At 66.1% G+C, this 40,602-nt stretch carries 33 protein-coding genes and 1 tRNA gene (1 of these 34 cut by a window edge); 15 read left to right on the top strand and 19 right to left on the bottom strand.

All coding sequences use genetic code 11. The features are described 5' to 3' along the window. Window positions 1-367: 367 nt before the first annotated feature. The 4 genes from VH567_RS15415 to VH567_RS15400 all read right to left on the bottom strand — a co-directional run bounded on the left by VH567_RS15415 (window position 368) and on the right by VH567_RS15400 (window position 5,251). The gene (locus VH567_RS15415; RefSeq protein WP_423327127.1) at window positions 368-757 is read right to left on the bottom strand and encodes a reverse transcriptase-like protein; all 390 of its coding nucleotides are present in this window, start codon (window positions 755-757) and stop codon (window positions 368-370) included. After that, a complete protein-coding gene (locus VH567_RS15410; RefSeq protein ID WP_423327126.1) occupies window positions 757-1,992 on the bottom strand; it encodes a YihY/virulence factor BrkB family protein in 1,236 nt (411 codons plus the stop codon). Before VH567_RS15410 ends, VH567_RS15415 begins: the two co-directional genes overlap by 1 nt. Before the next feature lie 65 nt (window positions 1,993-2,057). After that, entirely contained in the window at window positions 2,058-4,556 is a 2,499-nt protein-coding gene (locus VH567_RS15405; protein WP_423327125.1) for an ABC transporter permease, read from the bottom strand. Next, the gene (locus VH567_RS15400) at window positions 4,553-5,251 is read right to left on the bottom strand and encodes an ABC transporter ATP-binding protein (protein ID WP_423327124.1); all 699 of its coding nucleotides are present in this window, start codon (window positions 5,249-5,251) and stop codon (window positions 4,553-4,555) included. The genes VH567_RS15405 and VH567_RS15400 overlap by 4 nt, the downstream gene beginning before the upstream one ends. Between VH567_RS15400 and VH567_RS15395 the strand changes: the two genes are divergently transcribed. Both VH567_RS15395 and VH567_RS15390 read left to right on the top strand, forming a co-directional pair. Next, complete coding sequence (locus tag VH567_RS15395; protein WP_423327123.1) at window positions 5,250-6,020, top strand: arylesterase; 771 nt, start codon at window positions 5,250-5,252, stop codon at window positions 6,018-6,020. The two genes, VH567_RS15400 and VH567_RS15395, sit on opposite strands and share 2 nt — an antisense overlap. A gap of 200 nt (window positions 6,021-6,220) precedes the next feature. After that, window positions 6,221-6,949: a Crp/Fnr family transcriptional regulator gene (locus VH567_RS15390; RefSeq protein ID WP_423327122.1), complete on the top strand. Its 729-nt coding sequence runs from the start codon at window positions 6,221-6,223 to the stop codon at window positions 6,947-6,949. A 47-nt stretch (window positions 6,950-6,996) separates the two neighbouring features. Here VH567_RS15390 and VH567_RS15385 read toward each other — a convergent pair whose 3' ends face one another. The 3 genes from VH567_RS15385 to VH567_RS15375 all read right to left on the bottom strand — a co-directional run bounded on the left by VH567_RS15385 (window position 6,997) and on the right by VH567_RS15375 (window position 9,167). Then, the gene (locus VH567_RS15385; protein ID WP_423327130.1) at window positions 6,997-7,341 is read right to left on the bottom strand and encodes a hypothetical protein; all 345 of its coding nucleotides are present in this window, start codon (window positions 7,339-7,341) and stop codon (window positions 6,997-6,999) included. A gap of 87 nt (window positions 7,342-7,428) precedes the next feature. Next, window positions 7,429-8,244, bottom strand: a complete 816-nt coding sequence (locus tag VH567_RS15380) for a transglutaminase-like domain-containing protein (RefSeq protein WP_423327121.1) — start codon at window positions 8,242-8,244, stop codon at window positions 7,429-7,431. A gap of 14 nt (window positions 8,245-8,258) precedes the next feature. Beyond that, window positions 8,259-9,167 (bottom strand): transglutaminase family protein, encoded by a 909-nt coding sequence (locus VH567_RS15375; protein WP_423327120.1) that lies wholly within the window; start codon window positions 9,165-9,167, stop codon window positions 8,259-8,261. A 16-nt stretch (window positions 9,168-9,183) separates the two neighbouring features. Here VH567_RS15375 and VH567_RS15370 point away from each other — a divergent pair, with 16 nt between their 5' ends. The 8 genes from VH567_RS15370 to VH567_RS15335 all read left to right on the top strand — a co-directional run bounded on the left by VH567_RS15370 (window position 9,184) and on the right by VH567_RS15335 (window position 21,230). Next, complete coding sequence (locus tag VH567_RS15370) at window positions 9,184-9,972, top strand: N-formylglutamate amidohydrolase (protein WP_423327119.1); 789 nt, start codon at window positions 9,184-9,186, stop codon at window positions 9,970-9,972. A gap of 223 nt (window positions 9,973-10,195) precedes the next feature. After that, entirely contained in the window at window positions 10,196-13,123 is a 2,928-nt protein-coding gene (locus tag VH567_RS15365; RefSeq protein ID WP_423327118.1) for a PAS domain-containing protein, read from the top strand. Window positions 13,124-13,357: 234 nt separating this feature from the next. Then, a complete protein-coding gene (locus tag VH567_RS15360) occupies window positions 13,358-15,529 on the top strand; it encodes a TonB-dependent receptor (RefSeq protein ID WP_423327117.1) in 2,172 nt (723 codons plus the stop codon). A 167-nt stretch (window positions 15,530-15,696) separates the two neighbouring features. After that, entirely contained in the window at window positions 15,697-16,665 is a 969-nt protein-coding gene (locus VH567_RS15355) for a cytochrome c oxidase subunit II (protein ID WP_423327129.1), read from the top strand. Further along, the gene (gene ctaD, locus VH567_RS15350; protein WP_423327116.1) at window positions 16,662-19,208 is read left to right on the top strand and encodes a cytochrome c oxidase subunit I; all 2,547 of its coding nucleotides are present in this window, start codon (window positions 16,662-16,664) and stop codon (window positions 19,206-19,208) included. Before VH567_RS15355 ends, ctaD begins: the two co-directional genes overlap by 4 nt. After that, the gene (locus tag VH567_RS15345; RefSeq protein ID WP_423327115.1) at window positions 19,205-19,588 is read left to right on the top strand and encodes a hypothetical protein; all 384 of its coding nucleotides are present in this window, start codon (window positions 19,205-19,207) and stop codon (window positions 19,586-19,588) included. The genes ctaD and VH567_RS15345 overlap by 4 nt, the downstream gene beginning before the upstream one ends. Continuing rightward, a complete protein-coding gene (locus tag VH567_RS15340; RefSeq protein ID WP_423327114.1) occupies window positions 19,585-20,205 on the top strand; it encodes a cytochrome c oxidase assembly protein in 621 nt (206 codons plus the stop codon). The genes VH567_RS15345 and VH567_RS15340 overlap by 4 nt, the downstream gene beginning before the upstream one ends. Further along, window positions 20,202-21,230 carry a c-type cytochrome gene (locus VH567_RS15335; protein WP_423327113.1) on the top strand — a complete coding sequence of 343 codons (1,029 nt, stop codon included), beginning with the start codon at window positions 20,202-20,204 and terminating at the stop codon, window positions 21,228-21,230. Before VH567_RS15340 ends, VH567_RS15335 begins: the two co-directional genes overlap by 4 nt. Window positions 21,231-21,234: 4 nt before the next feature. Here VH567_RS15335 and treY read toward each other — a convergent pair whose 3' ends face one another. From treY to glgX, 4 genes are read right to left on the bottom strand one after another with little or no spacing between them, the layout of a single operon-like run. Further along, window positions 21,235-23,661, bottom strand: a complete 2,427-nt coding sequence (gene treY / locus VH567_RS15330) for a malto-oligosyltrehalose synthase (RefSeq protein WP_423327112.1) — start codon at window positions 23,659-23,661, stop codon at window positions 21,235-21,237. Next, window positions 23,658-25,631, bottom strand: a complete 1,974-nt coding sequence (gene malQ, locus VH567_RS15325) for a 4-alpha-glucanotransferase (protein ID WP_423327111.1) — start codon at window positions 25,629-25,631, stop codon at window positions 23,658-23,660. Before malQ ends, treY begins: the two co-directional genes overlap by 4 nt. After that, window positions 25,628-27,331, bottom strand: a complete 1,704-nt coding sequence (treZ, locus tag VH567_RS15320; protein ID WP_423327110.1) for a malto-oligosyltrehalose trehalohydrolase — start codon at window positions 27,329-27,331, stop codon at window positions 25,628-25,630. Before treZ ends, malQ begins: the two co-directional genes overlap by 4 nt. Next, window positions 27,328-29,430 (bottom strand): glycogen debranching protein GlgX, encoded by a 2,103-nt coding sequence (gene glgX, locus VH567_RS15315; RefSeq protein ID WP_423327109.1) that lies wholly within the window; start codon window positions 29,428-29,430, stop codon window positions 27,328-27,330. Before glgX ends, treZ begins: the two co-directional genes overlap by 4 nt. Before the next feature lie 188 nt (window positions 29,431-29,618). Between glgX and VH567_RS15310 the strand changes: the two genes are divergently transcribed. Further along, entirely contained in the window at window positions 29,619-30,722 is a 1,104-nt protein-coding gene (locus tag VH567_RS15310) for an NADH:flavin oxidoreductase/NADH oxidase (protein ID WP_423327108.1), read from the top strand. Window positions 30,723-30,900: 178 nt separating this feature from the next. On the opposite strand, the gene VH567_RS15305 is transcribed toward VH567_RS15310, so the two are convergent. Genes VH567_RS15305 through VH567_RS15295 form a run of 3 tightly spaced genes read right to left on the bottom strand, consistent with a single transcriptional unit; the run spans window position 30,901 to window position 34,349 of the window. Continuing rightward, entirely contained in the window at window positions 30,901-31,704 is an 804-nt protein-coding gene (locus VH567_RS15305; RefSeq protein WP_423327107.1) for an SDR family NAD(P)-dependent oxidoreductase, read from the bottom strand. A gap of 25 nt (window positions 31,705-31,729) precedes the next feature. After that, window positions 31,730-33,565, bottom strand: a complete 1,836-nt coding sequence (locus VH567_RS15300) for a glycoside hydrolase family 15 protein (RefSeq protein WP_423327106.1) — start codon at window positions 33,563-33,565, stop codon at window positions 31,730-31,732. Continuing rightward, entirely contained in the window at window positions 33,558-34,349 is a 792-nt protein-coding gene (locus tag VH567_RS15295) for a glucose 1-dehydrogenase (RefSeq protein WP_423327105.1), read from the bottom strand. Before VH567_RS15295 ends, VH567_RS15300 begins: the two co-directional genes overlap by 8 nt. 170 nt (window positions 34,350-34,519) lie before the next feature. Between VH567_RS15295 and VH567_RS15290 the strand changes: the two genes are divergently transcribed. Both VH567_RS15290 and VH567_RS15285 read left to right on the top strand, forming a co-directional pair. Then, window positions 34,520-36,667, top strand: a complete 2,148-nt coding sequence (locus VH567_RS15290; protein WP_423327104.1) for a catalase — start codon at window positions 34,520-34,522, stop codon at window positions 36,665-36,667. Window positions 36,668-36,877: 210 nt separating this feature from the next. Next, window positions 36,878-37,033 carry a hypothetical protein gene (locus VH567_RS15285; protein WP_423327103.1) on the top strand — a complete coding sequence of 52 codons (156 nt, stop codon included), beginning with the start codon at window positions 36,878-36,880 and terminating at the stop codon, window positions 37,031-37,033. 7 nt (window positions 37,034-37,040) lie between these two features. On the opposite strand, the gene VH567_RS15280 is transcribed toward VH567_RS15285, so the two are convergent. Continuing rightward, entirely contained in the window at window positions 37,041-37,454 is a 414-nt protein-coding gene (locus tag VH567_RS15280) for a hypothetical protein (protein WP_423327102.1), read from the bottom strand. 12 nt (window positions 37,455-37,466) lie between these two features. On the opposite strand from VH567_RS15280, the gene VH567_RS15275 reads away from it, so the two are divergent. Next, a tRNA-Ser gene (locus VH567_RS15275) sits at window positions 37,467-37,556 on the top strand. Window positions 37,557-37,580: 24 nt separating this feature from the next. On the opposite strand, the gene VH567_RS15270 is transcribed toward VH567_RS15275, so the two are convergent. Genes VH567_RS15270 through VH567_RS15255 form a run of 4 tightly spaced genes read right to left on the bottom strand, consistent with a single transcriptional unit; the run spans window position 37,581 to window position 39,867 of the window. Next, a complete protein-coding gene (locus VH567_RS15270; protein ID WP_423327101.1) occupies window positions 37,581-38,012 on the bottom strand; it encodes a DUF1178 family protein in 432 nt (143 codons plus the stop codon). Continuing rightward, a complete protein-coding gene (locus VH567_RS15265) occupies window positions 38,009-38,836 on the bottom strand; it encodes a carbon-nitrogen hydrolase family protein (RefSeq protein WP_423327100.1) in 828 nt (275 codons plus the stop codon). Before VH567_RS15265 ends, VH567_RS15270 begins: the two co-directional genes overlap by 4 nt. Continuing rightward, entirely contained in the window at window positions 38,836-39,090 is a 255-nt protein-coding gene (gene grxC / locus VH567_RS15260) for a glutaredoxin 3 (RefSeq protein ID WP_423327099.1), read from the bottom strand. Before grxC ends, VH567_RS15265 begins: the two co-directional genes overlap by 1 nt. A gap of 60 nt (window positions 39,091-39,150) precedes the next feature. Further along, entirely contained in the window at window positions 39,151-39,867 is a 717-nt protein-coding gene (locus VH567_RS15255) for a ComF family protein (RefSeq protein WP_423327098.1), read from the bottom strand. Between the two features lie 99 nt (window positions 39,868-39,966). Between VH567_RS15255 and VH567_RS15250 the strand changes: the two genes are divergently transcribed. Further along, window positions 39,967-40,602 carry the 5' portion of a class I SAM-dependent methyltransferase gene (locus VH567_RS15250; protein WP_423327097.1) on the top strand. 201 nt of this gene lie beyond the right edge of the window, so 636 of the gene's 837 nt are visible here — the first part of the coding sequence; the start codon lies at window positions 39,967-39,969; its stop codon lies off the right edge, out of view.

Raw genomic sequence — 40,602 nt, 5'->3', positions numbered from 1 at the left:
GTTTATGTCACCAGCCAATCGCAGTGGAATTCCACGATCAACCAGCTCATCTCAAGGAGCCGCTCTGCACAATATCATTCAGACGATCGCCACAGTCCGAAAACCGTAACAACCGTCGATTACATATGGAATATGTGAAGGACATATGAGAACGACCGACACTCGCATAACCTCCCTTTCGAGAAGCTTGGAGCATCTGGTTTTTTGCGACCGCACCAACCAGACCGTTTGGCCGTTCGCTGCGGTGACACCCCTCTAGCCCCCCCCCACCCACACCGTCAAACACTATTTTACAGTTTCGGGTCACTTTTTCGATTTTGGAGGCTTAGCCCCCGTATGCGCCCTGTGTGGCACTCAAGCGGGCGGCTCAGCGAGGGTGCAGTCGAGCCAGCGCGATGCCGGCGAGGTTCTGTGCCCTGCCGATATGACGGATTCGAACCGTGTCGAGGTTGCCGGCCAAGCTCTCGAACTGGACGCGGTGCGCTTCCAGTTCCGGGGTACGACACCGGGCCGTGCCGTTCGCCTGGGTGACGACAAGCGTCGAATCTCCGAGCAGGACGACATCGCGTTCGCCGTTCCGGATAGCGATCTCCAGGGCATGGATCGCCGCAAGCCATTCGGCTTCGCTGTTCGTGCCGTCCCCGAGGTCGTGCCGGTAATAGGTTACGCCCCTCAGTACCGCCGCGCACTCGATCGCACCGGGGTTGGGCCGGCACCCGCCATCGAAGAACAGCTTCGTCCTTTGGGTTCGGGGCATCAGGCGTCCACCGTTCCGTCACCGGACTTCGGCGCGTTCCGCCACGCCAGCGCCGCGCCGATGCCTAGCATGACGATACCGGCGGTCGATGCCCCCCGTCGCAACGACCGCAACCCGCCGAGCACGAGTAAAGAAGCAGGTAGACCGCCATGCAGGCCGGCCGCGTACACTACCGTCAGCGCCCCAAATGCGCGCGGCCTTGCCGGCAATGACGTTGACATCGGGGTCGGGATCGGCGTCGCTCGGTGCGATAGGGGCGAACCCACGGTGGCGACGGTGTCCGCAACGGTCGCACCCCGAGTTCCCATCGGCTGCTCGGCGCCGGTCGTCGTGTCACGCTCGGTCTGGTGTTCGAGTTCGGAATTGAGCTCGGCGCCAAGCAGGAAGACGTACGCCGAAAGCCACAGCCATGTCAGCAACACGATGACCGCGCTCAGCGAGCCATAGGTCGCGCCATAATTGCCAAAGCGCGAGACGTAGACGCCGAACCCGATCGTCGCGGCGAGCCAGACCAATGTCGCAGCGAGCGATCCCGGTGTCAGCCACGCCCACTTCGCCCGGTGCCGATTGGGGCCGAACCGATACAGGCAGGCAGCTGCGGTAACGCCCAGCGAGGCGAGCACGCCGTAACTGACGAGACGGATCGCCAGCAGCAGCACCTCTGGAGCACCGGGTATCAGGCTGTCGAGAAGCGCGAACGCCGCGGTCGAAAGGGCTGCGACCAATGCCAGCATCACCGCGCCAGCCGTGATGGCGAAGGCGAGGAGGTTCAACGTGATGATACCGCGCGTTTCCTTCTCTTCGTAGGCGATGTTCAACGCGGTGACGATCGAGGATGCCCCCTTCGTTCCGCCATACAGCGCGATCCCCAGTGCGATCGCGAGGCCGAAACCCTTCTTGCCCTCAGACGTGCCGACCACGGTCGTCAGCTGGTCGCCGATCACCCGCGCGGCATCATCGGGCAGCACATGGAAGAGCGCACGGATATTGGCGACGACGGTCGCCGTATCGGCGACCAGCCCGTAGATCAGCACCACCGAGGCGAGCAGGGGAACGATCGCGGCGAACCCGTAGAATGCGGTGCCGGCAGCGATCAGCCCGATATTGTCGTCGTTCGCCTCCGCCCAGGTCCGCTTCAGGACCTTCCACCATTCACGCTTCGACATCGACCAGGGGCTGGTGGCCGTATGGGCGACTTGCTGGGTATCGGGCAGCGTCTTGGTCCTTGATATCACGCGAGGATCGTTCCCCTCGGCCGCCTAACGCCGCGTGCGAGACAATGTGTCCGATCGCGCGTGGATCAAAGCTGCCGCAACGCCTGCGCGGGACGGGCGCTGAGGATCGGCCACGCGCCGATCAGCCCGATCGCCATCGTCAGCCCTGCCCCCCCGATCAACGTCGCAAAGACCGTCGCGTAATCGGGACGCCATTCGAAGCTGAAGACCTGCGTCACGACGTACCACGCGCCGCCAAGGCCGAGCAGCAACGCGAGCAACGACAGGACGATGCTCAGGAACGCGTATTCGAGCGCCTGGACCGCAAGCACCTGCCGCCGTGTCGCGCCCATGGTGCGCAGGATCACGCCGTCATACGTCCTTGCCTCGCGTGCTGCGGCGATCGCTCCGATCAGCACGGCTATGCCCGCCAGGATCGCAACTGAGGCCGCCGCGGTGATCGCGGTCGCCATCTGCGCGACGATATCGCGGACCTGGCCGAGCACGCCGCGGACCTCGATAACCGAAACCGAAGGGAAGCGGGGAAGCAGCGCGCGCATGACGAGGGCCTCCTGCCCCGGCGCAAGATCGATCGTCGCGGCGAGGTTGTGCGGCGCGTCCTCGATCGCGTTGGGCGAGAAGACCATCACGAAGTTGAACCCCAGCGTATCCCAGCTGATCCGCCGGAACGACGCAATCCGCGCAGTTCGCTCGACGCCGAGCAGGCTGTAGGTCAGCGGATCGCCGATCTTGAGATCGAGCACTTTCGCCAGCCGTTCGTCGAGCGACACGAGCGGTGGGCCCGCATACTCGCGCGGCCACCAGCGTCCGGCAGTGAGTTCGCTCCCCTCGGGCAAGGTCGCCGAATAGGTCAGCCCACGCTCGCCGCGCAACGCCCAGGCGCCTTCGGGCAACGTCTTCAGATCGGCCACCCGGGTCGTGCCATAGCCGGTGATCGTGCCGCGCATCGCCGGGACGGTACGGACGACGGGGTGGATCGCGACGCGCTCGATCGTCCGACGGAACTCGGCCTCGCGGTCGGGCGGTACGTCGAGTGCGAACAAAGCGGGCGCGCGCTTCGGCACGGTGAGCGCGATGTTGGCGTCGATGCTGGTGCGGATCCCCGCAAGCAGGACGAACAGCGTGAGACCCAGCCCGAGCGCGACGACCAGCGTACCGGTCCGGGCGCCGGGCCGGTGCAGGCCGGCGATCGCGAGCCTTAGCAATGGCTGGCGCGATCGTGGGAGTGACGCGGCGATGCGACGGACGGCCCAGCCGAACCCAGCCAGCACCAGCAGCACGCCTGCCACCGCGGCGAGGAAGCCTGCGCTGAGGCCGGGCTGGTCGGCGGTCGACAGGGCCAACGCGACGATCGCTGCGCCGGCACCGATCACCCACGGCAGCGTCCGGCGCAGTGGTATCGCGCGATTACCGAACGTACCGCGTAACAGGCCGGCTGCGGGGATGCTGCCCGCCTCGATCAGCGGCGGTGCGGTGAAGGCGAGCGCGATCAGCATGCCGTATGCGGCGGCCAGCACGAGCGGTGCGGGCTGGAGCGCGAACTGCGGCGCGACCGGCAGGACGTCGCCCGCGAGCCAGACGATCAGCGGCACCGTCAGGGCCCCCGCGACCAGCCCCGCGACGATGCCCATCGCCGCGACGACCGCGACTTCGAGAATATACACGCGTGCGATCAGGCCGGAGGTGGCGCCAAGCACTTTGAGCGCGGCGATGCTGCTGCGGCGCGCGGCGAGGTAGGACGAGACGCCGTTGCCGACGCCGATCCCTGCGATCACGAGCGCCGAGAGGCCGACGAGCAGGAGGAACTGGCCCATGCGCTCGACGAAGCGCTCGGCACCGGGCGCGGCACGATCGCGCGTCTTAGTTTCCCAACCGCCGGCGGGGAAGGCTGTCTTGAAGCGATCAACCGCAGTGGTCGGCGATGCGCTGGAGGGGAGGCGGACGCGGTATTTGCTTTCGTACAGGCTGCCCGGCTGGACGAGCCCGGTGCGTTCGATCCCGGCGAGCGAGACGATCGCGACCGGACCGAGCGTGAAGCCCTCGCCCAGGCGGTCGGGTTCGTTCGCGATCACGCCGGCGACGGTGAACTCGGCGATACCGAGCTTCAATGTCCCCCCTGCGCCGATGCCGAGCCGTTGCGCCAGCGCCGGGACGATCCAGATCTTGTCGGCTCCAGCCACCTTCGCCGCCGCGCCGCCCTTCAAGGCGAGCGTGCCGTACAAGGGATAGACCGCATCCACCCCTTTCAGCTCGATCGGTACGCTGTTGGTGCCGCGCACCGCCATCGCCTGCATGCGCACCGTTTCCGATACCGTGCCGAGGCGCGCCATCGCGGTGCGCTCGTCCGGCGTCGCGGATCGCTGCGAGGCGCCGAACTCGACGTCACCGCCGAGGATCGCACTCCCCCGTGAGGCGAGTTCGCCGTCGATCGACTGGGTCAGGCTGCCGATCGCGGCGAGCGCGCCGACGCCGAGGAACAGGCAGGCGAGCAACAGCCGCAGGCCGCGAAACCGCAGATCGAGTTCACGACGGGCGAGCCGCCACGCCAGACGCCATTCGCTCACCGCAAGCGGTCCGCGACGATCCGGCCGTCGCCCAGTTCGACGATCCGGTCACAGCGCGCCGCCAGCACCGGATCGTGCGTGATGATGATCAACGTCGCACCCGTGGCGGCGCGGCGATCGAACAGCAGGTCCATGATCGACGCGCCGGTGGCCGCATCGAGATTGCCGGTCGGTTCGTCGCCGAACACGAGATCGGGACGCGGCCCGAGCGCGCGAGCGATCGCGACGCGCTGCTGTTCGCCGCCCGAAAGCTGGGTCGGATAATGGCCGATGCGGTGCGAGAGGCCGACCGCCGCGAGTTCGGCCTCGGCGCGCTCGAACGCATCGGGCATGCCCGCCAGTTCCATCGGCACCGCGACGTTTTCCAGCGCGGTCATCGTCGGCAGCAGGTGGAAGGCCTGAAGGACGATGCCGATCCGTCCGCGGCGCGCGCGCGCCAGGGCGTCTTCATCCAATTTGCCGAAATCGAGCCCGGCAACCTGCACCTGACCGCCCGTCGCGCGTTCGAGGCCCGACAGCACCGCCATCAGCGACGACTTGCCCGAGCCCGACGGCCCGAGCAGCGCGACGCTGGTGCCGCGGAGGATATCGAGGTCGACGCCCTTGAGGATCGTCGTGGCGGCGGTGGACGCACCGAGCGTCAGCGTGACATCGCGCGCCGAGATCACCATATCGGCGGAAGCAGGTTCGGACATGGAGATCACTATTTTGGAGAAACAGACGGGTTTGGAGAAACAGACGCGGCGTTGGCCTCTTTATGGGGTCGGACTGGCTCTTCTCCAAGCGGCGGCTTTGGCGGGGTGCGATCGCGGCGCGGAGGCCCCTGCCCCGGCTCCTACTGCGAACGCGGTTGCGTCGGTCACGGAGTCGGTCGCAGAGGTCCCCGCGCCGAGCGGACCCGAGCGGCTGATCCTTGCATTCGGCGACAGTCTGTATGCGGGCTATGGCCTCGACCGTGGACAGAGCCTGCCCGACGCGGTGCAATCGCGGCTGCGGCGCGACGGGATCAACGCCAAGGTCGTGAACGCGGGCGTCTCGGGCGATACGAGCGCGGCGGGGCGGCAGCGGTTCGCATTCGCGCTCGACAACATGCCGCGCAAACCGGATCTCGTGCTGATCGGTCTGGGCGGCAACGACGTGCTGCGGCAGATTTCGCCCGCCGAGACTCGCGCGAACATGACCGCGATGCTCGACGAGGCCAAACGGCGCACTATCCCGGTGATGCTGACGGGAATGATGGCGCCGCCCAATCTGGGACCGGATTTCACGTCGCAGTTCAACGCGATATGGCCCGATCTTGCCAAGCGCTATGACGTCGCGCTGTATCCGTTCATCCTCGATAGCGTGATCGGCAACACGAAGTTGATGCAGGCGGACCACGTCCACCCCAACCGCACCGGCGTCGACAGGATCGCCGCTCGTGTCGCGCCAGTGGTCGAGACGGCGCTGGGCAAGGCGGACTGAACGACGGCGCGTTGTGTGATCAGATCGCTATCTGCGCACGACCGCGTCACACGGCATCGTATCGCCAACGACGATCGGCGTTGGATCGACCCGCTTGTCATAGGCGAAACTACCGGTGAAAAGGGGCTTCCCCCTTCCCGCACCGCGATCTTCGTGCGAACGCGGGATGGTCAAGGGGACAGGGACACAATACGATGCAATTGAGCGGTTTGATCGCCCGGCTTGGGCGGCATCTCGATCTCACCGAGGGCGAGCGCAACGCCATCACGCACGCCGAAAGGGGCGAGCGCCGGTTGAAGGCCGGCGACATCCTGATGGCGGAGGGCGGCGAGAGCAACGCGCTGTACGTGGTGCGCCAGGGTTGGCTGCATTCGTCGACCAAGCTCGTCACCGGCGGGCGGCAAATCCTACGCTTCCATTATGCCGGCGACCTGATCGGCACGTCGAGCATGGCATGGTCGCAGGCGGCGGCGACGCTGACCGCGATCTCGGATTGCTGGGTGATCGAATTGCCCAAGACCGAACTCGGGCTGCTGTTTCGTGCGCAACCGCGGATCGCCGGGCTGCTCTATGCGATCGCCGCCGCCGAGAACGTCGCGATGAGCGACCGGCTGACGACGATCGGGCGGATGGGCGCGAGCGAACGGCTGTCGACGCTGCTGCTCGATATCATGGCGCGGCTGCGGGTGACGGCAGGGGGGATCGTCGACTCGTTCGACCTGCCGCTGACGCAGACCGACATCGGCGATGCGCTGGGGCTGACCAAGGTGCACGTCAACCGGACGATCCGCGCGCTGGAAAAGTCGGGCGTGATCGAGCGCAACGGGCGGCGGGTACGGATCGTCGACGAAGCCGCGCTGGTCGCCGCGACCGGATTCACCGATCGATACGGCGAGATCGAGACGGCGTGGTTGCCGCCCGCCGCTTGAGGGACGATTTATGATCCTCCCCTTGGCGGGGGAGGATCACTGCGGATTCAGGTGCGGTCGACGACGAACAGCGTGACGCGGTCGTACTTGATATCGCCCGGGTTGAAGATCGCGTCGGGCACGAACGAGCGATCGGTGACCTCGATATCCTTCAGCCCGGCAAGCTTGAACGTGCCGAGCTTGATTTCCTTGGGCGGCTGGCCATCGCGTTCCAGCGTCACCGCGTCGACGAACACGTCGTCATGCTTGGTGTACAGGATATGCGGCGCCAGCGTGCAGACCATCCGGTTATAGGTGGCGGTGATGCATTTGCGCAGCGCGATCGCCTGCAGCAGGAGGGCGTTCGCGTTCGCCTGGGTTTCAGGGGCCGGGGCGTCTGGGGTCGAGGTCATATTGTGCATCGCAGCATAAGTTGGGGGGATCGGAGCCGTTAGGCCCAACGCGGCGGTCGCGACAAGGCCTAACTTGACGGTACGGGTTCAAGGCGTGGCGACGACCTCGTCGGTATGGACGTCGAATCCGACCAGCCGGGCGGGGCCGAACGTGGTGGTCAGCGCGGTATCGGTCGCGTCCCTGCCCCGTGCCATCAGGATCCGGCCGATCCGCGGACGGTTGTGGCGTGCGTCGAGCGTGTGCCACGTGCCGCCCAGATATACGTCGAACCACGCGGAGAAATCCATCGGTGCGTCGACCGGGGGGATGCCGATGTCGCCGAGATAGCCGGTGCAGTAGCGCGCGGGGATGTTCATGCAGCGACACAAGGTGACGGCAAGGTGCGCGAAATCGCGGCACACGCCCTGGCGTTCCTGATAGACGTCCCACGCGGTCTTGGTCGGGCGGGCGTGCTGATACCCGAATTCGACGTGCTTGTGGACGAAGTCGACGATCGCCTGGACGCGCTGCCAGCCGGCGGGGACATGGCCGAACAGCGACCACGCCGTCTCGGTCAACCGGTCGGTCTCGCAATAGCGGCTGCCGAGCAGGAAGATCAGGATATCGTCGGGCAGGTCCTCGACCGCATGCTGGACCGCGTCGGGGGTGACGGAATCGGGCAACCCGCTATCCTCGATCGTGAAGTCGCACGACAGCGTCAACCCGCCTTTCGGCACGGTGATCCGCGTGCAGACGTTCCCGAACGCATCGAGATAGTCGTAGCGCGGCACGTCCGGATCGTCGACGATCCGGTGCGGGGTGACCAGGTCCTTGTTGCGTGACGGATGGATGCTGAGCATCGTCAACATCGGGGTGGCGACGTCGGTCTCGAAACGAATATCATAGCCTGCGCGGATCAGCATGGAAGTACCCCTATTCAAGCCATTAGCGAGGTTTGTTGACTGGTGGCCGCATCATCGTCGACGCTGATGTCGACCGAAACGCTCATATCGAGGAAGCTGCCCGGGAAGCCGCTCCAGGTTCCCGACACCGGGACCGCCTGGTAGATGTCGCGCGCGACCGCGACGCGGATCAGGCCGCGATTGCCGACGATGCCGTTGGTCGGATCGAACTCGACCCAGCCCGAGCCGGGGATGTAGACGCGCACCCAGGCATGCGTGTTGCCGCCGCCGGTGCGCTGTTCGCGGCTGCTCGGGTTGTAGACATAGCCGGAGATGAAGCGCGCCGCGAACCCGAGCGCACGGACCGCCTCGATCATCAGCATCGCGTAATCGCGACACGTGCCCTTGCGGCGGGCGAGCGTCTCGATCGGCGACTGCGTGCCCTTTTCGGGGCGTGGGACATAGGTAAACTCGCGCTTGATCGCGGCGGTCATCTCCGACAGCATCGCCAGCGTATCGGTTGGGCCGTCGGTGCGGACGAAGCGCCGTGCCCAGGTGTCGATCTCGCGCAGCGGATCATGGTGCTGCCGCTCGATCGAGCGGAGCAGGTCGGGCATCTCTTCCGACGAATAGGTGAAGGGGTAGAGCCGCGCGTAGCGTTCGATGTCGACGCCCTGCAGCTCGGCCGGGCTGTGGTTCAGGCGGACGCGGCTGTCGACGACCAGTTCCTTCGCACGCTTGTCGAAGGTGGCGATCGCGACCGAATTGCCGAACACGTCCTGCAACCAGCGCACGTCCGACGGTTCCGGCGTGATCGTCAGCCTGGCGTCGATAAGGTGCTGGTCGTAGCTTTCGCGCGGGCGGACCATGATCCGATGCTCGCCAAACGCCACCGGCTGGCGGTAGGAGTATTTCGTGACGTGAGAGAGCGTTAGAGATGGCATCGAGGATCCGTGTCGCATGAAGACTAGTACCAGCCAATCGCTGCTTGGGACCGAAGATGCCGCACCGGTCACAGTGGTCAACCCCAAAGGCGCGTCATCGTTCCTGCTGATCGGCGATCATGCGGGGAAAGCGGTACCCGCGCGGCTCGGATCGCTGGGACTGAGCGAGGCAGACCTGTCGCGCCACATCGGCTGGGATATCGGCGTGGGCGAACTCGGCATGCTGCTGGCGGAGCGGCTGGATGCGGTGTTCGTGCGCCAGACCTATTCGCGGCTGGTGATCGACTGCAACCGAAGCGCCAGCCAGCCGGACGTGATCGCCGCGATCAGCGACGCCACGGTCGTGCCGGGTAACGCCGCGCTCTCCGAAACGGAGCGCGCGGCGCGGTTTGCGGAGATCCACGCGCCGTATCACGCGGCGATCGCGGCCGAACTCGCGCGACGCGATGCGGCGGGCATGACGACGGTGATGGTCGCGCTGCACAGCTTCACACCGGCGATGAAGGGCCCCCTCCGGGAGCAAGATCGCCCATGGCAGATCGGCATCCTCCACGACGGGGGGAATACGCGGTTCGCGCAGGCCATGCTGGACGTGCTGCGGACGGAGCCGGACCTGACGGTGGGGGATAACGAGCCATACCGGATGGACCTGATCGACTACACCATTCCGCATCACGCCTATCCCGCGCAGCGCCCTTATGCGGAGATCGAAATCCGCCAGGACCTGCTGGGGAACAGCGAAGGATGCGAGGCTTGGGCGGCCCGCCTGGCGCGTGTGCTGCCAGCGGCGTTGGCGCGGAACTAGCGCAGGCGGTTACCGGGTTCGATCGAGGCCAGGCTAGGTGGCGCGCGGGTCCGATCGCACGAGCGGGCTTTGCGTGATCGTCTAGGAGGACCTGCCCCTAGCGGACCCCCCTTTGCTTCCAGGCGAGGACATTGTCGTCCGGTTCACCGGGATCATCTTTCCGTTCCGTGCGTTTGCTCGCCGGCCAATATCGTACGTGGTCGCGCCCTCAGACGTTCGAGACATGATGCAGCGACCGACGCTCCCGCCGTCCATACCCGCAGACTCCGCGATTTCCACCGACGAGCGGTATCGGGCGCTGACCAACGCGATCGACGCCGGCTTCTGCATCGTCGAAGTGCTGTTCGATCACGGCGAAGCGGGCGATATCGGCCGCCCGGTCGATTATCGGTTCGTCGAGACCAACCCGCAGTTCGAGATACAGACCGGCCTGGTCGACGTGATCGGTCGCACCGCGCGCGATCTCGTTCCCGATCTCGAGCAATTCTGGTTCGAAACCTATGGGCGCGTCGCGTCGACCGGCGAGCCGGTTCGGTTCGAACATGCTTCGGACCCGATGGTGCGTTCTTTCGAAGTTCACGCGTTCCGGATCGGCGATGCCGCCGCGCGGACCGTCGCGATCCTGTTCACCGACATCACCGACCAGCGGCACATCGCGCGCGTCACCCAGGAAAGCGAAGAGCGACTGAGCCAGGCGCTCGCCGCCGGCAACGGTATCGGCACCTGGGACTGGGATATCCCCAACGACCGCATCAAGGCGGACGAGCGGTTCTCGCGCCTGTACGGCGTGCCTCCCGAGATCGGTCGCAAGGGGGCACCGCTCGAACGGTTCTTCGGCGCGATACATCCCGACGACTTGCCCGCGACGCGCGACGCGATCGCCGACGCCATGGAACGCGGCGGCGATTTCTCCGCGGAATACCGGCTTGTCCAGCCCGGCGGCGCGATCCGGTGGGTCGCGGCGCAAGGCCATTGCCGGCTTGCGGCCGATGGCACGCCGTTGCGCTTCCCCGGTGTCAGCTTCGACATCACCGAGCGCAAGCAGGCCGATCTGCGCCAGGCCGCACTGCTCGAACTCGGCGACACGATCCGCGACCTGACCGATCCGGACGAGATCGCCTATGCCGCCTCGCGGATTCTCGGCGCTACGTTGCAGGTCAGCCGGATCGGCTACGGCGTGATCGACAAGATGCGGGAGACGATCACGGTCGAACGCGACTGGAACGCGCCGGGCATCACGACGATCGCCGGCACGCTGCAGTTCCGCGAACACGGATCGTACATCGAGGACCTGAAGGCCGGCCGCACCGTCGCGATCGCCGATGTCGATCTAGACCCGCGCACGCGTGATACCGCCGATGTGCTCAAGGCGATCAGTGCGGCATCGTTCGTCAACATGCCGTTGGTCGAGAAGGACGATTTCGTCGCGCTCATCTATGCCAACCATGCCGCGCCGCGCGTCTGGAGCGACGACGACCTGCTCCTGATGCGCGAAGTCGCCGAGCGGGTCCGCGCCGCCACCGAACGACTGCATGCCGAGACCGCACGCCGTGCCAGTGAAGAACAGTTCCGGGTGTTCGCCGAAGCCGTGCCGAACCAGATCTGGGCGGCACGTCCCGACGGTTATCTCTACTGGTTCAACCAGCAGGTCTACGCGTATAACGGCCTGGCGCCGGGCGGCCTGGACGGAACCGAAACCTGGGGTCGCCTGCTCCATCCCGACGACGTGGCGATGGCGGCCGAACGCTGGAGCCATTCGCTGACGACCGGCGAGCCCTATTCCATCGAATTCCGGGTGCGCGATCGGCATGGCGACCATCGCTGGTTCCTGGTGCGTGCCGCGCCAGTGCGCGCTGACGATGGCACGATCCTGCGCTGGGTCGGCACCAACACCGATATCGACGAAAGCCGTCGCCAGACCGCGCAACTGGCCCAGTGGAACGAGACGCTGGAGGAACAGGTCGCCGAGCGCACGCGCGAACTGATGGCGACCGAGGAAGCTTTGCGCCAGAGCCAGAAGATGGAAGCGGTCGGCCAGCTCACCGGCGGGATCGCGCATGATTTCAACAATTTGCTGACCGGCATTACCGGCAGTTTGGAACTGCTCGGCATTCGTATCGCACAGGGGCGGTTGAACGACGTCGAGCGCTATTCGCTGGCCGCGCAAGGCGCCGCCAAGCGCGCGGCGGCGTTGACGCATCGGCTGCTCGCATTCTCGCGGCGGCAGACGCTCGATCCGAAACCGACCGACACCAATCGCCTCGTGTCGGGCATGGAAGATCTCGTGCGGCGTACGGTCGGCCCGGAAGTCGAGGTGGAGGTCGTCGAATCGGTCGGGCTGTGGGCGACTCTGGTCGACCCCAACCAGCTCGAGAACGCGTTGCTCAACCTGTGCATCAACGCGCGCGACGCGATGCCCGATGGCGGGCGGCTGACGATCGAGACCGCCAACCGCTGGATCGACACGCGCACCGCGCGCGACCGCGATCTCGAAGCCGGCCAATATGTCTCGCTGTGCGTGTCAGATACCGGCACGGGAATGACGCCCGAGGTGATCGCCAAGGCGTTCGACCCGTTCTTCACGACCAAGCCGCTCGGCCTTGGTACCGGGCTCGGCCTGTCGATGATCTACGGGTTCGCGCGGCAATCCGGCGGTCAGGTACGGATCTATTCCGAGGTCGGCGAAGGCACCAACGTCTGCGTGTACCTGCCGCGGCATTTCGGGCCGGCCGAGGAGGTGACGAGCGACGCGGAACTGACCGATGCGCCACGCGCGCAGGCCGGCGAGACCGTGCTGGTGGTCGACGACGAGCCGACCGTGCGCATGCTGGTGATGGAGGTGCTGGAGGAGCTCGGCTATGCCGCGGTCGAGGCCGCCGACGGGGCGTCGGGGCTGAAGCTGCTGCAATCGAACATGCGGATCGACCTGCTCGTCACCGATGTCGGCCTGCCCGGCGGGATGAACGGACGACAGATGGCGGACGCCGCGCGGATCGGACGCCCCGACCTGAAGATCCTGTTCATCACCGGCTATGCGGAAAATGCGGTGGTCGGCAACGGTCATCTCGATCCGGGCATGCATGTGATGACCAAGCCGTTCGCGATGGAGGCGCTCGCCGGGCGGATCAAGGATCTGATCGTGGCGGGGTGAGTCGGAGGCAAACGCCTTGCCCCACGCCGGCAACCCTTCCCCCCTTCATAATCCTCCCTCTGTCATCCCCGCGTCGTCAGTATGGCGGGCGGGTTTGGGTCTCGCGGATTACGTTCGTGTTGCCTTGCGGCAACAGCGTGCCACGCATCAGCAAACATGACGCCAACGTCACTTGATATGATGTAACATCAATTATACCCGCAACGTCGACAGGGACGACACAAGGGAAATTCGATGAAGACGATGTTGTTCGGCGCCAGCGCGCTGGCCGTGATCCTGGGCGCGCCCGCGTACGCGCAGACCGATCAAGATCCCGCTACGCCAGCCGCCGCCCCTGCCCCAGCCACCGCCCCAGCCACCACCGCACGCGCAGGCGACATCATCATCACCGCACCGATCCAGACCAGCGAGCGCGACGTGCTGCAGGGCACCACCGTGCTCACCGGCCAGGAACTCACGCGCCAGCTGCGTCCGTCGCTCGGCGAGACGCTCGCGCGCCAGCCCGGCGTGTCGGCCAGTTCGTTCGGGCCGAGCGCCTCGCGGCCGATCCTGCGCGGCTTCCAAGGTGACCGTATCCGCGTGCTGACCGACGGCATTGGCTCGATCGACGTCTCGAACACCTCGGTCGATCATGCCGTCATCATCGACCCGCTGCTCGCCGAGCGCATCGAGATCCTCCGCGGACCGAGCGCGCTGCTGTACGGCACGTCGGCAGTCGGGGGTGTCGTCAACGTCATCGATACGCGTATCCCGCGGTCGGTGCCCGAGAACGGCTACCGCGTGAACGGCATCGCCAATTACGGCTCGGCCGCCAACGAGCGGTCGGGCGGCATGGCTGGCGATGTCGCGGTCGGCCCGCATCTCGTGCTTCACGCCGATGGCTCGTACCTGAATTCGGGCGACCTGCGCACCGGCGGCTACATCCTGTCGCGCGAGCAACGCGCCAAGGCGCTCGCGACCGCGGCACTGCCGGTCGACCCCGCCGATACCGATCCGATCGACTATGCCGCCTCCGCCGCGCTCAAGGGCAAGCTGCCCAACACGCAGGCCGAAACCTGGACCGCGGGCGCGGGCGCATCGATCATCACCGACACCGGCAGCCTCGGTATATCGTACAGCCATTACGACAGCCTGTACGGCGTGCCGATCCGCTATGCGACCGAAGCCGGCCAGGAGCAGGAGGCGCCGCGGCTCGACATCGTCCAGAACCGCGTCGACCTCCGCGGGGAGATCGACACCGGCGGCGACGTCATCAGCAAGATCCGCGTTCGCGTCGGGCAGGCGAGCTATCGCCATTTCGAGCTGGAGCCGGACAATTCGGTCGGCACCGCCTTCTACAACAAGGGCCTCGAAGGGCGCCTCGAAGTCGTGCAGGCGAACCGTGGCGGCTGGCAGGGCGCGTCGGGCGTGCAGTTCTACAACCGGATCTTCAACGTGGTCGGCGACGAGGCTTTCCTGCCGAAGAACGAGACCAACCAGACCGGCCTCTTCACGCTCCAGCAGTATGAGTCCGGCAAGTTCCACGCCGAGGGCGGCGTGCGGTATGAGATCACCGATCTCGCCGCGCGGACTCCCGAGGACGATCTGCGCTTCTTCCGCGGCAGCCAGAGCTATCATTCGGTGTCGGGCTCGCTCGGTGCGTCCTACGCGCTGACAGACAGCGTCCGCGTCGGCCTGAACGGCTCGCGCACCGAGCGCGCGCCGTCGGCCGAGGAGCTATTCGCGAACGGCGCGCATGCCGGCACGCAGGCGTATGAACTGGGCAATCCGGACTTCAGACTCGAGAAGTCCTGGGGCCTCGAAGGCACGCTGCACGCGCATGGCGACGGCTTCAGCTTCGACGCGTCGGCCTATTACAACTGGTTCTCGAACTACATCTCGGAGAACCAGGTCGCGGCGTCGGTGTGCCAGGCGGCGGCCGATCCGTCTGGTCGCGTGGTCGACCTGCCTTGCTTCCAGTATCAGCAAGCAGACGCGCGCTATTACGGGTTCGAGGCCAACGCCTCGGTGCGGCTCGCACGGATCGGCGGCTATGTGATCAACGCCGATGCGCTGGGCGATTACGTCCATGCCAACATCGTCGACCAGGGTCCCGTCCCGCGTATTCCGCCGATGCGCGTGCTTGGGGGACTCGAGGCGCAGGGCGACCGGATCAACGGCCGCGTCGAGGTCGAGCACGTGTTCGACCAGAACCACATCGCCGCATTCGAGACGAAGACCAACGACTACACGATGGTCAACGCCTCGATCGGCCTCAGCCCGTTCGGCAAGGATTCGAAGACGACGCTGCTGCTGAGCGCGAACAACCTGTTCGACGTGAATGCCCGCCGCGCGACCAGCTTCCTGAAGGACTTCGCGCCCTTGGCTGGCCGCGACTTCCGCGCGACGCTACGCTTCGGGCTGTAAACCCCTCCGCTCCCACCAACCCGTCACCCCAGCAAAAGCTGGGGTGACGGGCGGGGTGAAGATGCGACAGCGCTCCATCCCCAACATGAAATAATTGTCATTTTTCGGTTTACGCCGCCCTGCCGCCGCCGCTAGGGGGACCCCTTCAAAAGGGTGGCAAGGTGATGATGCGGAAGGCTATTTTTCTTTCCGTGGGGGTGTGCCTGCCGCTGTTGACGGCGTGCAACCGGCACCAGTCGACGCTCGCGCCGTTCGGTGAGGAGGCGGACAAGGTCCTCTCGATCACCATCGTTCTGGTCATCGGTGCCGTCATTCTCGCTGGCGGCCTCGCGTTGTTGATGCGGCATGCGATGCGCGCACCCGAGGGTCGGCTGACGCACAAGGGCGGGATGAAGCTGGTGCTGTGGCTCGGCGGCATCGGGCCTTCGATCCTGCTCCTGGGCCTGCTGCTTTACGCCCTGCCCGCGATGCGCCCGCGCGAGGTTGCCAATGGCGATCTGCGGATCGGCGTCGAGGGCGAACAATTCTGGTGGCGCATCCGCTACGCCCCGCCGGGTGGTTCGGTGATCGAGACCGCCAACGAACTCCGCCTGCCGGTCGGCCGCACCGTAGAGCTGTCGCTCCGCAGCCCTGACGTCATCCACAGCTTCTGGGTGCCCGGGCTGGCCGGCAAGATGGACATGATCCCCGGCCGCACCAACCGACTCGTCGTTCGCGCAACCAAGGCAGGGACCTACCGCGGTGTGTGCGCAGAGTTCTGTGGGCTCGGCCATGCACTGATGGCGTTCGACGTGATCGCGATGGAGCCCGCAGCATTCGAACGCTGGCTCGCCGCGCAGGCCCGTCCCGCCACCGTCACAGCATCGCCCGGCGCGCGGCTGTTCGCGAGCTATGGGTGTAGCGGCTGTCACTCCGTGCGCGGCGTTGGCCCGGTCGCGAAGATCGGCCCCGACCTCACCCACTTCGGATCACGCCCGACGCTCGCCGCGGGCGTGTTGCCGATGACCCACGCCAACATCGCCGGTTTCGTGCGCGATCCGGGCAAGACCAAGCCCGGCGTGCGGATGCCCGCCTTCCCACAGATGTCGGCCGCCGAAGCCGACCAGATCGCCAGCTACCTTCAGGGGCTCAAATGACCACCGAGAGCACCCCCTATGTCGCGCCCGACCAGAACGATCCTGCGGTGCGGAAAGGCCAGGAGGATCGCCTGCGTGAAGTGTGGAAGCCGCCGTCGGGCTGGTTCTTCCGCTGGACCGACGTCAACAACAACCGGATCGGCGTGTGGTACACGCTGACCGCGTTCGGCTTCATGCTGTTCGCAGGCGTGCTCGCGCTGATCATGCGCACGCAGCTGGCAGTACCGAACAACGACCTCGTCACGGCGAACACCTTCAACCAGCTGTTCACGCTGCACGGCTCGATGATGATGTTCCTGTTCGCGGTGCCGATGTTCGAGGCGGTCTCGATCATCCTTCTGCCGCAGTTGCTCGGCGCGCGCGACCTGCCGTTCCCGCGGCTGTCGTCGTTCGGATACTGGAGCTTCCTCATCGGCGGCGTGTTCGTGTCGGGCTCGATCTTCTTCGACGCCGCGCCGGATGGCGGCTGGTTCATGTACCCGCCGCTGACGACGCGGACCGATCTGAGCGGACTCGGCGCGGACATCTGGATGCTGGGCTTGAGCTTCATCGAGGTGTCGTCGGTGGCAGCCGCAGTCGAGCTGATCGTCGGCGTGCTGAAGTGCCGCCCGCCCGGCATGCGGCTCAACCTGATGCCGCTCTACGCCTGGTACATCCTGGTCGTCGCGGTGATGATCCTGTTCGCGTTCCCGCCGCTGATCGCAGGCGACGTGCTGTTCGAGATGGAGCGGCTGCTGAACTGGCCGTTCTTCAACGCGGAGAAGGGCGGCGATCCGCTGCTGTGGCAGCATCTGTTCTGGATCTTCGGGCATCCGGAGGTCTACATCGTCTTCCTGCCGTCGATCGCGCTGTTCGCGATGCTGATCCCGACTTTTGCGCAAAGACATTTGCTCGGCTATCCGTGGATCGTGCTGGCCGCGGTCGGGACGGCGTTCCTGAGCTTCGGGCTGTGGGTCCACCACATGTTCACGACCGGGCTGCCGAAGATCAGCCTCGCCTTCTTCGCCGCGGCGTCGGAAGCGGTGGCGATCCCGACCGGCGTGCAGATCTTCGTGTTCATCGCGACGCTCTGGGCGGGCAACGTCAAGAAATCGACGCCATTGCTCTATGCGAGCGGCAGCCTGGCCGTGTTCGTGATCGGCGGGCTGACCGGCGTCATGGTCGCGGTCGCGCCGTTCGACTGGCAGGCGCACGACACGTATTTCATCGTCGCGCATCTGCATTACGTGCTGATCGGCGGCACGCTGCTGCCGCTGTTCGCCGGGCTATATTATTACTGGCCGCTGATCACCGGCAAGAAGCTCAGCGACAGGCTCGGGCGGATTGCGTTCTGGATCATGTTTGTGGGGATGAACGTGACCTTCTTCCCGATGCATCTGTCGGGGCTGCTCGGGATGCCGCGGCGGGTGTTCACCTATCCCGAGGAGCTCGGGATCGGCGGGCTCAACCTTGCCTCGACGATCGGGTCGTACATGTTCGCGACGGGCGTACTGATCGTCTGCATCGACCTCGCACTGTCGCCGCGTCGCCCGAAGGCGCCGCGTAATCCGTGGAATGCCGGCACGCTCGAGTGGCTCGCGCTGCCCGACGACGAGGATTGGGGCGTTCGCTCGGTGCCGCTGATCGAGAGCCGCTATCCGATCTGGGATCAGAAGAACTTCGTCCAGAAGGTCGACGAGGGCCGGTTCTTCCTGCCCGATGCGGAAGAGATGCGGCGCGAGTCGATCGTTACCTCGGTGCTCGACGCGCGCCCGGTACAGGTGATCCGCCTCGGCACGCCGAGCGTGAAGCCGATGATGACCGCGGTCGCGCTCGCGGGCGTGTTCATCCTGACGACCTACCATCTCTATATCTGGTCGGCGGTCAGCGGCGTCGCGACGCTCGCCTGCGTGCTGTGGTGGCTGTGGACCGGGACCGCCGAGATCCCCGAAAAGCCGACCAAGCATATCGGCCACGGGATCGAAGTGCCGCTCTACACGTCCGGGCCATCGGCGCCGGGCTGGTGGGCGATGTTCATCACGATGATGGCGGACGCGACTGCGTTCTCGGGGCTGGTGTTCGGCTATTTCTTCTTCTGGACGATCCACAATGATTTCCCGCCGAGCGGGGTCGGGCTAAACGGGCCAGGCGTGTTCTGGCCGATGGTCGCGTTGGCGCTGACGCTCACCGGCTGGGCCGCGACCGTCGGCGCGCGCGAAGTGCATCGGCGGGGTAACGTCGGCGCGGGTCGTGCGCTGTTGGTGGTCGGCATCGTCGCGACGCTGGCGAGCCTGTTCGCCGGGCTTGCGGGGCCGTGGTATTCGGGGCTCGATCCCGAACTCCACGTCTATCCCGCGATCGTCTGGACGCTGGCGATCTGGACCGCCGTCCACGCCGCGATCGGGGTCATCATGCAGGCCTACACCCTCGCGCGCAGCCTCGCGGGCAAGATGACGCCGGTCTATGATGCGGACCTGCGCAACATCACCGTGTACCACCACTTCCTCGCACTGACCGGCATCGTGACGTTCTGCACGATCGGCCTGTTCCCGGGTGTCTCATGAAGAAGCATTGGGCCCGCGACCTGAAGGTCACGTTGTGGACGCTGATCGTCCCGCCGACGATCTGGGCCGCGCATTTCCTGTTCTGCTATCTGTGGGTCGCTGTGACGTGCGCGAAATCGTCGGCGCCGGGAACCGCGTTGAACGGCTTTCCACTGGCGACGCTGATCGCGACGATCGTGGCGCTGCTGGGGATCGTCGCGGCAGGCTATATCGCGCGCGTCCAGTCGGAGACGCCGGGTGATCCGGCTCCGCACGAACAGGGCACCGAAATCGACCGGCTGCGCTTTCTGGCGCTGTCGACACGGTTGCTTGCCGGGCTGAGCTTCGTGGCGGTGATCTTTACGGCGCTACCCGTCATCATGTTCGGCGACTGCCGATGAGACGCGCGAGCCTCGTCCTGGGCGTTGCGCTAGTCCCGCTCGGCTGGGCATTCGCCGCAGCGCCGCTAGGAATGGTCGGCCACATGGCGGGTCACATGATAGCGGTCGCGGTCGCCGCGCCGTTCCTGGCGTACGGGGTTGCGGGCAGCCGCTTCGATCCCGCCGAGCGTTGGCCCGCAGTGGTGACCCCGCTCGCGATGTCGCTCGTCGAACTGGTCGTGGTTTGGCTCTGGCACCTCCCCGCGCTGAGACTGCGCGTCGACATACAGCCCCTCGCGCTGCTCCTCGAGCAGGCCAGCTTCCTCATCGCCGGCGTCTTTCTCTGGAGCGCCGTGCTCGGCACGCGCGTCGGCGGCGCAAGCGATCGGCGTGCGTCAGGGGTCGCGGCGCTGCTGCTGACCTCGATGCACATGACCCTGCTCGGCGCATTGATCGGCCTCGCCCCACGACCGCTATACGCGATGATGGCGATGCACCCGGCAACGCACGGCCTCGACGCCCTCGAAGACCAGCAACTTGGCGGCGTCGTCATGCTGATGGTCGGCGCGGCGAGCTATTTCATCGGCGGGCTGGCGATGCTCGGCGGACTATTGAAGACACGGAGCGCGACCGCATGACGATCCGGATTACCTGGGCGCGCGCCGCCGCCGCCATCGTCACACTCGCGCTCGCAGGGCTGTTGTTCGCGTGGTCGGGCGTGTTCAACATCGCCGCCTCGTCGGGGCATTGGAAGATTACCGACTGGTTTCTCCACTGGACGATGCGCAACTCGGTCCGCACCTACGCCGCCGTTACCGCCCCCGACGATCCCAAGGCGAACGAGGGCCTCGTCAGCGCCGCCGGCCTGTTCAAGGCCAGCTGCGCGTCGTGCCACGGCGCCCCCGGCGTGCGTCCGCTGCCGGTGATGCAGGCCGCGACGCCCCCTGCCCCGGACCTGTCGGTCAACGCGCGCGAATGGACCGACAAGCAGATTTTCTGGATCCTCAAGCACGGCGTCAAATACACCGGCATGCCCGGCTGGGCGGCGAAGGACCGCGACGACGAAGTCCGCCGCATGGTCGCCTTCGTCCGCTTGCTCCCCGAGATGACGCCCGCGACCTATCGCTCGCTGACCGAAGTGCCGGGCATCGCCGATGCGAAGATCGCGACCTGCGCCGGCTGCCACGGCGCCGACGGACGAGGTCGCAACCAGCCCGATATGCCGGTACTTGGCGGCCAGAACCCGGCGTATCTCCGTGCAGCACTGGAGGCCTATGCGACCGGCAAGCGCCAAAGCGCGGTCATGGCGAACGCCGCCGCGACGCTGACGCCGGCCGAGATGACGCGATTGGCGGATCATTTCGCGGCGACGCCGGGTATCGGCAGCGTCACGCCGTCCGGCTCGACCGAGGCCGCCAGAATCGACCGCGAAGGGCTGCCGAAGGTGCAGCTCCCTGCCTGCGCGAGCTGCCACGCGCCCGGGAAGCCCTACCCGGTCCTCGCCGGCCAGCGTGCCAGCTACATTGCCCAACGCCTGCGCAACTGGCGCGGCGACGAGACGGTGGTCGATGCGCGGAAGTCGCAATCGACGATGCCGGTCATCGCCCGCCGTATCCCCGAGGACATGATCGACCCGCTCGCCCACTATCTCGCAGGCCGCTGATCGCTCAGCCTTTTGCGGGCAGCATCTCGATCGAAACGGAACGCTCGCCGAGCAGATCGGCGAGCCGTTCGCCGGATGCGAGCGCGGTGTCGCCCCACCAATCGCGGGCGTCGATCCGGTCTAGATGGCGCTCGGCACAGCGTAGCGGGATCACACAACGCATAATTGCGTCCGCACCGATCCGACGAAACGCAATGGCCTGGTCGGCGCGGATACCAGTTAACGCGATGGGCTCGTAGCTTCCCTCCGAGAACACTCTGGGATGCGTCCGTCGCAGCGCGAGAAGCTGTCGGATCAGCGCCATCTTTGCTGGCGTATCAGCGGCTAGCGACGCCTGAAGGTACGCGTAATCTACCGGACGGCGGTTGTCAGGATCGACCAGACTTAGATCGGCAATCTCCGTGCCCTGATACAGATCGGGGACGCCAGGAACGGTATAGCGCAGCGCGACCTGCGCGAGGCCGTTTGCCGCCGCCGCGGGGGCAATCCGCACGACGAACGCGGTCATGTCGTCGAGGAAAGCCTGCGACCGCTCGGAATCAAGCAGCGCGCGAGCCAGATCGTGGCAGCGGCTCTCGTAAGCCTCGTCCGGCGCCTCCCAGGACGAGCGCAGCTTTGCCTCGCGCAACGCCTTTTCCTGCCACGCGACGATACGCTCGGCAAAGTCCGACAATCCTTCCGTATCCGATGCAGTCAGGCCTTCGGGCCAAGCGCCGAACAGCGTCTGGAGCAGCATGTAGGCGTCGGCAGGATCGACCCCGTCGGCAAACGACGCGGCGAGTTCGCGCCAACGTTCCACGCGCGCGCGCCAGAGATCGGGCAGTTCGCTCAACACCGCGAGCCGTGCGCGGACGTCTTCGCCCCGCTTGTGGTCATGCGTGGCGGTAGCGAGCATGGCCGCCGGCCAATCGCGAGCGCGCTCGACCATGGCCGCGTGGAAATCGTCGATATCAAGCGACATGCGAGCCGCGTCGAAGCCGACGTCGTTGCGTGAGAGCAGGCGACCATAGCGGTAGAATGCGGTGTCCTCGACCGCCTTGGCCGCAATCGGCGCAGAGAGTTGCTGGAACTTGCGCACCGCTTCGGCTGCGAGCTTTGGGTCCCCAGGTCCCTCGCCTGCCAGCCATGCGAGTATCCGCTCGACCACCGCGTCCTCGCCCGGCGGGACGAATTGCGCGACGCGCTGGCGGACCGTCTCGCGGATCGCAGCGTCTGCTGCCGGGGCGGCATCGCCCGTCCCATAGGTACGATAGACGGGAAAGACCCACAGCAGGCGCTCGATCGCGCGGTCGAGCATGCCGCGCGTCAGGCCGTCGCATTCGGGCGTCGATCGGGCGAGCACGACGAAGGCGTCGACGCAGCGGCGGCGCTGGCCATCGAACTGCCACGCTAGCAATTCCTGCCGCGCGCGCAGTTCCTCGGGCGCGAAGTCAGCGGACCGACCGCTGATGTCCGCCCAGAGTTCTGCGAGCGGTTCGGCATTGGCAGGCGCGTGGAGCAAGGCCGTGACCTGCTCCATAAAATCGTAGCCGCTTGTGCCATCGACGCCCCAGTCGGTCGCGAGCGGTTCGCCGTCGGCAAGGATCTTCTCAATGACGATGTAGGCCGGACCGGGCGGCGCGTCGGCGGGACGCTCGATCGCATCGAAACTCGCACGGAGCTGACGGCAATAGCCCGCGGGGTCGGTCAGCCCGTCGACGTGATCGACGCGGACGCCGTCGATCAGGCCCTCGGCGTAGAGACGGAAATAGAGCGCGTGTGTTGCCTCAAACACGACCGGGTCTTCGGCGCGGAGGCCGGCGAGGTCGTTGATCGTGAAGAACCGCCGCCAGTTGAGTTCGTCGTTGGCGACGCGCCACGAGGCGAGGCGGTAGTGCTGGCGATCGACCAGCGCGGAAATGTCGCCGGTCGTTGCGGTGGCCTGATCCTCGTCGCGGATCGGCAGGCGATGTTCGCCATACGCTTCGAGGACATAGCGGCCGTCGACCTGCTCGACCTTGAGCGTGCCGTTCGTGACCGTCTCGGCAAGCGGATCGCCCAAGATTGGGAGGACCAGCTTCTCGCGCCAGTCGATGTCGAAGTAGCGCGCGAATTCGCTGGTTTCGCCGTGCGTTAGGACATCATTCCACCACGCGTTCTCACCACCGGCGACGCCCATGTGGTTGGGGACGATGTCGATAATGACGCCCATGGCGCGCGCGCGGAGTGCTGCAACTAGGCTGCGGAACGCCTCTTCGCCGCCGAGTTCGGGGTTGATCCGGGTAGGGTCGACGACGTCGTAGCCGTGGGTGGATCCGCTGCGGGCAGTCGTGATCGGCGAGGCGTAGAGGTGGCTGATCCCGAGGTCGTCGAGATACGGCACCAACGCCTCCGCATCGGCGAAGGTGAAGTCCTCGTGGAACTGGAAGCGGTAGGTTGCGCGGGGGGTCATGCGGGTCTCGCGGCGTTGAGCGTGTCGATGCGGGCGGCGATTTCGGGGCGTTGCAGGAGCGCCTCGGTCGTGTCGGGCATGCAGCGTCGCCAATTGGGATGTTCGTCGATCGTGCCGGGGAGGTTCGGTTGCTCGATTAGTCCGGCGAGATCCTCGATGGGGATGATCGCAAGTGTGCAAGGCGTGCTGGCGACATGCGAGATAGCGGCGTCGACCACCGCCGCGGTATCTTCAAGCGCGGGTTGGTCGCTGGCCGTGTCGAACGCGGACCAAAGCGCGGTGCGATCCTCGGCGCGGGCTGCACGGTCTGCTTGTTCGTCGACGGCGTCGGACTTGCGGCCGAGCTCCCAGGTCCAGTCGATGTCGCGGACGCTCCACCAACCGGCGACCGTCGCGAGATCGTGCGTGCCGGTCATTGCCACCGCATCGGTAGACCATTTCGCCGGGGGCACGAAGCCGTCCGTATCGCGCTCGAACCATAGCACGCGCATCCCGAGCATCGCGCGCGCGTCCATCGTCTCGCGGAAGCCGTCGGGAACGGTGCCAAGATCTTCGCCGATGACTATAGCTCTAGCCCGCTGGGACTCCATCGCGATGATCCGCATCATGTCGTCGAAGGGCATATCGAGATAGGCGCCTTCCGCCGCCGACGCGCCCTCGGGGACGACCCACAGGCGGCGCAGGCCGAATGCATGGTCGATGCGGATACCGCCGGCATGCGCGAGCGCCGCGCGGATCGTGGCGATGAACGGGGCGAAGCTGGTTTCGCGCAGCGCGTGCGGATCGAAGCCGGTGATGCCCCAGCTTTGGCCATCGGGGCCGAGCGGATCGGGGGGCGCGCCGATCGACAGACCGGTCAGCAGGTCGCCGCGGCGGCTCCAGCCGTGGCTGCCGCCGGGGTCCATGCCGACGGCGAGATCGGCGATGAGGCCGATCGCCATGCCCGCGTTCTTGGCGGCGGTCTGCGCGGCATCGAGATCGCGGCGGGCGAGCCATTGGAGGAAGACGTAGAAGGTGACGTCCTCGGCATGCTCGGTGACGAAGCGGCGGACGGCTGGGCTGTCAGGATTGTGATACTCGGCCGGCCATTGCTGCCAGCCGCGCGCACCGGTGGTCGCGAAGAAATGGGCGTGGAGGGCATCGAACTCGGCGTGGCGTTCGAGGTCGTCTCCGGCCTCCCGCCTGAACGCATCGAGGGGTTTGCCAAGTTTCCGAGCATCTTGGTCGAAGGTCTTGCGAAGACGTGCGAGCTTTGTGGGTATCCCGCTCTGCCAGTCGATCAAGTCTGACACGGGACCATCCGAGGTCCCGCCGAACGCAGACGAATCGGCATAGAGGCCGTTGAGGAATTGCCGGCTCGACGGTGCGTAGGGGCTGTACCGACTGGCGTCCGCGGGGAAGAGCGCATGCATGGGGCTGATCGCGAGGGCGTCCGCGCCGCGCTCGCCAAATGCTCGGGCGGCGTCGGCGAGCGTGCCGAAGTCGCCGAATGCCTTTGCCGTTTCACTGCGTAGGCTCGGGATTTGAACCGCGGGTGCCCAGAGCTTGCGCCCCCGTACGGCGTCGGCGATCGTGTAGCAGCGTCGCGGACCGACGAGCAGGTCGATCAGATCGTCGCCGACTTCGAGACGGTGATAACCGATGTGCTCGATCGGCTTGAGCGCGCCTCGGTCGATCGTAACCGACGTCCGGGTGCCGTTTTCGAGGGTGAGTTCGGCCTTGCCGGATAGCGTGGTCGCAAGTTGGATCGGATCGCCGACGTCGACGGACAGGAAGCGGGGCGCTCGCGCGGTCCTGGTCGCGATCGCTGTGAGGCTGTCGACGATCTGCGTGGCGCTCGCGGATGGGTGCCCGAGGCAATCGAGGATCGCCCGCAACGCCTCGTCTGATACCGTCTGACGGCGGCCGCCCGCGTCCCGCCATTCGGGTTGCAGGCCGGCGGCGATGGCGAGTTTTTGCAGGCTGCTCATGGCTGTAGCCAGACTGCGATGCTGCCGGGCTGGCCGGCGTCGCCATCGGCGTAAGTGGGTGCGGCTTCAATCTCGGGGAACGCAACCGCCTCATCGCCGAGGTTCAGGGCAATCGTCAGGACCGCGCGGTCGGCCATCTTCCAGCGTGCGACGACCGCCCCCTCGCCGATCGCTTCGGCGCCGATCGCGGCCGCATTGCGCAGGCGGGGGATGATCTGCTCGTGGCGGATTTTCAGCAGGTTACGGTACAGGTCTTGCCACGCCGTCGCATCTGCTCCGGGGTGCGCGTGGGATCGGTGGAAGGTCTCGTGCGCGTTCGGATCGGGGATCGCTTCGCGCGCTTCGGGATCGGCGAAGGCGGCGAACTTGGCGAATTCCTTGCGTCGGCCTTCGCGGACTGCGTCGGCGAGGTCGTCGTGGAAGTCGGTGAAGAACAGGAACGGGCTCTCGCTGCCGTGGTCGTCGCCGATGAACAGCAATGGGATCTGTGGACCCAGCAGGAGCAATGCGGTGGCAGCGCGGAGCTTCTGGCGATCGGCGAGAAGCGTCAGGCGTTCGCCCAGTGCGCGGTTGCCGATCTGGTCGTGGTTCTGGAGGAACGCGACGAACGCGGTTGGCGACAGGTGGGCGCTGGGCTTGCCGCGCGGCTTGCCGTCGTGGTTGGGTGAGCCCTCCCCCTGGTAGATAAAGCCCTCTCCCAGGCAGCGCGCGAGGCGGTCGGCGGGGCGGTCGGCGAAATCAGCATAATAGGCGCTCGTCTCGCCGGTGAGCAGGACGTGGAGGACGTTGTGGAAGTCGTCGTTCCACTGCGCGTCGTACCCGCTAGCGTGAAGGCGATCGGCGTCGTTGCCTTCGTTTTCGAGGACGAGGTGGATGTGGCGGCCGGCAGTTTTAGCGCGGAGTTCGGCAGCCATCGCGTCCAGAAAATCGTCGTTCTCGATCGCGTGGACTGCGTCGAAGCGGAGGCCGTCGAACTTGTACTCGTTTAGCCACATCAGCGCGTTGTCGACGAAATAGCGGTGAACCGGCGCCTGATCGACCGCGACTGCGCCGCCCCAGGGGGTGTCGACCTCCGCGTGGAAAAAGCCCTTCGCATAGGCGCCGAGGTAGTTTCCGTCGGGGCCGAAGTGATTGTAGACCACGTCGAGGAATACGGCCAAGCCGAGTTCGTGGGCGCGATCGATCAGCGCCTTCAGCTCGTCGGGGGTGCCGTAGCTTTCGGCGGGGGCGTAGGGGAGCACGCCGTCATAGCCCCAGTTGCGGGTGCCGCCGAATGCGTTGACGGGCATGAGTTCGATCGCGGTTATGCCTAGCGCGGCGATCTTCCAGAGGTGATCCGCGACGCCTGCGAAGCCGCCCAGCGTGCCGACATGGACCTCCTGGATGACCATCTCTTCCCACGGACGGCCGATCCAATCTGACGTGCGCCATTCGTAGGTGTGGTCGACGACGACGCTCCACCCATGGACGCCGCCCGATTGTGCTCGCGAGGCCGGATCCGGGACCGCGAGGTCGTCGCTCAGACGGAACCGGTACCGCGTATTTGGTCCTACGGACGCGGAGGTGCTGAACCAGCCGTCGGCACTGCGCGTCATGGGGACCGCATCGCCATCCGCGATCTCCAGAGTCACGACTTCGCGATCGGGAGCCCAGAGCCGGAACTTCGTTCCGTCTTCGGCGAGCGTCGGTCCCCAATTCATGCCGCTGCGATCGTCCACGCGAGCAACGCCGCACCCTGGGGGGGAAGCTCGTAGCTGTCCTTGATCGGCGTCGGCCCCTGATCCGGTTTGCTGCTGTCGATCAAGACGGTGCGCTCGACCTCTTCGGGCGGCGGCATGTGGAAGGTCAGCGGGCCCTCCGAGGCATTGAGGAAAAGTGAGATCACCTGGATCTCACCCGATTCCATCTCGCAGGCGCGGCGCATCACCAGCGCACGGCCATTGGTGTTGTCCCAATCCTCCGCCGTAAGTTGCTGGCCTCGCTCGTCCCACCATTCGATGTCCTTCAGACCCTCGGCCGGCGTGTCGTCGCCATAGAGAAAGTTGCCGGCGCGGAGCATCGGATAGTCACGACGTAGCGCGATCAGGCGCGCGGTGAAGTCGATCAGCGCATCGCCCTCGGGGGACTTCGCCTTGTTCCAGTCGAGCCAGCTGATCTCGTTGTCCTGGCAATAGGCGTTGTTGTTGCCGTTCTGCGTGCGACCGAACTCGTCGCCGGCGACCAGCATCGGCGTGCCGAGCGAGGCGAACAGCGTCGTCAGCATCGAGCGCATCACGCGCTGGCGGGTCTCGAGGATCGAGGCGTCGTCGGTCGGGCCTTCGACGCCCCAGTTGCGCGAGCAGTTGTTCGAATGGCCGTCGTTGTTGTCTTCACCGTTCGCTTCGTTGTGGCGCTCCTCGTAGGCGACGGTGTCGGCGAGCGTGTAGCCGTCGTGCGCGCCGAGCAGGTTGACGCTCGCCCAGGGGCGGCGTGCGCGGCGGTCGAACAGGTCTGCCGAGCCGGTCAGGCGCGCGGCGAGGTCGGCACGCTGGGCGTGATCGCCGCGCCAGAATTTCCGCACGGTATCGCGGTATTTGTCGTTCCATTCGGCGAAACCGGGGGGGAAGTTGCCGAGCTGATAGCCGCCGGGGCCGATGTCCCAAGGCTCGGTAATGAGCTTTAGCCTGCCGAGCACGGGGTCTTGGCGGAGCACGTCGAAGAAGCCTGCGCCGGGATCGAAACCGGTATCCGTCCGGCCCAGCGTCAGCCCGAGATCGAAGCGGAAGCCGTCGATGCCGAAGCTGGTCGCCCAGTAGCGCAGCGAATCCGCGACCATCTGGATCACGCGCGCCTTGGTGAGGTTCAGCGTGTTGCCGGTGCCGGTGTCGTTGATCGAGTAGCGGGGGTCGTCCTTCACCAGGCGGTAGTAGCTGGCGTTGTCGAGACCGCGCCAGGAAAGCGTCGGGCCCTGTTCCGAGCCTTCGCAGGTGTGGTTGTAGACGACGTCGAGGATCACCTCGATTCCGGCCGCGTGGAGGCGGCGGATCGAGCGACGGAGTTCGTCGTGGCTGTCGGTCGCGAAGAACGAGCGCTCTGGCGTGAAGAAATTGAGGGTGTTGTAGCCCCAGTAATTGCGCAGGCCCTTTTCCTGGAGGAAGCGGTCCTGGATGTAGGTGTGGATCGGCAGCAGCTCGATCGCGGTGACGCCGAGGCGCTTGAGGTGATCGATAACCTTGGGGTTGCCAAGCGCCGCGAAGGTGCCGCGCTCGGAGGGCTGGACCTCCTCGAAAAGCTTTGTCAGGCCCTTGGTATGCGCCTCGTAGATGACCGTCTCGGACCACGGCGTATTGGGCCGCACGTCGCGCGACCAGTCGAAATGGCTGTCGGTCACGACGCCCTTGGGCATCGTCAGCGCGCTGTCGCGCTTGTCGAAGCTCAGGTCCGCGCGCGGCGACTTCACCTGGTATCCATACATCGCGTCGGTCCAGCGGAGTTCGCCGATCATCTGCTTGGCGTACGGGTCGAGCAGCAGCTTGTTGGGGTTGAAGCGATGGCCTTCCTCGGGCGCGTACCGACCGTGTGCGCGGTAGCCATAGACAAGGCCGGGTTGCGCGTCGGGAAGGTAGCCGTGCCAGACTTCGTCGGTCCATTCGGGGAGCGCATAGCGCTTCAGTTCGCGGCGGCCGGTCTCGTCGTAGACGCAGAGTTCGATCTTCTCGGCATTGGCGGAATACACCGCGAAGTTGACGCCGAGGCCATCGAAGGTGGCGCCCAGCGGATAGGCCGAGCCGGCGTCGAGCGTGTCGGGCAGTAGATGCAAGGCGAGGACCCTTTTCGTGTCGTAATCGTCGCGCTGCGGGCGCGGCTTTATCGCGGTGCAGCATTCCTTGGCGTGAAACCCGCCCGCCGCGTCCTATGTTCCGCTTAACGCAGCGAGTTTTCGCGGCATCACTTTCAGCATCAAGAGGCCATCATGCGCATTCCTTCCAACCTCCGGTCGATCCTCGCATGAGCGGGCCGAAACTGTTCGAGCCGCTCGAGATCGGCAACCTGACGCTCGCGAACCGGATCGTGATCGCGCCGATGTGCCAGTATTCGGCCGAAAACGGTTGCATGAACGATTGGCATCAGATCCATCTCGGCCAGCTTGCGCTGTCGGGGGCGGCGCTGCTGACGATCGAGGCGAGCGCGGTGCTGCCCGAGGGGCGGATCACGCATGGCGATGTCGGGCTGTACGACGATGCGACCGAGGCGGCGATGGCGGGGGTGATCGAGAGCGTGCGGCGCTGGTCCGACATGCCGATCGCGATCCAGTTGTCGCATGCGGGGCGCAAGGCGTCGTGCGCCGTGCCGTGGAAGGGCGGGCTCCAGATCGCACCAGGCGAGGCCAATGGCTGGCAGACCGAGGGGCCTTCGACGGTCCCGTTCCTGCCGGAGGATAACGCACCGGTCGCGCTTGATGCCGAGGGGCTGGCGCGGGTGCGCGATGCTTTCGTGGCGGCGACGGTGCGCGCGGCGCGGCTCGGGATCGATGCGGTGCAGCTGCACGCGGCGCATGGGTATCTGTTGCACGAGTTCCTGTCGCCGCTGTCGAACCGGCGTGAGGACGAATATGGTGGCAGTCTCGAAAACCGGATGCGGTTCCCGCTTGAGGTGTTCGATGCGGTTCGGGCTGCATTTCCGGCCGAGCGGGCGGTGACGATGCGTGTGTCGGGGACCGACTGGGCCGAGGGCGGCTGGGATTCGGAACAGACGGTGGCGTTTGCCAAGGCGCTCGAAGCGCGGGGTTGCAGTGCGATCCATGTGTCGAGCGGGGGCAATACGCCTTCCCAGCAGATTCCGGTCGGGCCGAGCTATCAGGTGCCGCTTGCGCGGGCGGTGAAGCAGGCGGTGTCGATCCCGGTCGTCGCGGTTGGGCTGATCACCGATTTCGAGCAGGCCGAGGCGATTGTGGGCACGGGTGACGCGGACATGATCGCGCTGGCTCGGACGATTTTGTATGATCCGCGTTGGCCCTGGCATGCGGCGGCGCATCTTGGGGGGAAGGTTAAGGCGCCTAACCAGTATCTTCGGTCGCAGCCGCGGCAGTTTAAGGACTTGTTCGAGGGGTAAACCCCGCTCCTGCAATCCTCCCCCGCCAGGGGGAGGTGGCGCGGAGCGACGGAGGGGGAGGATACGCAACCTCGGTTGCACCTGCCTCCCCCTCCGTCAGGCAAGTGCCTGCCACCTCCCCCTGGCGGGGGAGGATTGCTCGGTTCCGCTCCAGTAGGAGTGGTAGATGGTTGGCGGGTTAGCCCGCCACGGTCATTACCGAGCCCGAATCCACGCGGATATCGGCGCCGTTGATGAAGCTCGCCCGCTCCGAGCAGAGGAACACGATCGCCGAGGCGACCTCTTCTGCGGTGCCGCGGCGCTTTAGCGTCATGCCGGGGCGCTCTTCCTCGAGGAACGTCTCGATTGCCTCGTCGAAGCTCGTACCCTTCTCGTCGGCGCGCTTCTTCATCATCTTGTCGGTCATCGGCGTGGCGATGAAGGCGGGCGAGACGGTGTTCACCAGCACGTTATCGCAGCCATAGGCTTTCGAGAGCCCCTTGGAGAGGCTGGAGATGCCTGCCTTCGACGCGCAATAGGCGAGTTCGTCGACATAGGGCTGCACTGCGTCTTCCGAGCTCATCAGCACGATGCGGCCCCATTTGGCGGCGCGCATCGCGGGAATCGCTTCGCGGCAGACGCGGACGGCGCCCATCAGGTTGATGTCGAGCGTCGACTGCCAGCCGGAATCGTCGACGTCGAGGAAGTCGCCGGTCGCGCCGGTCACGCCCGCGCAGTTGACGAGGATGTCGGGCTCGCCGAGCTGTTCGCGGACTTGGGCGAACAGCGCCTTCACGTCGTCGAGCTTGGTCAGGTCCGCTTCCACTGCGATCACCTCACCGTGTGCCTTCAACTCTGTCGCGCTCGCGTCGAGGTCGCCGCCGGGTTGGTCGGTGATCACGACGCGAACGCCCTCCTGCAAGAGCATCCGGGCGGTTTCCTTGCCCATGCCGCTGTCCGCGCCGGTGATGAGCGCGATCTTGCCTGCGATATCGAGGTTCATAGTCGTATCCTTGTGGGAGTGGAGGTCATGCCCAGGCCTTGGGCCCGCCATCGTCGAGCGCGCGGTCGAGGTAGAAGGCGGCGCTGATCAGCGCGAGGTGGCTGAACCCTTGTGGGAAATTGCCGAGGAAGCTGCCGTCCTGCGCGATTTCCTCGGCGAACAGGCCGAGGTGGTTGCCGTGCGCGAGCAGCTTCTCGAAGTTCCAGCGCGCCTCGTTCAGCCGCCCTGCCCGCGCGAGGCACTCGACGTACCAGAACGAGCAGGCGACGAACGTGCCCTCGGTGCCGGGCAGGCCGTCGTCGATCTTGTAGCGATACACCTGCCCGTCGTCGGACAGGTCCTCGCCAATCGCCTCCAGCGTCGCCAGCCATTTGGGATCGGTCGGGCCGATGAAGCGCACCAGCGGCATCATCAGCAGCGCGCCGTCGACCGCCTTGTCCTCGGGCTCATCGCCGATCGCGCGGACGAAACGGCCGAGGTCGTCGTTCCAGAAATTCGTCCAGATATCCTCGTTGATCGCGGTCCGAACCTCGGACCAGCGCACGAGTGGCGCGGGCAGCGAGCGTTTCTGCGCCAGCCGCACCGCGCGATCGACCGCGACCCAGCTCATCAGCCGGGAGTGGAGATAATGCTTCTTCGGCCCACGGACCTCCCAGATCCCCGAGTCCGGCGTCGCCCACGTCTCGCAGACCTGATCGACGATCCGGCAGATCGCCATCCAGGAATCATGCGCGATCGGCTCGCCATATTTGGTGCCGAGATAGGTCGCATCGAGCAGCGCGCCGTAGATGTCGTGCTGCGTCTGGTCCTTCGCCTCGTTGCCGACGACGATCGGCGTGGCGCCCTCGAACCCGGCGAGGTCGAGGTCGCGTTCGTCGGCGATCGGACCGCCGTCGAGTGCGTACATCACGCCGAGATGGCCCTTCGAACACGCCTGCGCGCGGTCCATCGTCCAGTGGAGGAAGTCGACCGCCTCGCTCTGGAAGCCGAGCCGCAGCAAGGCGTAGACGGTAAACGAGGAGTCGCGGATCCACGTCGCGCGGTAATCCCAGTTGCGGACGCCGCCGGGTGCCTCGGGCAGGCCAAAGGTGGCGGCGGCCGCGATCGAGCCATGTCGGCGCGAGGTCAGCAGTTTGAGCACCATCGCCGAGCGCTCGACGGTCTCGCGCCAGCGGCCGCGATAGCGCGACTGGCGGCTCCACGTCCGCCAATAGGCGATGTCCTTCTCGACGATCGCATCGAGCGCCTCGGTGTCGAGCGAGACGTCGTCGGGGTTGCTGAGGACCAGCGAGACGGTGTCGCCTTCGTTCAAGCGGATCTCGGCGGTCAGGTCGCAACCGTCCGCGACCAGCGACGCCGCGCCGTGGAGTGCCAGCGCCAAGCCGGTCTCGTGATCGAACCGCCCGCGCGAGACGTCGGCGCCGTTGGTGGTCACCGACGCCTTGCAGCCCGTCGCGCCGTAATCGAACCGTGGCGCGCACCGTACGCGGATCGTCGCCGCGCCGCGCGTGCAGGTCAGCCGCCGCACCAGTCGCGGCGGCGCATCGTTGACGTCGTTGCCGACCGGCATCAGGTCGACCAGATCGACGCTGGCCTGCGTGCCCATCCAGCGGGTGAGCAGGATGTTGGTCTCGGGCAGGTACATCTGGATGATCCGCGCATCGGGAAGATCGGGCTCGACCGCGAAATGCCCGCCCTTCTCACCGTCGAGCAGCCGCGCGAACACGGAGGCGCTGTCGAGGCACGGCCAGCAGAGATAGTCGATCGTGCCCGCCGTATCGACCAGCGCGATCGTCTCCAGATTACCGATCGCGCCGTGGTCCGCGATCGATATGGCTGGCTTATCCCCAAGCTCACCCATTGTCGCGGAAGCCGGGATACAGGCTCATGCCGCCGTCGATGGTGAGCGTCGACCCGACGATATAGTCCGCTGCGTCGGAGACGAGGAACAGCGCGGCACGCGCGACGTCCTCGGGGTCGCCGATCCGGCCATAGGGAATCAGTTCGAGCAGCTTGTCCTGGTCGGCGGTCGCATCCGCGTTGATCTCGGTCGCGATCGCGCCGGGGGCGATGCCGTTCACGCGGATGCGGTCGCCGGCGATCTCCTGTGCGAGCGTCCGCATCAGCATGCCGCTGCCGCCCTTCGACGCGGCGTAATTGGCGTGGCCTGCCCAGGGGATGACCTCGTGTACCGAGCTCATGAACAGGATCTTGCCGATCGACCGGCTGAAGCCGCGGTCGCCCTGCTTGCGGAACCGGCGGACCGCCTCGCGCGAGACGAGGAACTGCCCGGTCAAATTGACGTCGATGACGCGCTTCCAGTCCTCCAGCGTCAGGTCGGCATAGGCTGCGTCCTTCTGCATGCCGGCGTTGGCGAAGACGATGTCGACGCCGCCGAAGCGCTCGACCGTCTCGTCGAACAGTTTCAGCACTGCTGCCTCGTCCGACGTATCGGCTTCGCACGCGAAGGCCTCGCCGCCGGCCTGCTCGATCGCCTCGACCACCTCGCGCGCCTTGTCCGCGCTGCTGTTATAATTGACCGCGACCTTCGCGCCGGCCTTGGCAAAGGCGATGGCGGAGGCGCGGCCGAGGCCGGAGCTCGCGCCGGTGACGATCGCGGCCTGGCCTGTCAGGTCGATGTGCATGGCTGGTCCTTCGCTTGGGATTATCGCGGCTTAACGCGCGCCCTCCGGCATTTCTCCCTGCCCCCGCCCTGCCCGAGCAATCTCGCTGATCTGCGTTAACTCGCCATTTTCGGTGCAACTCTTACGCCTCGCCACGCGCTGTGGGTCCTGAGTAGCTACGAGGACGGCACATGACCAAGACCATCGCCAAGGATACCGGCACGCCACAAAAGGGCGCGAAATTCGAAACGCAGATCGGCGAAGGCGGCGAACTGCACCAGATCGCCAGCGGCAACGGCGCGGTCCTGACGACGCAGCAGGGCATTCCGGTCGCCGACGACCAGAACTCGCTGAAGGTCGGCGATCGCGGGCCGACGCTGCTCGAGGATTTCCACTTCCGCGAGAAGATCTTTCACTTCGATCACGAGCGTATCCCCGAGCGTGTCGTCCATGCGCGTGGTTACGGCGCCCACGGCACGTTCACGCTGACCGAAAGCCTGGAAGAATTCACCAGCGCCGGCATCCTGACCGAAGTCGGCGAGCAGACGCCGATGTTCCTCCGCTTCTCGACCGTGGCGGGCAACAAGGGTTCGCCCGATCTGGCGCGCGACGTGCGTGGCTTCGCGGTGAAGTTCTACACCAAGGAGGGCAATTGGGACGTCGTCGGGAACAACATCCCGGTGTTCTTCATCCAGGACGCGATCAAGTTCCCCGACCTGATCCATGCCGCCAAGGAAGAGCCCGATCGCGGCTTCCCGCAGGCGCAGACCGCGCATGACAATTTCTGGGACTTCATCAGCCTGACCCCGGAATCGATGCACATGGTCATGTGGATCATGTCCGATCGCACCATCCCGCGCGGCTTCCGCTTCGTCGAGGGCTTCGGCGTGCACACGTTCCGCCTCGTCAATGCCGAGGGCAAGGGCACGTACGTCAAGTTCCACTTCAAGCCGAAGCTGGGCCTCCAGTCGGTCGCGTGGAACGAAGCGGTCAAGATCAACGGTGCCGATCCCGACTTCCATCGTCGCGACCTGTGGGACGCGATCGACCAGGGCAACTTCCCCGAATGGGACATGGGCGTGCAGCTGTTCGACGACGACTTCGCCGACAATTTCGAGTTCGACGTGCTCGACGCGACCAAGGTCATTCCCGAGGAGCAGATCCCGGTACGGATGATCGGCAGCTTCAAGCTCGATCGTCTGGTCGATAATTTCTTCGCGGAGACCGAGCAGGTCGCGTTCTGCACGCAGAACATCGTGCCGGGGATCGGCTTCACCAACGATCCGCTGCTGCAGGGCCGCAACTTCTCGTATCTCGATACGCAGCTCAAGCGCCTCGGCAGCACCAACTTCACGCATATCCCGATCAATGCGCCGAAGATTCCGGTGAACAACTACCAGCAGGACGGCCACATGGCGATGCATGCCCGCAAGGGTCGTGCGAACTATGAGCCGAACAGCTGGGAAGGCACGCCGCGCGAGAGCCCAACCAAGGGCTATAAGCACTTCCCGTCGCAGGAAACGGGACGCAAGGCGCAGGTGCGGTCGGCGACGTTCGCCGATCATTACAGCCAGGCGCGGCAGTTCTTCATCAGCCAGACCGAGATCGAGCAGAAGCACATCGGCGATGCGCTGACGTTCGAGCTGTCTAAGGTCGAGCGGGTCGACATCCGCGAGTTGATGGTCGGGCATCTGCTCAACATCGACGAGAAGCTGGCGAAGACGGTTGCAACCGGTCTCGGCCTCAAGAAGATGCCGCCCAAGGCCAAGGCTGCGGTCGAGACGCGTACCGATCTGCCGGCTTCGGACGCGCTGAGCATCCTGAAGAACACCACCGGCAGCTTCGAGGGGCGCAAGCTCGGCATCCTCGTCACCGACGGGGCGCCGGCTGCGATCGTGCAGGCTCTGGTTGACGGGATCGTCGCGGCGAAGGCCACGTACGAGATCATCGCGCCCAAGGTTGCCGGCGCGACGCTCGATGACGGGACGCTCGCCGAGGGCAAGCAGAAGATCGATGGCGCGCCGTCGGTACTCTACGATGCCGTCGCGATCGTCGTATCCGCTGACGGTGCGAAGAAACTCGGCAAGGACAAGACCGCCAAGGACTTCGTCAGCGACGCGTTCGGGCATGCCAAGTTCATCGGCTTCAACGCCGACGCGAAGCCGTTCCTGGAAAAGGCCGGCATCGAGGACGAGGACATGGACGACGGCGTGATCGCGCTGGGCGGCAAGGGCGACGTCGACAAATTCCTCAAGACGCTCGGCAAGCTGCGCATCTGGGATCGCGAATTGAACGTCGACCTCGACGCACCTGCATTCGAAGACCCCGAGGCGGCTTGATTGCTTGGCCCCCGCTACCGCACGCTAGGCGTGCGGTAGCGGGGGTTGTTTAACGAGTTGACCGAGATCGGCCTTCGACTGGCCCTAATTCTCCGCTTAAGCAGTGAAAATCCGTCCAAGTGCAAACGGTTACCTAGTCGTAAAGGCGCACAGAACCTTTGGTTAACGCCTGGTCGGCATAGTGGCATCAATCGGACAGGATATCGATCGATGGCACGCAAACAGGACGTCTTCACGCTGGTCGGCGAGCGCATGCACAGGGCGCCTGGCGACGCCGGTCCCCGTATCACCTATGCGGACATGCCACCGATCGCCGATCTCATTCGCCGGATCGACCGCGCACTCATGGAGCGTCGCGCCGCCTGATCCCGCGCTATTCGACGACCTGATCGTGACTGTCGGCCGCGCGCATCGCCGCCGCATATAATTCGGCCGCCCGCCGTTCGCGTGGATCCTTGAACGCCGTATGCGGATCGGGCGCTTCGCCGGTGGCGCACAGCACCGCCCACAACGCAAACCGCCGCCCCGAATCGCGCTCGGTTCCGAACGCGATCACGACACGGTCACGTCCGGATTCCAGCACGGCCGGATCGAGCGCATCGATGTCGATGGTGCCGAAGAAATGCTGCGATATCGCATAGAGGTCCATGATCGCCTCATGCAACCGGCTCGGCAGGAACGCAATCCGCCCGCCCTGATCGGCACCCCGATCGGACCCGCGAGCGGATCGCCGATCGGGAGGTTGCGATCCGCTGGACGACCCCCTAGACGCGACCTTCCAGCGCATGGCGCGGGACGTGGAAGAGTGTCCGAGTGGTTTAAGGAACTGGTCTTGAAAACCAGCGATGGGGTAACTCATCCGTGGGTTCGAATCCCACCTCTTCCGCCACCATCCGCCGTCAAGCAGCGCAGATCAGTTCGTCTTTCCGGGCGGTACCACCGGCAGGGGCAGTGGCGCGATCGGTACGCCTTCGTCGACCAGCGCCTTCGCATCCGCCAGACTGGCCTGGCCGTGGATCATGACCTGCGCTTCCTCGCCCAGATGCATCGCACGGGCACGATCGGCGAACGCGGCGCCGACCCATTCCGACGCTTCGAGCGCTTTTGCCTGCTTTGCGGCGAGTGACGCCAAGGCGGATTTGACCGCCGTGGCGCTCGGTGGTGCGGGCTGGCGATTGCCCTTGGCGGGGATGGCGGGTGCCATCGGCGCCTTTGCCACGTCGCCATCGTCGCATAGCGGGCACCGGACATGCCCTGCTTCACGCTGCGTCTCGTATGCCGTGCTCGAGGCGAACCATGCCTCGAACACGTGACCGCCGCCGCATTTCAGGTCGAAGACGATCATCGCACGATCGTGACCGCCGGGATCGCACGACGGTGGGCGATCACCGGGATACGCGCGCGAACGGCCTCCACGCGTGTCTGGTCGATCTCGGCAAACGCCAGACCTGCCGCGTCGCCCATGTCGAGCAATACCTCGCCCCATGGGTCGATCACCAGCGAGTGGCCGTAGGTCGTCCGCCCGTCGGCATGCACCCCCGTCTGCGCAGCGGCGACGACGAACGCGCCCGCCTCGATGGCGCGCGCGCGAAGCAGGATATGCCAGTGCGCGGCGCCGGTGGGACGCGTGAAGGCGGCAGGAACCGACAGGATCGTCGCGCCGGCATCGCTGAGCGCGCGGTACAGGTCGGCGAACCGCAGATCGTAGCACACCGACGAGCCAAGCATGCCGACAGGGGTGTCGACGACCACCGCCGCATCGCCCGCGACATAGGCGGCGGACTCGCGCCAGCTTTCGCCGGTCGGCAGGTCGACGTCGAACAAATGCAGCTTGTCGTACCGCGCCCGGATCGCCCCGCTGGCATCGATGACGAAGCCGCGATTGGCGTATCGGCCATCCGGCCGCCGTACCGCGAGCGAACCGAGATGGACCCAAAGGCCGGCTTCCGCAGCGGCGGCGCGCACGGCCGCCAGTACCGGATCATCGTCTTCCGCGACGATCGAGGCCGCCGCCCGCGATCGATCGCGGTCGATCAATCCGGACATCTCCGGCGTATACAACATGGCGGCGCCTGCCCGCCCCGCTTCGGCTATCGCCGCGGTCAGCGTCACGGCGTTGACGGCGGGATCGATCCCGCTCGTCATCTGGAGAACGCCGATCTTCGCCATCAGGCGAGCAGCGGGTCGAGACCACCCTTGGCGTCGAGCGCGGCGAGATCATCCGATCCGCCGATGTGCTTTCCGTCGATGAAGACCTGCGGCATCGTCATGCGGCCGCCCGACCGCTCGACCATCTCCGCCTTTTTCGGGCCGCCCATCGTGACGTCGAAATTCTCGGGCTCGACACCCTTGGATGCGAGGAGCTTCAGTGCGCGCGTGCAATACGGGCAAAACGCTTTGGTGTAGATTTCAACTTTAGCCATGACCGGGAAATGTGGTTTCGGCCCACGCTTGTCAATCGTCGCCCGTTCGATCGGCGCCGTTCAATCGGCGGTCGCGGAGACCACTCTCGCCCAGCATAAAATCGTTACGGATCCGGCACCTGCGCGTAGTAGCGCCCGCGTGCAGGCATCGGCGGTCGCGCCACTGGTGTAGACGTCGTCGACCAGTGCGATGGAGCGAGCGCGCACGCGATCGGGTGCGGTGACCGCGAATGCACCGGCGACCGCCCTTGCCCTCGCCTTGCCACCAAGCCCGCGCAACAGCAGCGTTCGCCGCGTCCGCCGGAGAACGCTGCGGTCATGCGGCACGCCCGACAGCGCAGCGACCGCGTCGGCGATCAGCGCCGCCTGGTTGAAGCCCCGCGACCAGATCCGCCAGCGATGCAGCGGCACCGGCACCAACAGGTCGACATCGTCGGGCAGCAAGCGTCGCATCTGCCGCGCCATCGTCTCGGCGAACGCGATCCGGCCGGCATATTTCAACCGCAGCACCAGATCGCGGGCGATCGGCCCGTATGCGACGGCTGCACGGACCCCGGCATGCCGCGGCGGATTGGCGAGGCAGCTTGCGCACACGGCATCGTCGCCGCGATCGAAGGCGAACGGACGGTTGCACGCGGCACACCAGGGCGGTCCGAGAAAGCGCAGCCCGGTCCAGCACACCGCGCAGAACCGGTGGTCCTCCGCCACCGGCACCCCGCACCCGGCACAGCGCGGGGGCAGTGCGAGGCCGATGATCCGGCGAAACGGCTCGATCATGCCCGATGGTCCCCAATCGAAACGCCGTTGCGCGCATCGGCCCCCGCTGCGCCAATCGACACCTTGTCGTGGAAGCGCGACCACGGCACAAGCGCGACCGTGTCCGATACCCCTCCCGAGATTTTCGACCGCGCCGCCCGTCGCCTGCGCCGCGACCGCGCCGCGCCCGGTTATGCCGAGCATGAATTCCTGCGCGCGACGATGCTCGACGGCATTGCCGAACGTCTCGATGCCGTCACGCGCGATTTCACCGATATCCTCGATCTCGGCTGTTTCGACGGCGCGTTCGTCGCCCCCCCGGGCGCGCGGGTGGCACGCTGCGATCCGGGCTTCGCGTTCGCGTCCAGGACCGCAGGGGTACAGGCCGACGAGGACCGCCTGCCCTTTGCCGACGCGTCGTTCGACCTGGTGGTCAGCGCGGGCGTGCTCGACCAGGTCAACGACCTGCCTGGGGCATTGTCGCTGATCCGCCGCGTGTTGCGCCCCGACGGCTTGTTCCTCGGCGCGTTCGTCGGCGCGGGCAGCCTGTCCGCGCTACGCGGCGCGTTGCGGGTCGCGGAAGGCGAGCGCCCTGCGGCGCGCCTTCATCCCCAGATCGACGTGCGCTCGGCGGGCGACCTGTTGATGCGCGCCGGGTTCGCGCTGCCGGTGGCGGATATCGAGACGCTCGACGTCCGCTACCGCGATCTCGGACGGCTGCTCGGCGACCTGCGCGGGATGGCTGCGGGCAATATC

This window comes from Sphingomonas sp. 4RDLI-65 (assembly GCF_049472435.1).
Taxonomy (GTDB): domain Bacteria; phylum Pseudomonadota; class Alphaproteobacteria; order Sphingomonadales; family Sphingomonadaceae; genus Sphingomonas.
The sequence above is the reverse complement of the archived record's forward strand: the minus strand, read 5'-3'. Positions and strand labels throughout refer to the sequence as shown.

Bases quoted from the DNA above. Each gene is read 5' to 3' on its own strand.
- VH567_RS15285 (WP_423327103.1), top strand. From the start codon at position 36,878: ATGGCACGCAAACAGGACGTCTTCACGCTGGTCGGCGAGCGCATGCAC.
- VH567_RS15380 (WP_423327121.1), bottom strand. From the start codon at position 8,244: ATGCTGATCCGCGCAGGCTATGATATTCGTTTCGAGACCGACGTCGCC.
- VH567_RS15270 (WP_423327101.1), bottom strand. From the start codon at position 38,012: ATGATCGTCTTCGACCTGAAATGCGGCGGCGGTCACGTGTTCGAGGCA.
- VH567_RS15295 (WP_423327105.1), bottom strand. From the start codon at position 34,349: ATGCACATCGACCTGACAGGCCAGGCCGCGATCGTCACCGGCGCGAGC.
- VH567_RS15415 (WP_423327127.1), bottom strand. From the start codon at position 757: ATGCCCCGAACCCAAAGGACGAAGCTGTTCTTCGATGGCGGGTGCCGG.
- VH567_RS15395 (WP_423327123.1), top strand. From the start codon at position 5,250: ATGGAGATCACTATTTTGGAGAAACAGACGGGTTTGGAGAAACAGACG.
- VH567_RS15385 (WP_423327130.1), bottom strand. From the start codon at position 7,341: ATGACCTCGACCCCAGACGCCCCGGCCCCTGAAACCCAGGCGAACGCG.
- ctaD (WP_423327116.1), top strand. From the start codon at position 16,662: ATGACCACCGAGAGCACCCCCTATGTCGCGCCCGACCAGAACGATCCT.
- VH567_RS15375 (WP_423327120.1), bottom strand. From the start codon at position 9,167: ATGCCATCTCTAACGCTCTCTCACGTCACGAAATACTCCTACCGCCAG.
- VH567_RS15305 (WP_423327107.1), bottom strand. From the start codon at position 31,704: ATGAACCTCGATATCGCAGGCAAGATCGCGCTCATCACCGGCGCGGAC.
- VH567_RS15310 (WP_423327108.1), top strand. From the start codon at position 29,619: ATGAGCGGGCCGAAACTGTTCGAGCCGCTCGAGATCGGCAACCTGACG.
- grxC (WP_423327099.1), bottom strand. From the start codon at position 39,090: ATGGCTAAAGTTGAAATCTACACCAAAGCGTTTTGCCCGTATTGCACG.
- treY (WP_423327112.1), bottom strand. From the start codon at position 23,661: ATGACCCCCCGCGCAACCTACCGCTTCCAGTTCCACGAGGACTTCACC.
- VH567_RS15300 (WP_423327106.1), bottom strand. From the start codon at position 33,565: ATGGGTGAGCTTGGGGATAAGCCAGCCATATCGATCGCGGACCACGGC.
- VH567_RS15360 (WP_423327117.1), top strand. From the start codon at position 13,358: ATGAAGACGATGTTGTTCGGCGCCAGCGCGCTGGCCGTGATCCTGGGC.
- VH567_RS15340 (WP_423327114.1), top strand. From the start codon at position 19,585: ATGAGACGCGCGAGCCTCGTCCTGGGCGTTGCGCTAGTCCCGCTCGGC.
- VH567_RS15280 (WP_423327102.1), bottom strand. From the start codon at position 37,454: ATGCGCTGGAAGGTCGCGTCTAGGGGGTCGTCCAGCGGATCGCAACCT.
- VH567_RS15290 (WP_423327104.1), top strand. From the start codon at position 34,520: ATGACCAAGACCATCGCCAAGGATACCGGCACGCCACAAAAGGGCGCG.
- VH567_RS15335 (WP_423327113.1), top strand. From the start codon at position 20,202: ATGACGATCCGGATTACCTGGGCGCGCGCCGCCGCCGCCATCGTCACA.
- treZ (WP_423327110.1), bottom strand. From the start codon at position 27,331: ATGAATTGGGGACCGACGCTCGCCGAAGACGGAACGAAGTTCCGGCTC.
- VH567_RS15255 (WP_423327098.1), bottom strand. From the start codon at position 39,867: ATGATCGAGCCGTTTCGCCGGATCATCGGCCTCGCACTGCCCCCGCGC.
- VH567_RS15355 (WP_423327129.1), top strand. From the start codon at position 15,697: ATGCGGAAGGCTATTTTTCTTTCCGTGGGGGTGTGCCTGCCGCTGTTG.
- VH567_RS15370 (WP_423327119.1), top strand. From the start codon at position 9,184: ATGAAGACTAGTACCAGCCAATCGCTGCTTGGGACCGAAGATGCCGCA.
- VH567_RS15400 (WP_423327124.1), bottom strand. From the start codon at position 5,251: ATGTCCGAACCTGCTTCCGCCGATATGGTGATCTCGGCGCGCGATGTC.
- malQ (WP_423327111.1), bottom strand. From the start codon at position 25,631: ATGAGCAGCCTGCAAAAACTCGCCATCGCCGCCGGCCTGCAACCCGAA.
- VH567_RS15365 (WP_423327118.1), top strand. From the start codon at position 10,196: ATGATGCAGCGACCGACGCTCCCGCCGTCCATACCCGCAGACTCCGCG.
- VH567_RS15345 (WP_423327115.1), top strand. From the start codon at position 19,205: ATGAAGAAGCATTGGGCCCGCGACCTGAAGGTCACGTTGTGGACGCTG.
- VH567_RS15265 (WP_423327100.1), bottom strand. From the start codon at position 38,836: ATGGCGAAGATCGGCGTTCTCCAGATGACGAGCGGGATCGATCCCGCC.